This is a genomic window from Pseudonocardia nigra (genome assembly GCF_019396355.1).
Lineage (GTDB): Bacteria > Actinomycetota > Actinomycetes > Mycobacteriales > Pseudonocardiaceae > Pseudonocardia > Pseudonocardia nigra.
The window spans coordinates 1-49,084 of record NZ_JAHKRK010000035.1 but is presented as its reverse complement, the minus strand read 5'-3'; the positions used below and the strand labels follow the sequence as shown (position 1 = coordinate 49,084).

Here is a 49,084-nt window from a genome sequence, read left to right as displayed (position 1 = left end):
GCGACGGTCCGTTCACGTGGGCTTGTGTTGGCAAACCCATTCTCGCGTGAATCGGACCGTCACTCGTTTGTCGACACGCGCAAGTTGATCTCAGAACCGTAACGAAACGCTTCGCTGAATAACCCTCCTTGTACTCCTGGGTGAAGTGTCGGCGTGTCGCCACGCGATTCCCTCCGCTGCGATCAGCGGCAGTCTACGACCGGGTGTCTACAAGATCGGGAACGGTCCAAGGGCTACCGAGCGTGGTTGACGCAGCGGGGCTATACGCCAGGGACGATCAAGAACATGCTGAACGACCTGGGCCAGGTTGGTCAGTGGTCGGTGGCGGAGGGGTTGGAAGCCGCGCAGCTGGACGAGGATCGGATGGTCGCGTTCCTCGCCGCCCGGCGGGCCGCCGGTCAGCGGAGGGTTCCGGGGGCGCGGGCGTTGGCGCCGCTGCTGGGCTACCTGAGGGAGGCCGGGGTCGTCCCGGCGGCGGAGCCGCTTGTGTCGCCGCTGGGCGTGCTGCTCGGGCGGTATCGGTCCTGGCTGCTCGGGGAGCGGGGCTTGGCCGCGACCACCGTGCGGCGCTACGAGAACACCGCGCGCCGTTTCCTGCAGGAACAGGCGTCGGTCGATGAGAGGTTCGAGCTCGGAGCGCTGTCCGGGGCGGACGTCAACGTGTTCCTGCTGCGGGAGTGTGGTCGCGTCTCGGCGGGGTCGGCCAAGGGACGGGTGGCGGAGCTGCGCTCGATCCTGCGGTTCCTGTACTTGCGGGGCCTCACCCCGTTGCCGCTCGGGACGGCGGTGCCCCCGGTCGGTGGGTGGCGGTTGGCCACGCTGCCGCCGCCCACGATGGCGGCCGCGGACGTCCAGCGGCTGCTCGACTGCTGCGATCGCGGCAGCGCGGTCGGTATCCGGAACTTCGCGATCATGATGCTGGTCGCGCGGCTGGGCTTGCGGTCGATCGAAGTCGCACGGCTTCAGCTGCGCGATGTGGACTGGCGGAGCGGGGAACTCGTTGTCCGTGGTAAGGGGCGCCGCCATGACCGACTGCCGTTGCTCGCGGACGTGGGTGAGGCTCTCGTGGCCTACCTGTCACGCGGCCGCGACCCCGACCGAGCCCGCCATCTGTTCCTCACCTGCCGAGCCCCCCGCGGCCCGATCCGGGCGGACTTGGTCGGTGACGTCGTCGAGCGAGCCTGCGCGCGAGCCGGGCTGCCACGGGTAGGGCCACACCGTCTGCGTCACAGCCTGGCCGGCGAGTTGTTGCGTCGCGGCGCTGGGTTGGCCGCGATCAGCCAGGTCCTTCGCCATCAGGACCTGGCCACCACCGCCCTCTACGCCAAGGTCGACCTCGACGCGCTGCGCCAAGTCGCCCAGCCCTGGCCGGGAGCGGCCCGGTGAGCGCCTTGGAGCAGGCCCTGGCCGACTACCTGCAGCTGCGGCGCTCGCTCGGACACGAACTGGCTGAGGCCGGCTGGCTGCTGCCGGGCTTCGTGGCCCACCTGGATGCCCGCGGATCGCGCACCGTGACGATCGAGACGGCGCTGGCGTGGGCCCAGCAGGGCGGCACGGGCCGGGGCGCGAGCGTCGGCCCTCGGCGAATGACTGCTGTCCGCGGCTTCGCCCGCTATCTGGCCGGCATCGACCCCGACACCGAGGTGCCACCGCTCGGGCTGATGCCGCACCAGCAGCGGTGGCGCAGGCCGTTCATCTACTCCCCGGCTGATGTCGACATGCTGCTCGACCAGGCCCGTCGTTCGATCGTCTCGCCGCTGCGAGCCGCTACCTACGCGACCCTGATCGGCCTGCTGGCGGCCAGCGGGATACGAATCGGGGAGGCGATCAAGCTCGACCGTGGCGACGTCGACTGGGTCGAGGGGGTGCTGTTGATCCGCGAGTCGAAGTTCGGCAAGTCCCGGCTGGTGCCCTTGGCGGCCAGCAGCATGGCAGCGCTGCAGGACTACACCCGGCTGCGTGACGAGCTCGCGACGCGCCCCGAGGCTCCCAGCTTCTTCGTGTCCCTCAGCGGCACACGGCTGGTCTACGCCGTGGTCTCCCAGACCTTCCGACAGCTGATCAACAACGCCGGCGTCGGAGCCGATGCACCTTGCCCGCCGCGGCTGCACGATTTTCGCCATACCTTCGCGGTCCGCACCCTGCTCGGCTGGTATCACGCGGACGACGACGTCGCGGCCAAGATCCCGTCGTTGTCGACCTATCTGGGACACCGCGAACCGAGCTCCACCTACTGGTACATGTCGGCCGCCCCGGAACTGCTCGCTCTGGCCGCCGCCCGCCAGGACACCGCGTGGTCGGCGGCCCGCTCATGACCCTGATCGCGCCGACGCTGCAAGCTTTCTTCACCGACCGGCTCGCCACGCAGCGCCAGGCCAGCCCGCGCACCATCGCGGCATACCGCGACGCCCTGCGGCTACTGCTCGAGTTCGTGCACGGCAGCACCGGCACGACGCCGGCCCAGCTCGACTGGGACGACCTGGACGCGACGGTGATCTCCTCGTTCCTCACTCACCTGGAGCGCGAGCGTCGCAACTCCATCAGGACCCGCAACGTCAGGCTGACAGCGATCCGCTCGTTGTTCTCCTACGCCGCCCTGCGTCACCCCGAGCACGCGCTGCTTATCCAACGCGTCCTGGCCATCCCCCCAAAGCGGTTCGACAAGCGGATCGTGACGTTCCTGACCGCACCCGAGGTCGACGCGCTGCTCGCGGCTCCGGACCAGTCCCGCTGGAAAGGCCGACGCGATCGCATCCTCATGTTCCTGGCCGTCCAGACCGGCCTGCGAGTCTCCGAACTCACCGGCCTGAACTGCGCCGACGTCACCCTGGGAGCCGGCGCGAACGTCCGCTGCGAGGGCAAGGGACGCAAGCAACGCGCCGTTCCCCTCAGCGGCCCGGTCGAGGCGCTGCTGCGCGTCTGGCTGCGCGAGCGAGCCGGGCGCTCGACCGACCCGCTGTTCCCGACCCACACCGGACGACGACTCAGCCGCGACGCCGTCGCCCTGCGGGTCAATACTCACGCTGCGACCGCCGCGCAGCGATGCCCGTCGCTGCTGGGTAAACGAGTACACCCGCACGTCCTTCGGCACAGCTGCGCCATGTCCCTGCTGCAAGCCGGCGTCGACACCTCCGTGATCGCGCTCTGGCTCGGCCACGCCGGCGTCCGTTCCACCGACGCCTACGTGCACGCCGACATCACCATCAAGGAGAAGGCCCTCGCCCTCACCACACCCGCGGCAGCCCGGCCCGGCCGCTACCGCCCACCGGACAAGATCCTCGCGTTCCTCGAAAGCCTGTGACTATGCCGAGCCACGAGCCTGCCGACCTCCTGCATCACCACGCCCCAGCGGCCTGCGTCTCGGCATAGTCGCGGTGTCGGCATAGGTCGACGATGAACACCCCAGCCGGGTCACCCAGCTCATCGAGCACGTAGCCACGCAGGTCATCGCGCACCCCATCGACATCCCAGCCCGCAGTGCGCAGCAGCCGCTGCATCCCGTCCGGCGACACCGCACCGGCGCGCTCGGCCAGCGTCCACCCGTTCTTGCGCTCCAACCCGGCCAGCAGACCCCGCAGGTACGCCCCGACACGCCGGCGCGGCTCGACCCGACCGAACCGGCCCGCGATCAGCTCCACCACCGCATCCAACGACGCGACTCACCCAGCAAGATCCACCACACGGTGATCATCACCGCCGAACAGACCTCACCCTCTCACGACACGCCGAAGTGCCGTTGCAGTACTACCCGCGGCGACCGGCCTCCATGCCCGCCCCATGGTCGCCGTACCCGCCCGAGGGCGTGCCCCGATCAGGCATGCAACCTCGTGCAACCCTTGCCGCCGCCGGAGCTCACGGGATGTGCTGGGGGTCCGATCGCGTGGGAAGGCAATGCAATGACGCAGACCATCGAGCCCGCAGCGGCGACGGGCACCCCCCAGCAGCGTGTCGACGCGTGGCTGAGGGACTTCGAGCGCGCTCTGAGCGATCGGGATCCCGAGCGGGTGGCAGGCCTGTTCGCCGCCACCTCGTTCTGGCGGGACCTGATCGCGTTCACCTGGAACCTCAAGACCGTCGAGAACCGTGACGGCGTCGCGGACCTGGTGCGGGCCACCGCGGAGTCCGCCGACGCCCGCGGTTTCCACACCACCGAGGAGCCCACCGAGGCCGACGGCGTCGTCGAGGCGTGGATCGCGTTCGAGACCGCGGTGGGGCGGGGACGAGGGCATCTGCGGCTCACCGACGACGGTGCGCGGACCCTGCTCACCACGCTGTACGAGCTGAAGGGCCACGAGGAGCCGTCCGGTGACCGGCGGCCGATGGGTGCCGAGCACGGCGTGAACCCCGACCGGATGACGTGGAAGGAGATGCGGGACGCCGAGTCGGAGGAGATGGGCCGCACCCGCCAGCCCTACGTCCTCGTGGTCGGCGGCGGCCAGGGCGGGATCGCGCTCGGGGCGCGGCTCAAGCAGCTCGGCGTCCCGCACGTCGTGGTGGACCGGCACGCCCGCCCGGGTGACCAGTGGCGCGGCCGCTACAAGTCGCTGTGCCTGCACGACCCGGTCTGGTACGACCACCTGCCGTACCTCGACTTCCCGCGCAACTGGCCGGTGTTCGCGCCGAAGGACAAGATCGGCGACTGGCTCGAGATGTACACGAAGGTCATGGAGGTCAACTACTGGAGCTCCACGACCTGCCGCAGTGCCACCTACGACGAGGTGGCGGGGGAGTGGACGGTCGTCCTCGACCGTGACGGCGAGGAGATCACGCTGCGGCCCGCGCAGCTCGTGCTGGCCACCGGGATGTCCGGGAAGCCGAACGTGCCGACGCTGCCCGGACAGGACGTTTTCCGCGGCGACCAGCACCACAGCTCGCAGCACCCCGGCCCCGACGCCTACAAGGGCAAGAAGGCCGTGGTCATCGGCTCGAACAACTCGGCGTTCGACATCTGCGGGGCGCTCTGGGAGGTCGGCGCCGACGTGACGATGGTGCAGTGCAGCTCCACCCACATCGTCAAGTCCGACTCGCTGATGGACCTCGGTCTCGGCGACCTCTACTCGGAGCGCGCGCTGGCCGCGGGGATGACCACGCAGAAGGCCGACATGACCTTCGCCTCGCTGCCGTACCGGATCATGCACACGTTCCAGCAGCCGGTGTACGCGGCGATCCGGGAGCGCGACGCCGAGTTCTACGACCGGCTGGAGAAGGCGGGGTTCCGGCACGACTGGGGCGACGACGACTCCGGGCTGTTCATGAAGTACCTGCGCCGAGGATCGGGCTACTACATCGACGTCGGCGCCGCGGACCTGGTCGCGAACGGGGACGTCAAGCTGGTGCACGGCCAGGTCACCGAGTTGACCGAGCACACCGTGAAGCTGGAGGACGGCACCGAGCTCGAGGCGGACCTGGTCGTCTACGCCACTGGCTACGGCTCGATGAACGGCTGGGCCGCGGACCTGATCAGCCAGGAGGTGGCCGACAAGGTCGGCAAGGTGTGGGGCCTCGGGTCGGACACGACGAAGGACCCCGGGCCGTGGGAGGGCGAGCAGCGCAACATGTGGAAGCCCACCCAGCAGGACGGGCTGTGGTTCCACGGCGGGAACCTGCACCAGTCCCGGCACTACTCGCTGTACCTGGCCCTGCAGCTCAAGGCGCGGGCCGAAGGCATCGCCACCCCGGTTTACGGGCTGCAGGAGGTGCACCACACCTCCTGAGCCACCCCGTCCCGTGGGCCCCCGCCAATGGGCGACGGGAATGGCTCCTCCGGCCTCGGCGTTGACTGGGCGCCGGGGTCGGGGGGCCGATGTATCGGGGGGATGTCGTGCCGGATGTCGTCGTGGTGGGCGCTGGACCCGCAGGACTGGTGATCGCCCGCCTGCTGCAGCGCGCGGGCGTCTCGTTCACGGTGCTCGAGCGCAAGTCGCGTGCGGAGCTCGGTGCCCAGCCCAGGGCCGGTCTCATCGAGTACCGCACCGTGGAGCTGTTGCGGAAGGTGGGCCTCGCGGACACCGACCTGGAGTTCACCACCGAGAACGGGCGTATGGAGTTCCGGACGCCTGCGGGCTCGATGCTGCTCGACTACGGGCTGCTCACGGGCCGCCGCCCGAACTACATCTATCCGCAGCATCTGCTGGTGGGCCGGCTGTACGACGCTCTCGCCGCCGAGGGCGCCGACGTGCAGTTCGGGCAGCCGGCGGTGGCGGTGCGCCAGAGCCGGGACCGAGCGGTGGTGTCCCTGGCGGACGGCTCGGAGATCGAGTGTCATGCCGTGGTCGGCGCCGAGGGTTCCCACAGCGTGGTCGCTCCGGCCATCACCGGCGCCCGGACCAGCGACGAACTGCTGCCCGTGCGGATGCTGGCGGTGGTCGCGGCGGCGCCGCCGCTCGAGAACCACACGATCTACGCCCCGCACCCGCGAGGTTTCGCGGGACAGATGCGCCGGGGCCCCGCTCAGACCCGCTACTACCTCGAGGTGCCGCGCACGGACGCCGCCCGGGAGTGGCCGGAGCGCCGGATCCGGGAGGAGCTCTCGGTCCGGCTCGACGTCGGGGGCGAGCTGAGCGACGTCCGGTTCGACGCGCCGGCATTCGTCGATTTCCGGACCAAGGTCCTGGACCCGATGCAGCAGGGCCGGCTGTTCGTCGCCGGCGACGCCGCCCACCTGATCACATCCGCCGGGGGCAAGGGGATGAACCTGGCGATCCAGGACGCCGTCGAGCTGGCGCACGGCCTGATCGACCGGTTCGGGTCGTTCGGCGACGGCCGCCGCCTGCGCGCGTACACGAGCACGCGGCTCCCGGCGATCTGGCGGACGCAGGCGTTCTCCAACTGGTTCCTGCGCGTGCTCATGGCAGGCCTCCGCGACGGCGTCGAACCCGCCGGTGCGGTTCCGGGAGGGTTCATGCGGGGTCTGGGCGAGGGGTGGGTGGCCGCCCTGCGGGACGATCCGCTCCTCGCGCGGTGGTTCGCGCATGCCTACGCCGGCGTGGACCCGGACGCCGAAACCGTGCTCGGCCGATCCTCCGGATGACCGGGTCGGTGCGACGCCGGTCATGGTGGCCGGGTGCGCGGCGGGCCGATGCGGTAGAACCGTGTTCGGCCCGCAAACTACCGAGGAGTAGGTGGATGAGCACCGACGTGTCGCCCCGTTGGTTCCGCGACGCGCTGGGCCAGGTCCCGGAGCACCGGGACATCGAGGTCGACGGCTGCCGGATCCACCTGCGGTGCTGGGGAGCCGACGACCGGCCGGGCCTGGTCCTGGTGCACGGCGGCGCCGCCCACTCCGGCTGGTGGGACCACATCGCGCCGCTGCTGGCCCGCAGCCACCGGGTCGTGGCGCTCGACCTCAGCGGCCACGGCGACAGCGGGCGCCGCGACGACTACGACATGACGGTGTGGGCCCGCGAGGTGCTCGCGGCCGCCGAGGCGGGCGGTGCGGGCGACACGCCACTCGTGATCGGCCACAGCATGGGCGGGTGGGTCGCGGCGACGGTCGGGGCGCACCACGGCGAGCGGCTCGACGGCGTCGTGATCATCGACTCGCCGCTCAACGACCAGCCGCCGGAAGAGGCCCGGCTGCGCCGCAGGCGCCAGGCCACGAAGGTCTACGCCGACCGCGAGGAGGCGATCGGCCGGTTCGTGACGATCCCGCAGCAGGAGGTCCTGCTGCCCTACGTCCGGCGACACATCGCCGAGGAGTCCCTCCGCGCCGTCGATGGCGGCTGGACGTGGAAGTTCGACCCGTCGATGTTCGGGCCGCGGCTGTTGCTGCGCGATCTGCTGCCGCAGCTGCGGTGCCGGGCGGCCTTCATCCGCACGGAGTTCGGGCTCGTCCCGCCGCCGATGGCGCGTCAGATCGACGCCCTGCTGGGCCACCGCGTCCCGATCGTCGAGCTGCCCGATGCCGGTCACCACCCGATGCTCGACCAGCCGCTGCCGCTGGTGAGCGCGCTGCGGATGCTGCTGATGCAGTGGGCGCTCGCCGGGCGCTCCACGGCCTGACGGGCGCCGGGGTCAGGCGGTCCCGCCGGGCCGCACCGGGCGCGCCGCGACCAGGACGGGGCAGGGCGCGTGGTGCAGCGCGCTGTTCGTGACGAGGCCGACCGCGCCGCGCTGGCGCGGGCCGCCGATCACGAGCAGCGCGTCGTCGCCCAGGTCGCCGACCAGCTCGTGCGGCCGCGCACGCAGCAGCTGCGACGCGAGCTCGAGCGCGGGCTCGCCCGCGCCGGCCTGCCGCACCGCCGTGCGCAGTACGCGCCTGCCCCGGTCCAGCGCTTCCTCGAGGCCGACGCTCCGCTCCCCAAACGACAGCGGCACGGCGTGCAGGATGGTGAGCGGCACGGCCAGCTGCGCGGCGGCTTCGGCCGCGTCGCCCAGCACGTGCGCATCCTCGGGCAGCCGCCGCAGCGCGGCGACGACCCGCACCGGCGGTGCGTCCCGGTGGCCCATCTCGGGCTGGACGAGCACGGTCCGCCCGGGAAACGCGGCGACGACGCGCGCGTGCCGCGTCCTGCCGGGCTCGTCCCCGGCGGTGCTCGGAACGTCGTCGACGGGCAGGAGCTCGCGTCCGCGGGCGCGGCACCACTGCGACACCCAGCCCGGAACCGCGCCCACGACCAGCATCGGCTGCGCCCGCCTGCCCCGGCTCGTCTCCCGGGGGGCCAGGGCACTGCCGTGGGTGCTCACGCCGGCCGCCGATCGGGTGAGCTCCGGCGTACGCCGCCGGCCCGTCCCGGCCGCACGGCCGGGATGCCGCGTCCGCAGGGGTTCATCAGGCGGCCGCGAGGCCGGCCTTGAGGGCCTGGCCGATCTCCACGGCCCGCGTGGCCTGGAAGCTCACCGACCCGAGCTCGGTGTCACCCGGAGGGATGGCCCCGTTGTTCGAGATGTGGCTGGCGCCGTAAGGGTTGCCCGCCTCGAACTGGATGGGGTCGGCGTAGCCGGGAGCGACGATGATCGCGCCCCAGTGGTAGAAGGTGTTGTTCAGCGCGGTGATGGTCGTCTCCTGACCGCCGTGTGCGGTGCCGGTCGAGGTGAACGACGTCGCGACCTTGTTCACGAGCTTGCCCGCGCCCCACAACGGCCCGGTGGCATCGATAAACTGCTTGATCTGCGCCGTCGGCAGCCCGTAGCGGGTGGGGGTCCCGAAGATCAACACATCGGCCCACTCCAGGTCGTCGAGGGTGGCCTCGGGCACGTCCTGGGTCCGCTTGGCGTGTTCGGCCCAGCCTTCGTTGCTGGCGATCGCCTCGTCCGGGGCCAGCTCGCGCACCTTGCGCAGCCGCACGTCCGCGCCGGCGGCCTCCGCCGCCTTGGCGGCCGCCTGGGCCATCGCGTAGGTGCTGCCGGTGGCCGAGTAGTAGATCACTGCGGCGTTGACTTCGGTCATGTGGTCGCTCCTCCTTCGGGTTCTGGCGACCACCCGGGTACCCGCGCTGCAACCGTCCAGGCGTTGCGACGGCAACTACCTTCGGGGGACTTCGCCGCTACTCGGCGTCCTTGCGCGCCACCCCGGCGAGGGCCCCGAAGCGCTCCCGGCGGTCGTCGACGTCCAGCGGCGAGTCGGGGCGCCAGAGCGGGATGTGCACCAGACCCGGCTCGACCAGGGACATCCCGGCGAACTGCGCGAGCAGCTCGGCCCGCGACCGCAGGTGGATCGGAGTGCCGGTACGGCCGGACAGCTTCTGCGCCTCGATGACCTCCGGTGGCTGGTCCTCGTGCGTGACGTTCACCTGCGCGACGAAGCTGCCGGGACTGATCGCGTCGCGGAGCCGGGCGACGAGCCCGGCCGGGTCGTCGGAGTCGGGCACGAAGTGCAGAACGCCGAGCAGGAGCACGGCGACCGGACGGTCGAGGTCCAGCAGCCGCCGCGTCTCGGGGTCGGCGAGGATGCGGTCGACCTCGCGGACGTCGGCCTGGATTGCCGTGGTGTTCGGGTCGTCGGCGAGGATCGCGCGGCTGTGCGACACCGCGATCGGGTCGACGTCGACGTAGACGACGCGCGCGTCGGGATCCGCCTGCTGCGCCACCTCGTGGACGTTGCCGACCGTCGGGATGCCCGAGCCGAGGTCCAGGAACTGCGTGACGCCCTCGCCGATGAGGTAGCGCACCATGCGGCGCAGGAACGAGCGGTTGGCCCGCATCGTGTCGCCGATGTTCGGCGTCATGCTCGCGATCGCCTCGGCGAGCTGGCGGTCGACGGCGAAGTTGTGCGCCCCGCCGAGGAAGTAGTCGTACACCCTGGCCGCGCTCGGCCGGTCGAGATCGATGTCCTCCGGTGCCCAGCTCGGCCGTTCCACGTGTCTCCGTCCCTCGGGCGAATGATCTCCGCGCGAAGCCTACGGCTCTCTCCTCCGCGCGGGAACCGTATGCTCACACCGATGACCGGCCGAGGGGGACGGGCGGGCCGGAGGCGGCGGCCGGGCGACGCTGACGTGAGCGCGCTCGTCTCGTCGTGGACCGGCGCGCTGGCCCGTGCTCCGTACCTGCCGATGGCGCGCGCCGAGCTCGGCGAGTTCCTCACCGTCCTCGCCCGGCGGCTGGTCGACGCCGCGGTGGCCGATCCCGTCGACCTGCACCTCGCCCGCCGGACGGGCGCCGCGCTCGTCGACGCCGACCTGGTCTCCGCGGAGGTGCTCCCGGGCACCGTGGCCGCGCTCGGCAGGCACCTTGCCGAGATCGCGGCGGGAGGGGCCCGCGACCCTCGGGAGGTGGCGCCCGAGGCGCAGGCCGCCGTCGCCGACGGCTACGTCACCCGCCTGCGGGCCCGGCTGCTCGACGAGCAGGAGATGGTGCGGCGCGCGGAGGTGGAGGCGCGCCGCCAGATCGAGCAGGCGCTGCGGTCGAGCGAGGCGCGGTTCCGCGCGATCTTCTCGGACGCCGGGATCGGTATCGGCATCGGCGACATGGAGGGCCGCATCGTCGACGCGAACCAGGCCTTCGCGTCGATGCTCGGCTACACCATCCCGGAGTTCTGCCGCCTCCGGGTGAGCGACCTGTTCTACGAGGACGACGCCGCCGGGATGTGGGAGATGTACCAGGACGTCATCGACGGCAGGCGGGACCACGCCCGCGTCGAGAAGCGCTACCGCCACCGCGACGGGCACTTCATGTGGACCGACATGACCGCGTCGCTGATCCGGGACGCCTCGGGTGCGCCGAAGTACACCGTCGCGATGGTCGAGGACGTGACCGCGCGCCGCGAGCTGCAGGAGCGGCTGCGCAGGCAGGCCCTCCACGACCCGCTGACCCTGCTGCCGAACCGGACGCTGTTCCTGGACCGGCTCACCGAGGTGTTCGCACGCCCGGGTGCCCGGGTGGGGGTCTGTTACCTGGACCTCGACCGCTTCAAGGCCGTGAACGACCGGCTCGGCCACGACGTGGGCGACCGGCTGCTCGTCGCCGTGGCGGGCAGGCTGGACGAGTGCGTGTCCACCCGGGGGCACCTCGTGGCGCGGATGGGCGGCGACGAGTTCGTCATCCTCGTCGAGGACCCGCCGGACGGCGAGCTGGCCGTGCTCGCCGACACCGTGCTCGAGGTGCTCGCCGAGCCGGTCGAGATCGACGGCCACCGGCTCGCGGTCTCGGCCAGCATCGGGGTGATCGAGCGGGCGGTCGCCGGCACCACGCCCGCCGACGTGCTCAAGGCCGCGGACGTCACCCTCTACTGGGCGAAGTCCGACGGGCGCAACCGCTGGGCCCGCTTCGACCCGGAGCGCAACGCCCGCGACATGACCCGCTACACCCTCTCCACCACGCTGCTGCCCGGGCTGGAGCGCGACGAGTTCCGGGTGGAGTACCAGCCGATCGTTGGGCTGGACGACGGCCGCGTGCGTGGCGTCGAGGCGCTCGTGCGGTGGGCGCATCCCACGTTCGGCCTGCTCGGGCCGGGGGCGTTCATCGAGCTGGCCGAGGAGAACGGCTTCATCGTCCCGCTCGGCCGCCGGGTGCTCACCGAGGCGTGCGAGCGGGCCGCGGTGTGGAACGCCGCGCACCCCGACGCCGACCTGTTCGTCAGCGTCAACCTGGCCGTGCGCCAGACCCACGAGCCCGACCTCGTCCAGGACGTCGCCCGCATCCTCGACGAGACCGGGCTGCCGCCGCGGCTGCTGCAGCTCGAGCTGACCGAGAGCGCCCTGCTCGGCCCGGCCGGGCGCCCCGTGGAAGCGATCACCGCGCTCGCCGACATGGGCGTGCGCATCGCCGTGGACGACTTCGGCACCGGCTACTCGAACCTGAGCTACCTCCCGCGCCTGCCGCTGCACACGCTCAAGCTCGCCGGCGTGCTCGTCGACGGGCTGCGCAAGCCCGCGACGGGCGGCGGCTCGATCGTCGCCAGCCTGGTCGTCCTCGCCCACGCCCTGGGGCTCACGGTCATCGCGGAGGCCGTCGAGACCGTGGCGCAGGCCGAGCAGCTGCGGGCCAGCGGCTGCGACACGGGGCAGGGGTGGCTCTTCGCCCGGCCCGCCGCGTGGGAGGACCTGGTCGACCGGCTCGCCGACCCGGTCCGGCCGGGCACGTGAGCCACCGCGGGCGCCGTGCGGTCCGTGCTGCCGCTCAGTCCTCGGCGGACGATGTGCGGCGCGCGCGCATCGCGAGGGGCGCGCCCGCCAGGTCCTCCTCGTTGCAGAGCAACTTCACCTCGTAGTAGGGCTGGCCTGCGCGATCGTCGTAGTCCAGGTGCACGGCGATGACGTCGATCGGCTCGCCCAGCCATTCCTGCACGCTGCGCAGCCAGGCGGCGGACCGCTCGAGCGCAGTCGGTAGGTCGTCGTCGCGGAACTGCACAGGTCGGTAGGGCACCTGTTGGACTTCGTCGCTCTCGTGAACCGGCCGGGGCAAGTTGCTCGCCACACCGGCGTCGTCGAGATCGAGGTGGATGGCCTGCTCGGTCACGGCATGAGGGTTGCGCCCCGGTGCGCTTGATGCAAGTTCACGCTCCGGAGTGCGGGAAAACCTCGAGCACCCGGACGAGCACCGCCGTGCGATGATCCCCGCCGGCAGCCGACGCGGGACGGGGTATGACCACACCAGGCAGCAGCAGCACCGCCAGGTTGCGCCTGGAGCCCGTCGGACCGGACCGGGCCGACGACCTGTACCGCCTGCACCAGGACCCGGGCATCGCGCAGTGGTACGGCACCTGGACCCGCGACGACGCCCGCGACCACGCGGCCGCCATGGCCCGCGGCTGGGAGTCCGACGGGGTGCACAAGTGGCTCGCCTACGACCGCCGGTCGGGGGCCGCGGCGGGCTCTCCTAGGCCGACGTCGAGGGGCGGCGCCGGCTCGAGATCGGGTGGGCGGTCCGGCAGGAGCTCTGGGGGCGGGGCTACGCGGGCGAGATCGGCCGCGCCGGGCTGGAGATCGCGTTCGACGAGCTGGGCGAGCCCGAGGTCGTCGCGTTCACCGAGGCCCGCAACCGGCGGTCGCGGGCGGTGATGGAACGCCTCGGGTTCGCCTACGACCACGAGCTGTGGCTGCACGGGGAGCCGTTCGCGCTCTACGTGCGCCGCGCCGAATACGCGAACGGCACTTTCGCTCAATAGGCTTGAGCGAAAGTGCCGTTGGCGCGGCGCGGCGCGGCGCGGCGCGGGGCGCGGGCTCAGACGGGGATGACCGCGCCCTGGAAGGTCTGCTGGATGTAGCTCTCGACCTCCGGCGAGGTCAGCAGCTCGGCCAGCGCCTGGATCCGCGGGTCGCTCTGCAGCTCGGGCCGGGTGACCAGGCCGTTGGCGTTCGGGTTGTTCTCCGCCGACTCCAGCACCAGCGCGTCCTGCGCCGGGTCGAGGCCCGCGTCGATCGCGTAGTTGCCGTTGACCACCGAGGCGTCGGTGTCGGCGAGGCTGCGCGGCAGCTGCGCCGCCTCCAGCTCCGTGAACTGCAGGTTCTTCGGGTTGGAGGCGATGTCGCGCGGCGTGGCGGTGGCCTCGGAGCCCGGGTTCAGGGTGATCAGCCCGTTCGCGGCGAGCAGGCGCAGCCCGCGAGCCTCGTTGGCCGGGTCGTTGGCGATGCCGATGGTGGCGCCGTCGGGCAGGTCGGCGAGCGCCGTCACCGACTCCGAGTACACCCCGAGCGGCTCGAGGTGCACCGGGGCCACCCAGGTCAGCTCGGCGCCGCTGCTGGCGGTGAACTCGTCCAGGAACGGCACCGTCTGGAAGTAGTTGGCGTCCAGCGAGCCGTCGACCAGCGCGGTGTTCGGCTGGACGTAGTCGGTGAACTCGACGACCTCGATCTGCAGGTCGCGCGCCGGGGCCAGCTCGTCGGCGACGTACTGCAGGATCTGCCCGTGCGGGGTGGGGCTGACGCCGACGCGCAGCGGGGCGGCCGGGTCGGCGGCGGCACCGGGCTCGGCGGCGCCGCCGCTCGAGCACCCGGCGAGCGCGACGACGGCCGCCGCGGCGGCGACGGCGAGGGAGCGCAGACGCATGAGGGGTTCCTCTCGTGAAGGGGTGAGTTCTAGGCGCTCGCGTGCCGGCGGCGGTCCAGCCGCCTCGCCGCGAACGAGAAGGCGAGCTGCACGACGGTGGTCAGCACGGCGAGGACGAGCACGGTGCTCCACAGCACGCGACTGTCGAAGCGCTGGTAGCCGATGCGGATCGCGAGGTCACCGAGCCCGCCGCCGCCGATCACACCGGCCATCGCCGAGTAGCCGATGAGCGCGATCGTGGTGACGCCGAGCGCGCCGATCAGGGCGGGCACCGACTCGCGCAGCAGCACGCTTCGGACGATCTTCGACGTGCTCGCACCGGTGGTCACGGCGGCCTCGACGACGGCGACGTGCACCTCGGCCAGCACGTTCTGCACCAGGCGCCCGACGAACGGGACGGCGCCGACCGCGAGCGGCACGATCGCGGCGGTGGGCCCGATCGACGTCCCGATCAGGAACCGGGTGAACGACAGCAGCACCACCAGCAGCACGATGAACGGCATGGCGCGGCCGAGATCGACGACCGCGCCGAGCAGCCGGTGCAGCAGCGGCCGAGGGTGCAGCCCGCCGGGCGCGGTGAGGTGCAGCAGCACGCCGAGCGGGATGCCGAACAGGGCGGCGAGCAGGGTCGAGACGCCGACCATGTAGAGGGTCTCGCCGGTCCCGGTCGCGAGCAGCGCGAGGACCTCGGTCCACGGGGTGGCTTCTCTCATGCCGCGACCTCCGTCCGGGCGTGCCGCTCGACGACCGCGCCCGCGTCCGACAGCGCGTCCAGGACGGCGCCCGCGTCCGCGCCGCTCACCCCGATCCGGAACCGGGCCACCGGCGCCCCGGCGAGGCGGGTGAAGCCGCCGCCCCACAGCGTGAGGTCGGCGCCGAACCGTGCGGCGGTCGCGGTCAGCAGCGGGCTCGCGGCGACGTCGCCCACGAGCACGACGTCGGCGACGAGCCCGGCGTCGGGCGGGGGCTGCGGGCCGTCGAGCTCCGGGAGCAGGGCCGCGGCCGTGTGGCTGCCGGGTTCGGCGACCAGGCGCAGCACCGGACCGTGCTCGACGATCCGGCCCTGGTCGAGCACGGCCACGTCCGAGCAGATCGTGCGGACGACGGCCATGTCGTGGGTGACGACGAGGACCGTGACCCCCAGCTCGGCGCGGGCGCGCTCGAGCACGGCGAGCACGGACGCGGTGGTCGTGGGGTCCAGCGCCGAGGTCGGCTCGTCGGCCAGCAGCACCCGCGGCCGGGCGGCGAGCGCCCTGGCCACCGCGACGCGCTGGCGCTGCCCGCCGGAGAGCTGGTCGGGGTAGCTGTCGGCCTTGTCGGCGAGCCCGACGAGATCCAGCAGCTCACCGACCCGCTGCCGGCGCTCCGCTCCGTCGACGCCCGCGGCCTCCAGCGGCAGCGCAACGTTCCCGGCCGCGTTGCGCTGGCGCAGCAGCGAGTCGCCCTGCGGGACGACGCCGATCCGGCGCCGCGCGTCACGCAGCGCACGGCCGCGCAGGGGCACGAGGTCGGTGCCGTCGATGCGGACGGCGCCCGAGTCGGGCCGTTCCAGCAGCGGGACGCACCGCGCCAGCGTCGACTTGCCCGCACCGCTCGGGCCGACCACGCCGCAGACCGTCCCGGCGGGGACGGTCAGGCTCACGTCGTCGAGCGCGCGGACCGGCCCGGCGGGCGTGGCGAAGGACTTGGTCAGGTTCTCGACCGAGATCACGGACTCTCCGGAGGGCGCGTGGGCGCGCATTGCGTCCCGGTGCGGGACAGGGGGAAGGAAGCGGGCGGCGCGGGGTCAGTGCCGGATGCGACAGCCCGATGCCGTGCGCCGGCACATGTCGACCACCCGGCGGCGGACCAGCCGGCGGGCGGGGTGCGGGGGGCGCAGTTCTCTCAGCATGGCGTCCCAAGTCAACACGGCCGAAACATGAACGTGCAACTGATAACGCTGTGTGCTTGGCGACAGGTGCACGGAGGGGGGCTTGGCGCACCGGCCGGAAGAGCATAGGATGGAAAGCGTTTTCCACGAAGGGAGTGCGGGATGGACGAGCCGGTGCTGGGAATCGCGATGAACGGGGTGACGGGTCGCATGGGCACCCGCCAGCACCTCATCCGGTCGATCCTGGCGATCCGCGAGGCGGGCGGGGTGGTGCTGCCGGACGGCAGCCGCGTGCAGGTGGAGCCGATCCTCGTCGGGCGCACCGAGCAGAAGCTGCGCGACCTCGCCGCCGCCCACAAGGTCGAGCGCTGGAGCACCGACCTCGACGAGGTGCTGGCCGACCCGTCGGTCGCGATCTACTTCGACGCGCAGGTCACCAGCGCCCGCGAGGCCGCGGTGCGCAAGGCGATCGCGGCGGGCAAGCACATCTACGCCGAGAAGCCCACCGCCACGTCCCTGGCGGGCGCGGTCGAGCTGGCGAAGCTCGCCGAGGCCGCGGGCGTGCGGACCGGGGTGGTGCAGGACAAGCTGTTCCTGCCCGGGCTGCTCAAGCTCAAGCGCCTGATCGACGGCGGCTTCTTCGGCCGCATCCTGTCGGTGCGCGGCGAGTTCGGCTACTGGGTGTTCGAGGGCGACTGGCAGACCGCGCAGCGCCCCAGCTGGAACTACCGCGCCGAGGACGGCGGCGGCATCGTCGTCGACATGTTCCCGCACTGGCACTACCTGCTCGAAGGGCTGTTCGGGCGGGTGGACGCCGTGACGGCGCGGGCGGTCACGCACATCCAGCAGCGGTGGGACGAGCGCGGCGAGGCCTACGCGGCCACCGCCGACGACTCCGCGTACGGGATCTTCGAGCTGGCCGGTGGCGTGGTCGCATCGATCAACTCCTCGTGGAGCGTGCGGGTGTTCCGCGACGAGCTCGTCGAGTTCCAGGTGGACGGCACCGAGGGCAGCGCGGTCGCCGGGCTGCGGCGCTGCCGGATCCAGCACCGGGCCACCACGCCGATGCCCGTCTGGGACCCGGACGTCGCCGAGCCCCAGCCGTTCCGGTCGCAGTGGCAGGAGGTGCCGGACAACGGCTTCCCGGACAACGGGTTCCGCGTGCAGTGGGAGCGGTTCATCCGCCACGTCGTGGCCGGCACGCCGTTCCCGCACGACTTCATGGCGGGGGCCCGCGGCGTCCAGCTCGCCGAGGCCGGGCTCGAGTCCTCCCGCACCGGCTGCCGGGTGGAGCTCCCGGAACTGGGGGCGCAGTGACCGCCGGACTCCTCCTGCCCACCGCGGACGGGATCGTCCGCCACGAGCTGCGCGCCGGGCCGCTCCCGTCGCCCAGCGCGGTGCCGCCCCGCTCACGGGTGGCCTACGCGGCCGCGCACGTCGTCGCCGATCCGGCAGGGGACAACGCTCCCGATGCGCCCGCGGTGCTCGACTGGGACGCCACGCTGGCCTTCCGGCACCACCTCTGGTCGCACGGCCTCGGCGTGGCCGACGCGATGGACACCGCACAGCGCGGGATGGGGCTCGACTGGGCGGCCACCGCCGAGCTGGTCCGCCGCTCGGCCGCGGAGGCCGCGGCGTGCGGGGGAGCGCTCGTGAGCGGTGCGGGCACCGACCATGTCGCGCCCCGGCTCGGCTCGCTCGACGAGGTCGTGGCGGCCTACGAGGAGCAGCTCGAGGTTGTCGAGGGCAGCGGGTCCGGGGTGGTGCTGATGGCGAGCCGGCAGCTCGCCGCGCTGGCCGCGGGCCCCGACGACTACCGCGCCGTCTACGGCCGACTGCTCGCCCAGGTGCGCCGCCCGGTGGTGCTGCACTGGCTCGGGGCGGTCTTCGACCCGCAGCTCGCCGGCTACTGGGGGCACGCCGATCCGGCCGACGCCGTGGACACGGTGGCGGGGCTGATCGCCGAGCACGCCGGAGCCATCGACGGGATCAAGGTGTCGGTACTCGACGCCGCGATCGAGGTGCGGCTGCGGAACGCACTGCCGTCCGGCGTGCGGCTCTACACGGGCGACGACTTCCACTACCCGGAGCTGATCCGCGGCGACGATCGGGGGCACTCGGACGCGCTGCTGGGCATCCTCGCGGCGATCGGGCCGGTGGCCGCCGCTGCGCTGCGCCGGCTCGACGACGGCGACGTCGACGGCTACGACGCGCTGATGGAGCCCACCGTGGCGCTGTCGCGGCACCTGTTCTCCGCGCCGACCCCGCACTACAAGACCGGGATCGCGTTCCTCGCCTGGCTGAACGGGCACCAGCCGGGGTTCACGATGGTCGGCGGGATGCAGAGCGCCCGCAGCCTGCCGCACCTCGCGCAGACCCTGCGGCTGGCCGACGCCGCAGGCGCACTTGCCGACCCCGACCTCGCGGCGCGGCGGTGGCACCAACTGCTGCAGGTGGCGGGGGTGACGGCATGATCGGCAAGCTCTCGCTCAACCAGGCCACCACGAAGTACTGGACCGTCGAGCAGGCGGTGGACGGCTGCGTGCGGGCCGGGATCGGTGCGATCGGGCTCTGGCGCGAGCCGGTGGCCGAGACCGGTCTCGACGCCGCCGTGAGGCTGGTCCGGGACGCCGGATTGCGCGTCTCGTCGTACTGCCGCGGCGGGTTCCTCACCGGACCGGACGAAGCCGCGACGCTCGACGACAACCGCCGCGCCATCGACGAGGCCGCCGCATTGGGCGCCCCGTGCCTGGTGATGGTGGTCGGGGGGCTGCCGCCGGGGGAGCGCGACATCGTCGCCGTCCGGAAGCGGATGGCGCAGCGGGTGGGCCTGCTCGCCCCGTACGCGCAGGAGTGGGGGGTGCGGCTCGCGCTGGAACCACTGCACCCCATGTACTGCGCCGACCGGGCCGTGCTCTCCACGCTCCGGCAGGCGCTCGACATCGCCGAACGGTTCCCGGTCGACGCGGTCGGGGTGGTCGTCGACGCCTACCACGTGTGGTGGGACCCCGAGGTGCACGACCAGATCGCGCGGGCGGGGGAACGGATCGCCTCGTTCCAGGTGTGCGACTGGATCCTCCCGCTCGCCGAGGACGCGCTGCTCAGCCGCGGGATGATGGGCGACGGGCACGTCGACTTCCGCGCGCTCGGCCGCTCGGTCGCAGCGGCCGGCTACGACGGCGACGTCGAGGTGGAGATCTTCAACGCCGACATCTGGGCCGCCGACGGCGACGACGTGCTCGCCACGATGGTGCAGCGCTACCGCGAGCACGTGGCGCCGGTGGAGGTGGGGTGAGGCGCTCGGGTTCCGGATGCGTGGGTGCCGGCCGCCCGCCGTTCGACGATCACGGGGCGAGGGGCGACCGACGATCTCCGACGGCGGCCTTCCGCCCGTGATCGCGGGGAGTTCGGTCGGTCCACGCGGGGGTGATCACGGCCGGAAGGTGGTGCATGCGTCGTCGGTCGCGGCCTTCTGCCCGTGATCGCGGGGAGTCGCGTTCGGTCGGCGGTGATCACGGCCGGTAGGTCGTGTACGGGTTGTTGATAGCGGCCTTCTGCCCGTGATCGCGAGGGGTGCCCTGTCGGCCGGAGGGTGATCACGGCTGTTGGGCGGGCGCGCGTCGACGATCGCGGCCTTCTGGCCATGACCGCGGGGGTGGTGTTCGGCCGGGGGTGATCACGGCCGGAAGGTTGGGTACGGGTCATCGCTCGCGGCCATCTGCCCGTGATCGCGGGCGGGTGTTTGCCGGCGGACCCCCGATCCGGCGGTCACGGGCCGGTTGCCGCGTCGGTAATTGATCGCCACGTCGGCGTTCCGACCAGATTTCCGGTTGCGCCGGGTACGTGATCTTCGGCCGGAGCGCCGTGGGCGGGGTGCAGGGTCCCGGCATAGTTGATGTTGCAGTTATATGAGCAGGTCAGCGGCGCGTAGGGGGTGGCGGGCGGTATCGCGGCAAGCGGCAGCGATGTTGGTGGCGCCGGCGAGACGGTGGCGGCTGATCGCGAGGTTGCGCAGCACTGCCATCACCGCGGGACCGGTGCCGGTGCGGATCTGGGACAGGTCTTCGGCGAACGTCACGTCGCGCACCCAGTGCAGCTGGTTCTCGATGTGCCAGTGCCCGCGGATGATCTTCGCCAGCCGGTGGGCGCGGACGTCGCTGTAACCGAGGCTGGTCACCGCGTAGACCGTCTCGGTGGACCACCGCTTCGTGCTGTTGATGGGGCGTCGACGGCGCACGATCCGCGCGGCCAGGCGGGCGTGCGGGAACCCGATGCCTGCGGCCACCGCGCAGAGTTGCAGGGTGCGGGTCTCGACTCGGCCGTGTCCGCGCCCACGGACCTCGTCGACCACCGGCACGGTGCGCCAGGGCAGGTCGGCGAGCTGGGCGCGCAGCGTGGGCCGGTTGCCCTTGACCACGAACACGTAGTGCGCGCTGTGCTCGTGGAGCCAGCGGGCGTGGCGGTCTTGGGTGTGCAGCGCATCGGCGGTGATCACCGCGCCGGTCAGCGGGCAGGCTCGGTCGATGCGCTCGAGCAGCGGGAGGAACGCGGTGATCTCGTTGGTCTTCTGATCGACCTCGGTCTGGCCGAGCACGACCCCGCTGCCGTGGTCGAGCGCGCCGAGCAGGTGCACCGCTCGCCCGTCGCCGTGGCGGGCACCGCGGGCGGTCTTGCCGTCGATGGCGATCGCCCGCACCGGCCCGGCCCCGGCCTGGCCGGACCCGGTCTGGCCGGCCCCGGTCTGGCTCGTGCTGGTCGAGGCGGCGGCGCGCCGGGCGAGCCATCCGCTGACGGCGGTGTCCAGCTCGTCGGGATCTACTCGTTGCAGGACCCGCCGGAATGTCGACTCGCTCGGTGCCCGCCGGCTCATGCCCAGCCGCAGCCACACCGAGATCGGCAGGTCGTGGGCCCACTCGGCGATCACCGTGTAGGAGCGGGACCCGGCCAGCACCGCGCACACCGCAGCGGCGAGCACGGTGACCAGCTGGTGGCGCACCCCACGGCACTTACGCGGATCGGTCACCGCGCCCAGCGCGACCAGCAGATCCTCGGCCCCGGGATCAACGGTTGCGGCGTTCGCCAGGTCGGGTGCGGCGTCGCTGCACGCAGCCAGCACAGTGATCGGGGAAGATGAACAAGCGGACACGGCAGCGCCTCGGGTGATCGAGCAGGTGTAGGAACCGCGATGATCACCGGTACTGCCGTGTCCGCCTACACCATCACCAGCGTGTCACCGCCCCGACACGCCGTTCGGCGCGACCTTGCCGGACCCCTGGGGCGGGGTGGTCGTCACTTCGGGGTGTTTCGGCCGGATCTGGCCGGGTGTGCGCCGGATCGGTGATCACGGCACGGGTGCGCTGCTCGCGGTGGTCCGCCGCGGCATGATCGTCGTGAGATGCGCATCCGCGTGCTCCTCGGTGCAACAACCGCGATCTCGCGGCGGTCACGGCCGTCGCGATCGTCGCGAGATGTGGGTTCACGCACTCAGCGGTGCAACAACGGCCACCTCGCGGCGATCACCCTCTCGTCTCCCGTCCGTCCCCCGCAGCACCGGGCCGTGATCGTCGGTTGGGCGCGTTTCCGGCCGGATGCGGCCGTGTGCGCCGGATCGCTGATCACGGCACCGGTGCGCTGCTCGCGGCGGTCCGCCGCGACATGATCGCCGCGAGATGCGCATCGGTGCGCTCGGCGGTGCGACAACGGCCATCTCGCGGCGGTCCCGGCCGCCATGATCGTCGCGAGATGCGGGTTCACGCACACAGCGGTGCAACAACGGCCACCTCGCGGCGATCACGGCCACCATGATCGCCTCGAGATGCGCATCGGTGCACTCGGCGGTGCAACAACGGCCATCTCGCGGCGGCCACGGCCGCCGTGATCGCCGTGAGATGCGGGTTCACGCGCTCATCGCTGCAACAACGGCCGCCTCACGGCGATCACGGGCGCACGGCCGTCATCGCGCCGGCGCCGCCGTGCTCTCCCGCAGGACCACCTCGGCGGCGATGCGGACCGTCCGGTGCCGTCCCGGCTCCTCCTCGCCGTTCGTCTCGTCGGCCTCGCCGTCGGTCCCGGCCTCCGAGGAGGCGTCGGCGTCCTCGTCGAAGGCCAGCTCGGCGGCCACCTCGCCCATGCGCTCCAGGGGGAGGGCCACGGTGCTCAGGCCCGGGGTGAGGTCGCGCAGGGTCGGGATGTTGTCGAAGCCGGCCACCGACATGTCGACGGGCACGGTCAGCCCGGCGTCGCGCAGCGCGGCCATCGCGCCGGTGGCCATGACGTCGTTGACGGCGAACAGGCACGTGACGTCCGACCGGCGGCGCAGCAGTTCCTGGGCGGCCTCGTAGCCGCCGTCGCGGGTGAACTCGCCGTGCAGGACGTCGGCGGCCTGGAGGCTGATGCCCGCCTCGGAGAGGCCTGCCCGGAACCCGCTGACGCGGTCGCGCGCGGTCAGCAGCTCCCGGGGTCCGCCGAGCACGGCGAACCGGGTGTGGCCGAGCCCGGCGAGCGCGCGGGCGAGCTGGCGCGCGCCGGAGCGGTTCGCGGGGACGACGGTGTCGGCGGGCAGCCGGGCCTGCGAGATGCACACCGCACGGCCGCCGCGTTCGGTGAATCGGGCGAGCTCCTCGGCGAGCAGGCGGGTGCGGGCGGTGTCGGTGCTGCGGCTGCCCGCGAGCACGATCGCGCGGGCCCGGTGTGACCGCAGCGTGGAGACCAGCTCCAGCTCCCGGTCGGCGTCGCGCCCGGTCGTGCCGAGCACGACGACGAGCTGCCGCTCCTCGGCGACCCGGATGACGCCCGCCGCGATGCTCGAGAAGTACGGGTCGGCGATGTCGTGCACGATCAGTCCGACCACGGGGCTGCTGCTGCGGGCCAGTGCCTGAGCCGACGCGTCGGCGATGTAGCCCAGCGCGCGGGCCGACTCGACCACCCGCTCCCGCAGCGCGTCGCTGACCCGCCTGCTGCTGCCGTTCAGCACGCGCGACGCGGTGGCGAGGGACGTGCCTGCGTTCTGCGCCACCTCGATGAGCGTCACCTGCCGCCGCGCCATCTCGCCCCGCCCTCCGGTCGTCCGGACCAGATTCGTCCGCTCCGGGACTGATGGTGGCAGATGGCGGTCCGCGGTCGGTCCGCGCGGGCGGAATGCGTTTGCCGGAGCGCGTCGTCAGTGCTCGGCGAAGGACCGCTCGCCGTGCACCGCGAGCTCGGCCAGCACCGCCTGCGGGTCGCCTGCCTCGATCAGCTCGAGCAGGTACCGGTGGCGGCCCACGTGGTCGACGAGGTTCTCGTGGTAGCGCTCCCGGGTGTCGAGGTTGCGCGCCATGCACAGCAGCACCTGCTGCTGGACCGACCGGTAGATCTCGCTCAGCCGCCGGTGCCCGGCCAGCCCGACGATCGATGCGTGGAAGGCGTAGCCGTTCTCCACGAGCGAGCCGCGGTCCTCGTCGCGGGCGTTGCGCTCCATCCGTTCCAGCGCCTCGCGGCAGACCGCCAGTCGCTCCGGGTCCCGCACCGGCACGCCCAGCTCCACGGCCATCTTCTCCAGGCCGGAGCGCAGGCTCATGACCTCGAACACGTCCTGGTCGGTCATCGTGGCCACGGTCGAGCCGTAGCGCGGCCTGGTCTCGATCAAGCCCTCGTTGTTGAGCAGCCGCAGGGCCTCGCGCAGGGGCGGACGGCTGATCCCCAGCTGCTCGGTCAGCCGCTCCTCGATGAGCCGCTCGCCGGGTGCGAACTCGCCGGACAGGATCATCTTCCGGATCGACTCCGCGGCCAGCTCCACCAGGCTCGGTGGGTTGATCCGCACCGCGCTGCGGTCGCGATCCGTGCGTGCGCCCGTCGTCATGTAGGCCCCCCTTCCGGTCGGACGGCTAGCGGTCGGACCGTCGCCATCAGACCACTTTCCTGCCGTTCGTGTCTTGCGCCACGTCGATTGACTGTTGTAGACAATAGCTCACCTCGCACGGCAGGACTACTCGAAAGGCGTTCCATGACCGTCGCCCAGGACCAGGCCGCTCCCGCGAAGGCCGACCCCGACAACGTCCACACGCTCTACAAGCACCTGCGGGTGGCCGACGTGGCGGATGCGCTCGACGGCATCGGCTACTTCGACCTGACGCTGATGTCGCCCGAGATCCGCCCGCTCTGGAGCGGGATGCGGTTCTGGGGGCACGCCGCCACCATGCGCTGCGTTCCCTCCAACAAGCCGATGTGGAAGCTGGACACCACCGAGGACATCGTCGACGCCCACGGTCACTGGTTCCGCAAGCACGGGCACGTCAAGCTGCCGAACGACCTGGCGCCGGGCCACGTGATCGTCACCGACTCCGGCGGCGGCCGCGAGGTCGGGCTGTGGGGCTCGGAGAACACGATGGGCGCGATCGCGAACGGCGCGAACGGCATCATCACCGACGGGTACTGCCGCGACACCGACGAGGTGATTATCCAGCGCACGCCCGTCTGCGTCCGGCACCGCGGCCGCACGATCATCCCGGGCCGCATCGAGGTCGTCGAGGTGCAGACCACCATCGCCTGCGGCGGCGTGCAGGTGCGCCCCGGCGACATCGTCGGCGCCGACGGCGACGGCTGCATCGTGGTGCCGGCCGAGGTCGCCCACGAGGTCGCCACGCACGCACGGGCGATCCTCCTCGCCGACATGAACGCCCGCCGCAAGCACTACGCCACCCTCGGCCTGCCCGCCGACAGCTCGATCGACATCGACGCCATCGAGGCGTACTACGCCGGCGTCTAGCGACCCCTCCCTCCCTGGAGCAGCCATGGCAGTGTCGCCGGGGTCCACGAGTATCGGGCTCGTCGGGCTCGGAAACCTGGGTCTCCCGCTCGCCTGCACGTTGATGCGGGCGGGCTGGGACCTGACCGTCCTGGACACGCGGCCCGAGCCCGTGCAGGCCTGCGTCGAACACGGCGCGACGGCCGCGAAGGACCGCGCGGACCTCGTCGACTGCGACGTCCTCGTCCTGGTCGTGCCGGACGACGCCGCGGTGCGCGGTGTGCTCGAGGGGCCGGGTGGCCACCTCGACGGGAGCTGCGAGGGGCGGGCCGTGATCGTGCACAGCACGGTTCTGCCCGAGACGGCCCGGCAGCTGGCCGAGGTCGCGGCGGAGCGCGGGGTCGACCTGCTCGACGCGCCCGTCAGCGGCGGCTCGGACCGGGCCGCCTCGGGCGAGCTCACCGTGATGGTCGGGGGCGACGACGGGGCGCTGGAGCGCCTGCGTCCGTTGCTCGAGACCGTCGGCGACGACGTGATCCACGTCGGACCGGCGGGGGCGGGCGCCGCCGCGAAGCTCGCCAACCAGCTCGCGATGTTCGCGAACTTGGCGGGGCTGCACGAGGCGCTCGACCTGGCCGCCGCCCACGGCGTCGCCCCGGAGCCGCTGCTCGCGGTGCTCGCCACCAGCACCGGCGACTCCTGGGTCGCCCGCAACTGGGGCTTCTTCGACCGGACGGCCGCGGCCTACGACGCGGGCGGCACTCCGGTCGCCGCCCGGCCGTGGAGCAAGGACCTCGACGAGATCGTACAGGCCGCCCGGACGGTCGAGGTGCCGGTGCCGCTGGCCGGCTGGCTGGCGCAGACGGTCGCGGCGCGGGTCGAGGCGCACGCGGCGAAGGCGAACGGAGGTGACCGATGAGTCCGACAGAAGTGCGTCCGAAGCCGCAGGCCGAACCGCAGCCCCGGTCCTCGGCGCGGCCGGCCAAGGAGTGGACGGGCCGCAGCAGGCGGCGCCGCGAGGCACTCGCGGCCTACGGCTTCCTCTCGCCGTGGATCGCGGGGATGCTCCTGCTGACCATCGGCCCGATGATCTACTCGCTGTACCTGTCGTTCACCTCCTACAACCTCATGACGCCGCCGGAGTGGGTCGGGTTCGAGAACTACACCCGGATGCTCACCGCCGACCCGCGGTACCTGAACTCGGTCGGGGTCACCGTGCGGTACGTCCTGATCTCGGTGCCCGCGGTGCTGGTGGTGTCGCTGCTGGTGGCGATGGTGCTCAACCGGGGCATGCGGTTCCTGTCCGGCTACCGGGCCGCGTTCTACCTCCCCTCGCTGATCGCGGCCAGCGTCGCGATCGCGGTGCTGTGGCGCCAGGTGTTCGGGCGGGACGGCATCCTCAACGAGGTGCTCGCCCTGGTCGGGATCGAGGGCGGCAGCTGGATCGGCAATCCCGACACCGCGCTGTACACGCTGGTGGTGCTCAACGTCTGGGCGTTCGGCTCCACGATGATCATCTTTCTGGCGGGGCTGCGGCAGGTGCCGAAGGAGCTCTACGAGGCAGCCGCCGTGGACGGCGCGGGGGCGGTGCGCCGCTTCTTCCACGTGACGCTGCCGATGCTGACGCCACTGATCTTCTTCAACCTGCTGCTGACGACGGTGAACGCGTTCCAGGCGTTCACCCCGGCCTACGTCATCAGCCGCGGCGAGGGCGGACCGCTGGACTCCACCCTCTTCTACACGCTCTACCTGTACCAGCGCGGCTTCGCGAACCTCGAGATGGGCTACGCATCGGCGATGGCGTGGACGCTGGTCGTCGTGCTGGCGCTGTTCACCGCGGGCCTGTTCGCCAGCGCCCGGTTCTGGGTGCACTACGGAGACGAGAGATGACCACCCTCACGCGGCAGCGTCCCGCGCCGCCCCGTCCGCTCTTCGGACGCAGGCGGTCCCGCAACCCGCTGGTGCTGGCGCTCGCCCGGCACGCCCTGATGATCTGCATCCTGATCGTCATCCTGTATCCGCTGCTGTGGATGGTGGCGGCGTCGTTCCGGCCGAGCAACGAGGCGTTCGGGACGCTCAGCATCTGGCCGGACGACTTCACCCTGGACAACTACATCAGCGGCTGGTCGCTCGGGAACCTGAACTTCTCCCGGTTCTTCTGGAACTCGCTGGTCATCACCGTGCTGGCCGTGATCGGCAACGTGGTGGCGTGCTCGATGGCGGCGTACGCCTTCGCGCGGATGTCGTTCCCGTTCAAGCGCACGATGTTCGCGCTGATGCTCGGCACGATGCTGCTGCCCTACCACGTCACGCTGGTGCCGCAGTACGTGCTGTTCAACGAGCTGGCGTGGATCAACACGATCCTGCCGCTGGTGGTGCCGAAGTTCCTGGCCACGGACGCGTTCTTCATCTTCCTGATGGTCCAGTTCATCCGGACCCTGCCGCAGGAGCTCGACGACGCGGCCCGGCTGGACGGCTGCGGGCACGTCGGCATCTTCCGCCGGGTGGTGCTGCCGCTGTCGATCCCGGCGCTGGGCACCACGGCGCTGTTCACGTTCATCAACACCTGGAACGACTTCCTGGGACCGCTGCTGTACCTGATCCGGCCGGAGATGTGGACGGTCGCGCAGGGGCTGAACGGGTTCCTCGACGCCACCGGTGAATCGGCCTACGGGCCGCTGTTCGCCATGGCCACGCTCTCGCTCGCCCCCATCGTCGGATTCTTCCTGGTCGCTCAGAAGCTGCTCATCGAGGGCATCGCCACCAGCGGACTGAAGTAGGAGAAAGGGAACAAGGATGTTCACACGCATGCGGAGTGCCGGCATCGCGGCCGGTGCCCTCGCGCTCGCCCTCGTCGCGTCGGGGTGCGGCGGGAGCACCTCGATCGGGGCCAACCCGAACGAGGGGGCCGACGGCACCGGGGAGGTCACCGGCAACGTCCGGGTGGCCTGGTGGGGCTCCGGCCCGCGCAACGAGCTGACCAACGCCGTCATCGACCAGTTCACGGCCGCCCACCCCGGCACGACCGTCGAGGGCGAGTCGGCCGACTTCGGCGCCTACTTCGAGCGGCTCAACGTCCAGGCCTCCAGCGGCAACCTGCCGTGCGTCACGCAGCTGCAGGGGCGCCAGCTCAACGACTACACCACGAAGAACGTCCTGCTCGACCTGCAGCCGATGATCGACTCGGGTGCGATCGACGTGTCCGAGATCCCGGACGAGGTGCTCGACACCGGGCGCGGCCTCGACGGGACCCTCTACATGATCCCCTACGGCGCCGCCTACGACGCGATGGTCGTCAACCGGACGCTGGCCGAGGCCGCCGGGGTGGGGCTGCCCGCCGAGGGCTACGACTGGGCCGCGTTCGGCGACTGGCTCGCCGCGGCGGAGCCGGGCCTGCCCGAGGGAATCCCGCCCGTGAACCTGGGCGGCGCGCTGCCGAACAACTTCATCTCCTACGTCGCGGGGCGCGGCGAGACGCTCTTCGAGGACCGGCAGCTCGGGTTCTCGCAAGACCTGCTCGTCGAGTACTGGGACATGTGGGAGCAGTGGCGGCAGGCGGGCCTCACCACCACCGCCGAGGCGAACGCCGAGGAGCCCGAGCAGACCGAGCAGCGGTACGTGGCGCAGGGCAAGGTGCTGGCCGACAACCTTCCCGGCAACGCCCTGACCCCCGCCCAGAAGACGCTCGACGGCTTGGCGCCGGGCCAGCAGCTGGCCAGCCTTCCGCTGCCGTCGGGACCTGCCGGGTCCGGGAACGTGCTGTTCACCTCCGGCTTCTCGATCCCGACCAGCTGCGCGAACGTCCCGACGGCGGCGGCGTTCATCGACTTCTGGATCAACGACGACGAGGCGGCGGCGACCTTCCTGTCGAACAACGGCGCGGTGACCAACAGCAGGCAGCTGCAGCAGCAGCTCGACAACCCGGAGCTTCCGCCGCTGAAGCGCGCCGAGCTCGACCTCTACCAGAAGATCGTGGCGGGCACGCCGGTCGCCGTGGTCTACCCGCCCGGCTACCAGGCGAGCTTCGAGGGAGCCTTCACCCGGGCCTACGAGAGCGTGATCTTCGGCGGGACGTCCACTCAGGACGCAGCCGCGGCGTTCTTCACCGAGGTCAACACCGCTTTGGAGAGCCGATGACGGCACTCGCCGGAATGACGGTGCTCGACCTCACCCAGGTGATGGCCGGACCGTACTGCACGATGATCCTCGCCGACCTCGGCGCGGACGTCATCAAGGTGGAGAACCCGGAGACGGGGGACCAGACGCGGCGCTCGTGGGGCTACTCGGGCGCGGGCGACGACAGCCGCGCGTTCCTGGCGCTCAACCGCAACAAGCGCAGCATCACCCTGGACCTCAAGTCCGCCGAGGGCCTCGCGGCCTTCCACGACCTGGTCCGCACCACCGACGTCGTCGTCGAGAACTGGCGGCCGGGGGTGGCCGCCCGGCTCGGGGTCGACTACGAGCGGCTCGCGCCGCTGAACCCGGGCCTGATCTACGCGAGCATCTCGGGGTTCGGGCAGACCGGTCCGTACGCCGACCGGCCCGGCTACGACCTGATCGCGCAGGCCATGTCCGGCGTCATGAGCATCACCGGCGAGCCGGGGGACCGGCCGATCAAGTCGGGCATCCCGGTGGCCGACCTCGGCTCCGGCCTGTTCTGCACCGTCGGCATCCTGGCCGCGTGGGCGTCCAAGCAGCGCACCGGGCAGGGGCAGTACGTCGAGACGTCGCTGTTCGAGGCGGCGCTCGCGCTGTCGGTGTGGGAGTCCACGGAGTTCTGGGCCACCGGGAAGCCGCCGCAGCCGCTCGGCTCGGCCAACCGGATGTCGGCGCCGTACCAGGCGCTCGCCACCCGGGACGGGTACGTGACCGTCGGGGCGAACAACGAGCGGCTGTGGCGGCGGCTGTGCCGGGCGCTGGAGGCGGAGCACCTGGCCGACGACCCCCGGTTCGCGCGCAACGTCGACCGCATGGAGCACCGCGCCGAGCTCGTCGCCGTGCTGGAGGAGCGGCTCGCCGCGGCCGACACGGCGACGTGGGTGGACCGGCTGCTCGCCGCGGGCGTCCCGGCGGGGCCGATCCAGGACTACCGCCAGGTGCTGGAGGACGACCCGCACGTCAAGGCCCGCGGCATGGTGGAGCACGTCGAGCACCCGGTGGACGGCCGGGTGCCGGTGCTGGCCTCGCCGCTGCACCTGTCCGGCACACCGACGACGGTGCGCAGGCCGCCGCCGCTACTGGGCCAGCACACCGCGGAGGTCCTGCGGCCGCGGACCGAGGTGCGCGACGAGCCCGCCGTCCTCAGCACGCGGGACGGGTCGGCGCTGCACCTCACGCTGTCGCATCCCGCCCGGCGCAACGCGCTGACCTGGGAGATGTACGACCAGCTGCAGAAGGCGTGCACGGAGGCGCAGGCCGACCCGGACCTGCGGGTGGTCGTGGTCCGCGGGGCCGGCCGGGCGTTCGCGGCCGGCACCGACATCGGGCAGTTCACCGCGTTCGCCGGCGCGGAGGACGGGCTGGACTACGAGCGCCGCGTCGCCGCGGTGCTGGAGCGCCTGCTCGCCGTGCCGGTGCCCGTGCTGGGCGTCGTCGACGGGCCCGCGGTCGGCGGCGGCCTGGCCATCGCGGCCTGCTGCGACGTGCTGGTCGCGAGCGAGTCGGCGGTGTTCGGCGCGCCGATCGCGCGGACGTTGGGCAACTGCCTGCCGCCCGCGGTCGTCGCCCGGCTGCAGCGGCGGCTCGGGCCGGGCCGGGCCATGGCGATGCTGCTGACCGCGCAGAACATCGACGCGCGGGAGGCCGCCGCCGGGTTCGTGCACTCCGTCGTCGCCCCCGGCGAGCTGGACGCCGCGGCCGACGACCTGGTGCGCAGGCTCGCATCCGGGGCACCGCGGACGCTCGCGGCGCTCAAGGTGATCGACCGCCGGATCGCCGCGGCCGATCGCGGGATCGACGGCGACGACCTGCTCGCGGACTGCTACGGCAGCGCCGACTTCGCCGAGGGAGTGGCGGCGTTCCTCGCCAAGCGCACGCCGGAATGGAGCGGACGATGAGCGAGCCTGCGAGCGAATCATCGGCACGGCGCAAGCTTGCGAGCGGATCCTCGGCACAGCCCGCGCCGCGGATCGACGCCCACCACCACTTCTGGCAGGTCGCCCGCCAGGAGCAACCGTGGCGCGGCGACGCCCACGCCGGGCTGGCCGCGGACTTCGAGCCCGCCGACCTGGCCCCGCAGCTCGACGCGGCGGGCGTCGACGCGACCGTGCTCGTCGAGTCGGTCGACACCCCCGCCGAGAACGATCTGCTGGCCGGCTACGCGGCGGCGTTCCCGAGGGTCGCGGGCGTCGTCGGGTGGCTGCCGCTGGCCGACGCCGCCGCGGCCCGGGCCGAGCTCGCCCGCGCCGACCGGGGCAGGTGGTGCGGCGTGCGCTGCCTGGTCGGCCGGGCGCCGCTTTCCTGGCTCGCCGACGCCGAGGCGGTCGCGCTGTTCACCGAGCTCGCCGACGAGGGCCTGGCGTGGGATGTCGTGCCCGTCACCGACGGCCAGGCCGACGCCGTCGTGGCGCTGGCGCGGGCCGTACCGGGGCTGCGGATCGTCGTCGACCATCTGGCGCGTCCGCCGCTCGACACCGGTGTTGCCGACGGCTGGCGGGCCCGCGTCGATGCCCTCTCCGCGTGCCCGAACGTGGCGATGAAGGTCTCGGTCGGGATCGACGTGCTCACGGCGTGGCCGGCGTGGCGGCCCGCGGACCTGACGCCGTACGTCGCACACGCGGTCGACCGGTTCGGCGCCGAGCGGCTCATGCTGGCGAGCAACTGGCCGGTCGTCACGCTGCGGGCCGACTACGGGGCGGCCGTGCGTGACCTCGACGCCGCGGTGGTCGCCTGTGGCCTGGACGCGGCCGGACTGGCCGAGGTGCGCGGCGGCACCGCCGCACGCTGGTACGCGCTCCGCACCTGACCGACGCGGTCCGGCGACGCACGCTCGCCCTGCGCGTTTCCGTCGTGTGGCAATAGCGTGCGGCGAATGTCGGTGACCCGGACGATCTCCGTCGAGCACGTCCTGCAGCGCGGGGAGGGCAACACCCTCAGACGGACCCTCCGCGCGCGCGACCTGGTCGGGTTCGGCGTCGGGATCATCATCGGCACCGGGATCTTCACCCTCGCGGGCGTGCAGGCCAAGGAGAACGCCGGTCCCGCGTCACCCTGTCGTTCCTGATCGGGGCGGTGGTCGCCGGGCTCGCCGCGCTCTGCTACGCCGAGCTCGCCTCGTCCGTCCCGACGGCGGGCTCGGCCTACACCTACGCGTTCGCGACCCTCGGCGAGGTGTTCGCCTGGATCATCGGATGGGACCTGCTGCTGGAGTTCGGGCTCGGGCTCGCGGTGGTCTCCCGCAGCTGGTCGGCGTACCTGGCCAGCCTGTTCGGCCTGCCGGAGAGCCTGTTCGGCGAGGAGTCGGTGGTGAACGTCGGCGCCGTCCTGATCATCGCGGTGCTGACCGTGATCGCGGTGGTCGGCGTGCGGCAGTCGTCCCGGTTCACCAACGTGCTGGTGCTCGTCAAGATCGCGGTGTGCGTGCTGATCCTCGGGGTCGGGGCGTTCTTCTTCGATCCCGCGAACCTGCGCCCGTTCATCCCGCCGGCGCAGGCCCCCGAGGGCGGCGGCTCCGTGCTGGAGCAGGCCGTGGTGCGGGCCGTGTTCGGGCTGGAACCGACGGTCTACGGCATCGGCGGCGTGCTGACCGCCGCCGCGATCGTCTTCTTCGCCTACACCGGCTTCGAGGCGCTGGCGAACCTGGGCGAGGAGACCCGCCGCCCGCGCCGCGACCTCACGATCGGCCTGCTCGGCGCGCTCGCCGTGTGCGCCCTGCTCTACATCGGGATCTCGCTCGTGCTGACCGCGATGGTGCCCTACGAGCAGATCGACGTCGGGGCACCGCTCTCCGCGGCGTTCACCACGGTCGGGCTGCCCTGGATCGGGGCGCTCGTCGCGCTCGGCGCGGTCACCGGGCTCACCTCGGTGATGATGGTGGAGCTGGTGACGATCGGGCGGATCGGCTTCGCCATGGGCCGTGACGGGCTGCTGCCCGCGCCGATCGGGACGACCCATCCGCGGTTCGGCACCCCGCACCGGATGACGATCATCGGTGCGGCCGTCATCGCGCTCATCGCCGCGTTCACCCCGATCACCGAGCTCGCCGACATGGTGTCCATCGGCGCACTCTCGGCGATGATCATCGTGGCGATCGCGGTGCCGGTGCTGCGCAAGCGCAGGCCCGACCTCGACCGGCCGTTCCGGGTGCCGTTCTCCCCGGTGGTGCCGATCGTCACGGCGGCGGCGTGCCTGTACCTCATGCTCAACCTCGACGTGCTCAGCTGGCTCCGGTTCGCCGTCTGGCTGCTGATCGGGCTCGCGATCTACTTCGTCTACGGGCGGCGGCACTCCCTGCTGGCGAGCGGCGGGCCGGAACGCCGGAAGTGACGCACGGCCCGCCCGCCCGGTTCAGTCCGCGAAGTCCGGCACCGCGCCCCGGACGGACGCGGCCCGCCCCTTCGGCTCCTCCCAGTCCTCCTGCCGGCCGAGCGCGGTGAGGTCGAGGAAGTAGTAGGAGCCGCCGAGCGACTCGGCCCCGCGCGCGTACATCGAGTACGTGTGGAAGATCTCGTCGCCGACCCGCAGGAAGCAGCTCGTGCCCGGCGCCTCGATCGGCGGTGTGCCCTCGACGTAGTACGCCGTGCCGGCCCGCTCGTGCTCGGCCGGGTCACGGTAGTTGTACGAGACCGGGGTAACGGACTCGTCGAGGGTGACGTGGAAGTCGAAGTTGAAGTCGCTGCCGTACGAGGAGTACCAGGGGAAGGTCCAGCCCTTGCTCGCCTTGTACGCCTCGATCTTCGCGATCGGCGCCCGCGACACCTGCACCAGCGTGGTGTCGCGGCTGTGCAGGTGCCGCAGCAGCCCGTCGGACATCTCGTCCGCACCCGCCGAGCAGCTGGGACAGCCTGCGTCCCAGTCCGGGTGGAACATGAAGTGCCCGACGATGAGCTGCGACCGGCCGTCGAAGAGGTCGAGCAGGGTCGCCGGGCCGTCCGGGCCCGTGAAGACGTACTCCTTGTCGACCCGCACCATCGGCAGGTTGCGCCGCCGAGCGTTGAGCGCGTCGCGCCGTCGGGTCAGCTCCTTCTCCTCGGCCAGCAGCGTGCGCCGCGCGGCAAGCCACTCGTCGCGGGCCACGATGTCGGGCAGGGTCATCTCTCGCTCCTCAGGTCGACATCTCCTCCGAGGTATGACTGGAGCGGGGCCGACAACTCATCGGTGGTCCTCGACGCGCGGTGCCGGCGGGCATCGGTCACAGTGAGGAGGTGGCCGACGTATCCGCCGGAACCCCCGCCCCGCCCGAGCAGGTCGTGCTCCTCGACGACGACGGGCGCCCGATCGGCGTGGCGGACAAGGCCGCCGTGCACGGCGCGTCGACGCCGCGTCATCTCGCGTTCTCCTGCTACGGCTTCGACCGCGCGGGCCGGCTCCTGGTGACGCGGCGGGCCCGGGACAAGCGCACGTTCCCGGGTGTCCGCACCAACACCTGCTGCGGGCACCCCGCGCCGGGCGAGCCGATGGAGGACGCGATCCGGCGGCGGCTCGTCGACGAGCTCGGCCTGGGGGCGGTCGACCTGCGGCTCGTGCTGCCCGACTTCGCCTACCGCGCCTCGGCGGGCGGGGTCGAGGAGAACGAGCTGTGCCCGGTGTACGTCTGCACGCTGGTGGGAGAGCCGCGCCCGCGGCCCGACGAGGTCGACTCGGTCGAGTGGTGGAGCTGGGAGGCGTTTCTCGCCGCGGCGCGCCTCGACGACGACCTGTCCCCGTGGGCCCGGCTCCAGGCCCCGCTGCTCGACGCCCGGCGCGACGCCTGGGGGCGGCGACCGGCCTGATCGGCGCGCCTGGAAGGGTGGTGCCGAAGGGGGCGCGATGCGCGACATCACGATCTTCAGTGGTTCGGCCCACCCGGAGTTGGCCGCTGCCATCTGCCACCACCTCGACGTGCCGCTGGCGCCCTCGCGCACCACGCGGTTCGCCAACGACTGCCTCGAGGTGCAGTTGCAGGCCAACTGCCGCGAGCGCGACGTCTTCGTCGTGCAGCCGCTCGTGCCGCCGGTGCAGGAGAACCTCGTCGAGCTGCTGCTGATGCTCGACGCCGCCCGGGGCGCGTCGGCCGCGCGGATCACGGTGGTGATGCCGCACTTCGCCTACGCGCGCTCGGACAAGAAGGACGCCCCGCGCATCTCGATCGGCGCCCGGCTGATGGCCGACCTGATGCAGACCGCCGGGGCCGACCGCGTGCTGACGATGACGCTGCACTCGCCGCAGGTGCACGGCTTCTTCGGCGTTCCGGTCGACCACCTGCACGCGCTGCACGAGCTGGCCGCGCACTTCCAAGCGAGCGACCTGTCCAACTCCGTCGTCGTGTCGCCCGACCTGGGCAACGCGAAGGAGGCGTCCCGGTTCGCGCGGCTGCTCGGGCGGCCCGTCGCGGCCGCCGCGAAGGAGCGGCTGGCCGACGACAAGGTCGTCATCAGCTCGATCATCGGCGACGTCCGCGGCCGCGACGTCGTGGTGCTCGACGACGAGATCGCCCGCGGCAGCACCATCCTGGAGCTGCTCGACCGGCTCGCCGAGCACGACGTGGCGTCGGTGCGGGTCGCCTGCACGCACGGCCTGTTCACGGCCGGAGCACTGGCGCGGATCGGGGAGCGCGACGCGGTCACCGAGATCGTCTGCACCAACACCGTCCCGGTGCCCGAAGCCGCGAGCGCCGCGAAGCTCACCGTGCTGTCGGTCGCGCCGGCGCTGGCCGAGGCCGTGCGCCCCATCCACAACGGCGAGTCGGTGAGCGTGCTCTTCGACGCGCACTAGGAGATGCTCGTCGAGGACGGCCGCGCCGCGGCGCGGGACTGGGTGGCGCGGCACGCGGCCGATGAGTCCTGGTTCCGTGGCGCGTTCTTCAGCGGTTCCGCGGTCTGGCGCGGCGGCTCGGAGCCGCTGCCGCCGTGGTCGGACGTGGACGTGCGGCTGGTCGTCGCGGATGCGATACCGGCACCGGGCAAGTTCCGTCACCGCGGCGCGCTGCTCGACGTCTCCACCGTGGCCGAGGACGCGCTCGGGGACGCGGACGCGGTGGCGGCGTCCTGGGTGACGGCGCCGAGCTTCGCCACCGACCAGGTCGTCGCCGACCCCACCGGGCGGCTGCGGGCCCTGCACGCCGCCGTCGCGCCGATCCATGCCGACCCGGCCGTGGTGCGGCGGCGGTGCGCCGCCGTCGTCGACACGCTGTCCGGGCGGCTCGCCGCGCTCGACCCGCAGGCGCCGTGGCACGAGCAGGTCCTGGCGTGGATGTTCCCGAGCAGCCTGCTCACGCACGTGGTGCTGGTGGCCGACCTGCGCCACCCGACGGTGCGGCTGCGCTACCACGCCGCTCGCGACGTGCTGGACGCGTACGGGCTGCCCGGCGTGTACCGGCTCCTGCTGGAGCTGCTCGGGTGCGCCGACGTGGACGCGTCGGCCGTGGCGCGCCGGCTGGACGCGCTCGCGGCGCTGTTCGACCGGACGGTCCCCGTGGCGCGCACCCGGTTCTCCTTCTCCGGCGACATCACGGCGGAGGCCCGGCCGATCGCCGTGGACGGAAGCCGCATGCTCGTGGCCGACGGGGACCACCGCGAGGCCGTCTTCTGGATCGTGGCCACCGCAGCGCGCTGCCGGCAGATCCTGGCTGCCGACGCGCCGGAGCCGCTGCGAAGCACCGCTGCCGCCGAGTTCCGGGACGCGGTCGCCGAGCTCCTCGGGCTGCACGACACCGCGGGCCTGCTGCACCGGCGCGAGCAGGTGCTGGCGGCGCTGCCCGACGTGCAGGCCGCCGCGGACGCGATCCTGGCGCGGCGCGGGCCGTCGCCGCGCGGTATGAGCCCGCCGAAGTGTCAGGAAAGCCACGTTCCTGACGTTCAATGACAGGAACGTGGCTTTCCTGGCAGGCGCGGGGTGGTCGAAGCTACGCCTCGGGTACCAGCGCGACGATGGGTACCCCGCGCTCCGGGTCGGCCCCGATGCGGGGGTAGGCGGCGGCGGAGCCGTCGGCGTCCTGGCCGATCGTGCGCATCAGCATCGCGGCCGCCCGCGGGTGCGCCCGCGCGTACTCCGCGAGCCGGCGCCCCGACTCCTCCGGCGGCAACGGGCGGACGAGGCCGCGGCGGCGGCGCGCGCCGACCTGGAACCGCACCCCGCGGGTCGGCGCTGATGTTGCGGAACCACTGGGACCGCGCGCCGTACCCCGAGGCGATGAACACGGTGTCGCCGTCGCGGCCCACGACCTCCAGCACGACCTGGCGGGGCAGGCCGCTGCGACGTCCGACGCAGGTGAGCAGCACCAGCCGGCCGCCGAGCAGGGCGCCGAGGCCGAGCCGGTAGAGCAGGGACGAGCCCGGATGCGTCGAGCCCGGGCCCCTCATGCCCCCGTCGTGGCGGGTGCCCCCCGTCGACGGGGGGCATCGGCCGAATCGGGGGGCATCGGCCAAACCGGGGGGCGCGCGCCGGACCCGGTCAGCCCGCCGGGTCGGTGATCTCGCCGCGCAGGTACGGCTCCGTCGCGTCCGGCAGCTCCTCCGCGGGGAGGCCGTCGTGCAGCGGCTGCATCGTGGCGAACCACGTCTGCGCGGGCACCGTGCCGCCGTAGAGGGTGCCCTCGGAGCAGAGCCGCGGCGGGTCGCCCGCGCAGACCGGACGGGGCGGGCTGGCGTCCGACCAGGTCAGCACGGCGCCCGCGAGCTGCGGGGTGGCGCCGACGAAGCCGGCGGACAGGTGCCGCTGGGTCGTTCCGGTCTTGCCGATCATCGGCCGCTCCCAGTCGGCCGCGTCGGCGGCGTCGGACGCGGTGCCGATCGTGTGGTCCTGCGACAGCGCGATCGCGAGGCTGTCGGCGAGGTCCTCCGGCACGGCCTGCTCGCACGGCGCCTCGTCGAGCGGGACGGGGTTCCCGGCGGCGTTGGTGATCGACTCGATCGGCGTGGGCGGGCACCAGACGCCCCCGCTGACGATGGTGGCGGCGACGTTCGCCAGCTCCAGCGGGATCGTGGGCACCGGACCGAGCGTGAACGACGCGCGCTCCTCGGCCCGCACGGCCTCGCCGACGGGGCGCCCGCTGCTGTTCGGCACCTGCAGGCTCTCCCGCAGGCCCAGTCGGTGGGCCATGTCGACGGCAGGGTCGACGGAGCCGATCTCGTCGAGGATCGCGACGAGGTGGTGTTGGGGGAGTACGCGAGCGCCTCGGTGAGCGTGACGTCCTCCGGGGCGCCGCTGTCGCCGGTGACGGTGTAGGGGTCCGTCCCGTCCCGGAAGACGTCCGAGGTGTAGCGCTCCGGCGCGGGCACCTCGCTGCGGATGCCCAGTCCGCGCTCCATCGCCGCGGCCGCGGTGAAGATCTTGTAGATCGACCCCGCCCCGTGCGGCACGGGCGCGGTCGGAAGCGGGTAGGCGGTCTGGCCGGCCGCCGCGTCCGGGCCGAGCTCCCGGTTCGCCGCGAGGGCGAGCACCCGGTGGCGCTCCCGCCCGGGCTGCACGACGGCCACGGCGTTGGCGATCCCCTCGGTCGCCTCCACCGGCGCCTGCTCGGCGGCGGCGCGCGCGGCCGCCTCCGTTGCGTGCGGGTCCAGCGTCGTGCGGACGGTGTAGCCGCCGGTCCGCAGCTCCTCGGCGGTGAGCCCGTGCTCGGCGAGGTGGTCGAGGACGTAGCGGCAGAAGAACGCGGTGTCCGGGGCCGCCGCCACGCACCCGCCCGAGGCCTCGCGCAACGGCTCGACGATCCCGAGCCCGGTGGCGCGGGCGGCCGCGGCCTCTCCGGGGTGATCGAGCCGACGTCGGCCATCGCCTGGAGCACGAGGTCGCGCCGGGCGAGTGCCGCCTCGGGCGCCGTGACCGGGTCGTAGGTCGACGGCGCCTTGACGATCCCCGCGAGCAGCGCGGCCTGGGGCAGCGTCAGCTCGGCGGGGGTGGTGGCGAAGTAGGTGCGCGCCGCCGCGGCCACCCCGTAGACGCCGTGTCCGAAGTAGACGCTGTCGAGGTAGCGGGCGAGGATCTGCGGCTTGATCAGCCGCTCCTCCACCGCGAGCGCGACGCGGACGTCGCGGATCTTGCGGGTCAGGGTGTCGGCGACGGCGGCCTCGCGCTCCCGCTCGGTGTCGGCGAGCGCGTACAGCCGGTGGTTCTTGACGTACTCATGGTGATGGTGGAGGCGCCCTGGCCGTCGAACGGCGCGCCGCTCGTGACGAGGTTCGTGACGAGCGCGCGCGCCACGCCCGCCCAGTCCACCCCGCCGTGCTCGAAGAACCGCCGGTCCTCGATCGCGACGACCGCGGCCTTCATCGCGTCCGAGATCTCCCCGGCGTCGGTCGGGATCCGGTACTGGTCGTACAGCCGTGCGATCGGGGCGCCGGTCGCGTCGGTGATCACGCTCGCGAGCGGCGTGCCCGCCGGATCGGGCACCCCGGCCGCGGCGTCCCCCTCGGGGAGCGGCGCGGCCACGACGCGGGACACGCCGGCGGCCGGTACCACCAGCACCGCGGCGACCAACGTCCCTGCGGCCACGGCGATGACCAGTGCCCTGCCGAGCAGACGTGGAAGCGGCTGAGGGGGGTCGGGTCGGTGACGGTCGTCGGTCGCGGGTCGACCCGGCAAGGGGTGCTCCTCCTCGTTGTCGTGGGGACGGGGTCAGTGCGGCGCGGGCGCGGCCTTCAGCTCGGCGATGGCGCGCTCGGCCTCGTCGGCGATCTCGGCGGCGGCCAGCACGTCGTAGCGCTCGGCCCGCACCGTGGCGACGGACGAGAAGTCCCGGCGGCCGCCGCTCAGCGCGTGGGCGATCAGGCCGAGGACGAGGCCCAGCACACCGCCGATGAGGATGCCCCACAACGCGAGCAGGAACGCGGACACGAGCGGGTCGATGAAGCTGAACAGCCCGAACAGCCATCCGATGATCGCACCGATGACCGCGCCGGACAGGAAGCCCTCGAGCGCGGCCCGACCATAGCCGCGGCGTCCGGTGATCTGCTCGTAGGACTGCAGGTTGGCGCCGACGATCGCGAGCCCGTCCACCGGGAACTTCCGGTCGGCGAGGGCGTCGACGGCGTACTGCGCGCCTGCGTAGTCGGGGAACGAGGCGACGACTCGGCTGTTGCTCTGCATGGGTTCCTCCTGGTCTGGGTCGGATCAGCAGGCCGCGGGGTACCCCGGCGCCTCCTGGGTACCCAGTCGCCGACCCGTTCGGGTCACGACCGCGCAACGTTTGCACGAGCGCAAACCAGGGAACGGCGCGGGCATGGCGACGAGGGGACGGACCTGATGGCGGGCCGCATCGAGGACTACGGGGTGATCGGCGACCTGCAGGCGGCGGCGCTTGTCGGCAACGACGGATCGATCGACTGGCTGTGCCTGCCGCGGTTCGACTCGCCGGCCTGCTTCGGCGCGCTGCTGCACGACGAGCGTGCGGGCCGGTGGCTGCTCGCCCCTGCCGCCGGCGGCCGCTGCGCCCGGCGGCGCTACCGCGGGTCGTCACTGGTGCTGGAGACCGAGTGGGAGACCCCGGAGGGCACGGTCCGGGTCATCGACGCGATGCCGCCCCGCGGGGAGGCCGCCGACGTCGTGCGGCTCGTCGAGGGCGTGTCGGGCCGGGTGCCGATGCGGATGGACCTGCGGCTTCGGTTCGACTACGGCGACGTCGTCCCGTGGATCCGGCACATCGACGGCGACGTCTCGGCCGTCGCCGGCCCGGACGCCGCGTGGCTCGCGGGCCCGACGCCCGTCACGGTGGCGGACGGCACGGTCTCGGCGGAGTTCACCGTCGGGCCGGGGGAGGAGGTGCCGTTCGTGCTCACCCACACCGAGTCCCACCTGCCCCGCCCGCACCCGGTGGACGGTCCGCAGGCGGTGCGCGACAGCGAGGCGTTCTGGGCCGACTGGATCGGCCGCTGCACCTACGACGGCGAGTGGGCGGACGCCGTGCGCAGCTCGCTGGTGGTGCTCAAGGGCCTCACCTACGCGCCGACGGGCGGGATCGTCGCGGCGGCGACGACATCGCTCCCCGAGGAGATCGGCGGCGCGCGCAACTGGGACTACCGCTACTGCTGGCTGCGCGACGCCACCCTCACCCTGCAGGCGCTGCTGGCCACCGGCTACCAGGACGAGGCGCGCGCCTGGCGGGAGTGGCTGCTGCGCGCCGTCGCGGCCGAGCCGATGAACCTGCGGATCATGTACGGGCTGCACGGCGAGCGGCGCCTGCTGGAGTACACGCTGGACGGGCTGTCGGGCTACGAGGGCTCCGCTCCCGTACGGGTCGGCAACGCCGCAGCCGACCAGTACCAGCTCGACGTCTGGGGCGAGGTGCTCGACGGCCTGCACCTGGCGCGCGAGGCCGGGATCGCCCCGAACGAGAGCGCATGGGACCTGCAGCGGGCGCTGCTCGACTACCTCGAGGGCCACTGGGAGGATCCCGACAACGGGCTGTGGGAGGTGCGCGGGCCCCGCAGGCACTTCGTGCATTCCAAGGTGCTGGCCTGGACCGGGCTGGACCGCGCGGTGAAGGCCGTTGAGCGGTTCGGCCGGGACGGGCCGGTGCAGCGCTGGCGGGCGCTGCGCGCGCGGATCCACGACGACGTGTGCGAGCGCGGCTACGACGCCGACCGCAACACGTTCACCCAGTTCTACGGCTCTCAGGGCCTGGACGCGGCGCTGCTGCTCATGCCGGCCGTCGGGTTCCTGCCGTGGTCGGACGAGCGCGTGCGCGGCACGGTCGACGCGATCCGGCGCGAGCTGGGCGAGGACGGCCTCGTGCTGCGCTACCGGCCCGACGCCGACGGCGGGGTGGACGGGCTGCCCGGCGGCGAGGGCACGTTCCTGGTCTGCTCGTTCTGGATGGTCGACGCGCTGCACGGCATCGGTCGCACGGGGGAGGCGCGTGAGCTGTTCCAGCGGCTGCTCGGGCTGCGCAACGACCTCGGGCTGCTCGCCGAGGAGTACGACCCGCACGCCCGCCGCCAGCTCGGCAACACCCCGCAGGCGTTCAGCCATCTGGGACTGGTCAACTCCGCGCTGCACATCGACACGGCGCGGTCGAGGACGTCGCGAACCGAGGAGGTCGCCACATGCGCGCGCTGACCGTCCGGCCGGGAACGGCCGGGTCGCTGGAGGTCACCGACGTGCCCGAGCCGTCGCCCGCCGACGGCGAGCTGCTCGTCGACGGCATCGCGCTCGGCATCTGCGGCACCGACAAGGAGATCTCCCGCGGCGAGTACGGCGACCCGCCACCCGGGCGCGAGCGCCTGGTGCTGGGCCACGAGTCCCTCGGCAGGGTGCGGTCCGCGCCGGAGGGGTCGGGCTTCTCGACGGGTGACCTCGTGGTGGGTGTGGTGCGCAGGCCCGACCCCGTCCCGTGTGGGGCGTGCGCGCACGGCGAGCCGGACATGTGCCGCAACGGGCGCTACACCGAGCGCGGCATCACCGGCCTGGACGGCTACGGCAGCCCGGTCTGGACCGTCGAGCCGGACTACGCGGTGAAGCTCGACCCCTCGCTCGAGCGCACCGGCATGCTGATGGAGCCCACCAGCGTGGTGGCGAAGGCCTGGGAGCAGGTCGAACGCGTGGGGGAGCGGGCGTGGTTCTCACCGCACCGGGCGCTGATAACCGGTGCCGGCCCGATCGGCCTGCTCGCCGCCCTGCTGGCGGTGCAGCGCGGGCTCGAGACCCACGTGCTCGACGTCGTCAGCGACGGCCCGAAGCCGGAGCTGGTGCGGGCCCTCGGCGCCACCTACCACCACGACGGGCTCGAGAACGCCGTCAAGGGCGCCGAGCCGGACGTCGTGATCGAGGCGACCGGCGTCTCGTCGGTCGTGTTCGGCGCGATCGCGCACAACGCCCGCTACGGCATCGTCTGCCTCACCGGGGTGTCGAGCGGCGGCCGGACGATCGAGGTCGACGGCGGCGCGCTCAACCGGGAGATCGTGCTCGAGAACGACGTGGTGATCGGCTCGGTGAACGCCAACCGGCGCCATTTCGCCCACGCGGCCGACGCGCTCGCCCGGGCCGACGCGGACTGGCTGGAGCGGCTCGTCAGCCGTCGGGTGCCGCTGGAGCGCGCGGCCGAGGCGTTCGAGGCGCGCGAGGACGACGTGAAGGTCGTCGTCGAGCTCGGGGCGGGCTGATCGACGGCTGCGCGGGGCGATACGTTCTCGACCTCTCCGGCCGGCGTGGGGAACGGGAGGTCCGGACGTGCCGATCCTGCTCCAGCGCTTCTGGACGCTGCTCAACCGGCTGCACGGGTGGCGGCTTCCGCTCCTCGTCGCGGCGGTGGTCTTCGGCACGAGCTGGCTGGCGATGTGGCTGGTCGAGCCGGCCGGGAGCGAGATCGCGAGCCCGGGGACCTACTGGTGGTACTTCCTGGTCACGGCGGCGACGGTGGGCTACGGCGACGTCTACCCGAGCACGCCGGCCGGGCGCGTCGTCGGCGGCTACGTCATCGTCGGCGGCATCGTCACGCTGACGATCCTGTTCACGCGGCTGGCGTCCTATCTGGAGACGGTGAGGGGAAAGCGTGTGAAGGGCCTGGCCCAGCTCGACGTCGGTGGGCACGTCGTGATCCTCGGGTACGTGCCGAGGCGGACCGAGCGCATGGTCGACGAGCTGAGCGTCGAGGCCGAGCACCCGCTCGTGCTCTGCGCGTGGGACGACGACGTCGCCGACGACCCGATGGTGCAGCGGCCGGAGGTGTCGTTCGTCCGCGGTGACCTGACCTCCCGGGACGTGATGACCCGGGCCTGCGTGGCGGCGGCGGAGGCGGTGATCGTCGACGGCCGTGACGACAACGAGTCGCTGGCGATCGCGCTGGCGGTCGACCACGCCAACCCGGACCTGCACATCGTGGTGGCGCTGCGGGACATGGAGCGGCGCGAGCAGCTGCACTTCGTCAACCCGGCCATCCAGTGTGTGCAGTGGGCCATGCCGAACCTCATCACCGACGAGACGTTGGATCCGGGCATCGCCCAGGTCTACACCGACCTCATGAGCGGCAGGACCGGGGGCAACACCTATTCGGTGCCGGTCCCGGCACCGCTGGCGGGCCGATCCTTCGGGGAGTGCCAGACCTGGTTCGGGGAGCGGTTCGGGGCCACGCTGATCGCCGTGCGTGGCAGCGGCGGGCTGGCGGTGAGCCCGGGTTGGGGCAGCCCGGTCGAGGATGGCGCCACCCTGTACTACCTGGCCCGGCAGCGCCTCGACCGGGCGGAGCTGACGCGCGGCGCACGCCGCTGACGAGACGGGAGTGCGGCGGCATGGCGAGCCGGATGGTCGCGGTGGCGGTGGACTGCGCGGACGCCGAGCGGTGCGCGCGGTTCTGGTGCGCCGCGCTCGGCACGGAGGTGGACCGCCGGTGGCGGGACGCGCACGGCGTCGAGTACGTCCAGATCGGCACGGGGGACGGCGGGCCGCTGCTGCTGTTCCAGCCCGTCGCGGAGGGCAAGTCCGGGAAGAACCGGCTGCACCTGGACATCGCGCCGCCGGCCGGCACCCAGGCGGCGGAGGTGGAGCGGCTGGTCGGCCTCGGCGCCACCGTCATCTCCGACGAGCCGGAGCACCCGTGGGTGGTGCTGGCCGACCCGGAGGGCAACGAGTTCTGCGTGCTGCCGCCGCGGTAGGCGCGCCCGTCACCCGGGCCGGGTGTCGGCGCCGACGGCCCAGGCGACGAGCTCCGTGCGGCGCGTCGTCGCCGTCTTCCCCAGCAGCCGCTCCACGTGTTCTCCACCGTGCGGTGCGAGAGGTAGAGGCGCCCGGCGATCTCGCGGTTGGTCAGGCCGCGGGCCGGCAGCCCGAGGACGTCCGCCTCGCGGCGGGTGATCCCGTGGGCGGCGAGCCGGGCCGGCACCTCGTCCGGGACCGGCCGGGCGAGGCGGGCGCCGGAGCGTCGCAGCAGGGACCGGCACGCGGCGGCGAGCTCCTCCGGTCCGTGGGCCGCGAAGAACGCGAGCGCGTCCCGCAGCCGGCCCGCCGGGTCGCCCCACCCGTCGCGGACCGCGGCCTCGGCCGCCAGCCGCCTGCCGAGGTGGCGTAGCCAGGGCGCGCCGGCCAGCGCGGCGTCGGCCTCGGCGAACCCGGCCGCGGCGGCGCCCGCGACCCCGGCGCGCCCGGCCAGGACGGCGGCGGCGAGCCCGCCGTAGCGCCGCGCCACGGCGTCGAGGGTCGGGGTCGCGGCGAGCCGGGCGCACCTGCGGCGGGGCGCGCCGCTGCGGCCACGGCGCCTGCACCGCGACGTCGCCCGGATCGTCGGCACCGCGTGGACGATGGTGGCGGCGAACGACCTGGCCTTCCCCGGCGTGGGTACGGGACCCACGGCCGCGATGCGGCTGATGAACGCCTACCTGGCGCGGCTGCTGGCCACCGCGGCCAACGATGCGGAGCTGGCTGCGGTGTTCGTCCGGGTGGCGGGGCTCGTCGACGGTCCCGGTGCGCTGCTGTCGCCCCGCACGGCGCTGCGGGTGCTCCGGACCGGACCGACGCGCGCCGCGGCGCGCAAAGTTTGTGCACGCGCAACGGGCGGGGCAGACTTGCCCCTGTGACGAGCACCGACCAGCCCCGCCGCTGTTCCGCCGACGTGGAAGCCGTGATGGCGGCGGCGCGGGTGCTGGTGGCGGTGAGCGCGCAGTCCGTGGCCGCCGTCGACGACGTCGTGACCCTGCCTCAGCTGCGGGTGCTCGTGATGGTGGCCAGCCGTGGCCCGCTCAACCTCGGCGCCGTGGCGCGCGGGCTCGGGGTGCACCCGTCCAACGCGACCCGGGCCTGCGACCGGCTCGTCGTGGCCGGGCTGCTCGACCGGCGCGACGACCCCGCCGACCGGCGCAACCTCGTGCTGGACCTGACCGCGGCGGGCCGGGACCTCGTCGACCGCGTCATGAACCACCGGCGGGCGGCGATCGCAGACGTCCTCGACCGCATGCCACCCGAACGCCGCAGCGAGCTCGTGCCGGTGCTGGAGTCCTTCGCCGCCGCGGGCGGCGAGATCCCCGGGGACACCGCGTGGTCCATTGGCTGGACCACCTCGGACTGACTCGGCCGGGAGTGGCTCGGACCGGCTCAGCTCGCCGTCAGCCCCAGGTGCGGGTCGACCGCATCGGACAGCGTGCGCCTGCGCAGGCGCACCGGCCCTGCACCCGTGAGCGCGGCGGCCTCCGCCGGGCGGCGCCCGATCGGCGTGATCGCCTGCGCGTAGTAGCGGTACAGCTCGTCCTCGTCGGAGCTGCCGAGCTCCCCGCTCGGCGGCACGGGCGCGGCCTCGACCGCCGCCCGCGTGACCGACAGGACCAGCCGGCTCCCCGGGTGCAGCCAGGCGCGGGCGAGCGGTACGAAGCGCTCCGCCGTGCCGGGCGGGCCCGGTCGCACCGTCACCCAGACGGGGTTGCCGGAGTCGTCGTCGACGTAGACGGCGGTGACGGGTCCGATCGGCCGGCCGTCCCCCGAACACGCGGTGGCGGAGAGCAGCCTGGTGATGTGGTCGCCGGGATGCATGTGCCTCCCTCTCGGATCCGCTGACGGTGCTGACGGTAGGCGGGCACCGCGCGGCCCGCCGACCTCACAGCCGCCTGAACGAGGGATCGTCAGGTAAGCGTCAGGAAGGTCCTGCCCGTCCGCGGCGCCGGGGAGGCGGCGCCGGGGACGGGCCCCGGAACGGACCTCGCTCAGCGGCTCTCGGCCCCGATCGTCACGGGCAGGTCGAGCTCCTCGCCGCCGCGCAGGACCGTCACCGTCGTCTCCTGGCCCGGCTCGGTCTCGCGCAGCGCCCCCAGCAGGTCCTCGATGCTGCCGACCTCCCGGTCGCCCAGCGCGATGACGACGTCCCCCGGCTGCACGCCCGCCGCCGCGGCGGGCCCGCCCTCCGGCACGCCGAGCACCAGTGCGCCGTCCTGCGTGCCGACCCCGAGCCCGCTGCTGATCTGCTCGGTGAGCCTGCCCAGCGACAGCCCCAGCACGGGGTGGGTCGCGCTGCCGTCGGCGAGCAGCTGGTCGGCGATGGCGACCGCCGTCGCGGCCGGGATCGCGAAGCCCAGCGACACGGCCCCCGCCGCGGGCGGGATGTAGGCCTCGTTGATCCCGATGACCCGGCCCTGCGCGTCGAGCAGGGCGCCGCCGGAGTTTCCGGGGGAGATCGCCGCGTCGACCTGGATGAGGTCGACCAGCGCCCGGGACTGCTCGATCGACCCGGGGATCTGGCGGTTGAGCGCCGACACGATCCCCGCCGTCACGGTGCCCTCGAAGCCCAGCGGGCTGCCGATCGCGAGCACCGGTTCGCCCGGCCGCGGCAGCTCCGTGCGGTACTCCGGGACGGGCAGGTCGCCGCGTGCCGTGCGGACCACGGCGATGTCGGTGGTCGGGTCGGTCGCGAGCACGGTGCCCGTGGACGACGTGCCGTCGGCGTAGTCGATCGTCACCTCGTCGGATCCCGCCACCACGTGGTGGTTGGTGATCACGACGTCCGGTTGGTAGACCACGCCGCTCCCGCCGCCCTGCCCCGTCCGGACGGTCACGACGCTCGGCGCGAGCCGCGCGACGACGTCGGCGGTTGCGGTGCCGCCCAGCGGGGTCGGGGCCGCGACCGACGACGCCGTTCCGGCGGGCTCCTCGGTGACGGGTGCCGCCGTCTCCGCCGTACAGGCGGTGGTGGCCAGCAGTGCAGCGGTGGCGGTGCCGAGCAGTCCCCTGCGCAGCGCCGTCATCGCGGCCCGTCGCCGATCTCGGGTCCGGCCTCGACCTCGGGCCCGGTCTCCAGCGTGTGGTCCTCGACGGGTTCGGGGTCCCGCGCCCGCGGGGGTAGCAGCTGCGGGTTCTCGACCGGCACCTCGACGCGGGCCACGCCGGCGCGCTCGAACGTGAAGTCGACGGGGTAGGTGAGGCCGGCGCTGATGGGGCTCGTGAGGCCGACGAGGGCGAGGTCGATCTCCTGCGCGTTTCCGACGGTGATCGACGAGATCGGGCGGTCGTAGCCCGCCGTGACGACCTGCCCGCCCGGCACCTGCGCGTCCCCGACGATGAGCCCGGACGTGGCGATCGGGCTGCTCACCGCGAGCAGCCGGTCCCCGTCGGGGCCCTCGTTGACGATCGTCACCTGCAGCGGCGCGGTCGCGCCCGGTTCGTAGACCGTGCCGCCCGGGACCGGTCGGTCGTAGGTGAACTGTGCGTCGCGCACGAGCATCTGCCCGGTGCGGCCCTCGGCCCCGCCGGTCGCGGTCACCTGCTCCGCGGTCTGCGCCACCTGACCGGCGCCGCAGCCCGCCACCGCCATCGCCGCCACCAGCGCCGCCCCGGCCGCCGCACTCCGTCCCACTCGTATCCGCACCACAGTCCCCGTTCCTCGACGATGCCGACAGGTGCGTACCCGCAACGGTTCCGGGTATGCCTCGGGGATGACGACGGCAGCGAAGATGCGTCCGATGGCGCGGCGCGCAGGTCTCGCCGCCGCGGCCGCGCTGACCACCGCGCTCACCGCGGTCCTCGCCGGCTGCCGCGCGGAGGAGCAGTCGGCGGGCCCGGAGCGCGGGGTCGACGTCGAGGAGATTCAGGAGCCCCAGTACTTCTACGAGGGCGAGTACCTCGGCCAGGAGGTGACGGTGAGCGCCACCGTCACCGACGTGATCGACCCGGGCAGCTTCGAGCTGGCCGGCGAGAGCTACGGCGAGGACAGCCTGCTGGTGCAGACCGCCGCGCCGACCCTCGTGGAGGTGGGCCAGGTGGTGCAGGTCACCGGCACGGTGGGCCAGTTCCACCGGCTGGCCGAGGACGACTACGCGCCGGGCACCTACGACCGGTACGAGAAGTACGAGACCGAGGCCTACCTCTACGACGCCACGGTGCAGCCCGCGCCCGCCTAGAGCGTGTCCCGTGGATCATGCGGGTCGGCTGCGGTAGATCTCTTCTGTGCTTGATCGCCACGACTTGACCGACGCGGAGTGGGCACGGCTGGAGCCGTTGCTGCCCGACCGGACACCGCGACG

General features: G+C 72.9%; 46 protein-coding genes and 6 pseudogenes. 30 read left to right on the top strand and 22 right to left on the bottom strand.

Annotated elements, in window-relative coordinates:
* The first annotated feature begins 285 nt into the window (after window positions 1–285).
* The 3 genes from KME75_RS11955 to KME75_RS11945 are packed head-to-tail and all read left to right on the top strand — an operon-like array spanning window position 286 to window position 3,301.
* Window positions 286–1,386 carry a site-specific integrase gene (locus KME75_RS11955; protein ID WP_219414675.1) on the top strand — a complete coding sequence of 367 codons (1,101 nt, stop codon included), beginning with the start codon at window positions 286–288 and terminating at the stop codon, window positions 1,384–1,386.
* A 5-nt stretch (window positions 1,387–1,391) separates the two neighbouring features.
* A complete protein-coding gene (locus KME75_RS11950) occupies window positions 1,392–2,315 on the top strand; it encodes a tyrosine-type recombinase/integrase (RefSeq protein ID WP_219414674.1) in 924 nt (307 codons plus the stop codon).
* Entirely contained in the window at window positions 2,294–3,301 is a 1,008-nt protein-coding gene (locus KME75_RS11945) for a tyrosine-type recombinase/integrase (protein ID WP_308282713.1), read from the top strand. Before KME75_RS11950 ends, KME75_RS11945 begins: the two co-directional genes overlap by 22 nt.
* 85 nt (window positions 3,302–3,386) lie before the next feature.
* On the opposite strand, the pseudogene KME75_RS11940 reads toward KME75_RS11945, so the two are convergent.
* A pseudogene (locus KME75_RS11940) lies at window positions 3,387–3,650 on the bottom strand (transposase); the annotation flags it as partial.
* A gap of 246 nt (window positions 3,651–3,896) precedes the next feature.
* Here KME75_RS11940 and KME75_RS11935 point away from each other — a divergent pair.
* The 3 genes from KME75_RS11935 (at window position 3,897) to KME75_RS11925 (ending at window position 8,001) form a co-directional block, all read left to right on the top strand.
* On the top strand, window positions 3,897–5,714 hold the full coding sequence (locus KME75_RS11935; RefSeq protein WP_219414673.1) for a flavin-containing monooxygenase: 1,818 nt from the start codon (window positions 3,897–3,899) through the stop codon (window positions 5,712–5,714).
* A gap of 107 nt (window positions 5,715–5,821) precedes the next feature.
* Entirely contained in the window at window positions 5,822–7,030 is a 1,209-nt protein-coding gene (locus KME75_RS11930; protein WP_219414672.1) for an FAD-dependent monooxygenase, read from the top strand.
* Between the two features lie 95 nt (window positions 7,031–7,125).
* Window positions 7,126–8,001 (top strand): alpha/beta fold hydrolase, encoded by an 876-nt coding sequence (locus tag KME75_RS11925; RefSeq protein ID WP_219414671.1) that lies wholly within the window; start codon window positions 7,126–7,128, stop codon window positions 7,999–8,001.
* Window positions 8,002–8,013: 12 nt separating this feature from the next.
* Here KME75_RS11925 and KME75_RS11920 read toward each other — a convergent pair whose 3' ends face one another.
* The 3 genes from KME75_RS11920 to KME75_RS11910 all read right to left on the bottom strand — a co-directional run bounded on the left by KME75_RS11920 (window position 8,014) and on the right by KME75_RS11910 (window position 10,298).
* Complete coding sequence (locus KME75_RS11920; RefSeq protein WP_219414670.1) at window positions 8,014–8,685, bottom strand: putative universal stress family protein; 672 nt, start codon at window positions 8,683–8,685, stop codon at window positions 8,014–8,016.
* A gap of 85 nt (window positions 8,686–8,770) precedes the next feature.
* Window positions 8,771–9,388: an NAD(P)H:quinone oxidoreductase gene (gene wrbA / locus KME75_RS11915; protein ID WP_219414669.1), complete on the bottom strand. Its 618-nt coding sequence runs from the start codon at window positions 9,386–9,388 to the stop codon at window positions 8,771–8,773.
* A 97-nt stretch (window positions 9,389–9,485) separates the two neighbouring features.
* Window positions 9,486–10,298 carry an SAM-dependent methyltransferase gene (locus KME75_RS11910; protein WP_219414668.1) on the bottom strand — a complete coding sequence of 271 codons (813 nt, stop codon included), beginning with the start codon at window positions 10,296–10,298 and terminating at the stop codon, window positions 9,486–9,488.
* An 81-nt stretch (window positions 10,299–10,379) separates the two neighbouring features.
* Here KME75_RS11910 and KME75_RS11905 point away from each other — a divergent pair, with 81 nt between their 5' ends.
* The gene (locus KME75_RS11905) at window positions 10,380–12,521 is read left to right on the top strand and encodes a putative bifunctional diguanylate cyclase/phosphodiesterase (RefSeq protein ID WP_246631931.1); all 2,142 of its coding nucleotides are present in this window, start codon (window positions 10,380–10,382) and stop codon (window positions 12,519–12,521) included.
* A 34-nt stretch (window positions 12,522–12,555) separates the two neighbouring features.
* On the opposite strand, the gene KME75_RS11900 is transcribed toward KME75_RS11905, so the two are convergent.
* On the bottom strand, window positions 12,556–12,894 hold the full coding sequence (locus tag KME75_RS11900; RefSeq protein WP_219414666.1) for a hypothetical protein: 339 nt from the start codon (window positions 12,892–12,894) through the stop codon (window positions 12,556–12,558).
* A gap of 388 nt (window positions 12,895–13,282) precedes the next feature.
* Between KME75_RS11900 and KME75_RS44885 the strand changes: the two are divergent.
* A pseudogene (locus tag KME75_RS44885) lies at window positions 13,283–13,543 on the top strand (GNAT family N-acetyltransferase); the annotation flags it as partial.
* A 56-nt stretch (window positions 13,544–13,599) separates the two neighbouring features.
* Here the strand turns inward: KME75_RS44885 and KME75_RS11890 are convergent.
* From KME75_RS11890 to KME75_RS11880, 3 genes are read right to left on the bottom strand one after another with little or no spacing between them, the layout of a single operon-like run.
* Complete coding sequence (locus KME75_RS11890) at window positions 13,600–14,424, bottom strand: MetQ/NlpA family ABC transporter substrate-binding protein (RefSeq protein ID WP_219414665.1); 825 nt, start codon at window positions 14,422–14,424, stop codon at window positions 13,600–13,602.
* Between the two features lie 29 nt (window positions 14,425–14,453).
* Window positions 14,454–15,137: a methionine ABC transporter permease gene (locus KME75_RS11885; protein ID WP_219414664.1), complete on the bottom strand. Its 684-nt coding sequence runs from the start codon at window positions 15,135–15,137 to the stop codon at window positions 14,454–14,456.
* The gene (locus KME75_RS11880; RefSeq protein ID WP_219414663.1) at window positions 15,134–16,135 is read right to left on the bottom strand and encodes a methionine ABC transporter ATP-binding protein; all 1,002 of its coding nucleotides are present in this window, start codon (window positions 16,133–16,135) and stop codon (window positions 15,134–15,136) included. The genes KME75_RS11885 and KME75_RS11880 overlap by 4 nt, the downstream gene beginning before the upstream one ends.
* Before the next feature lie 321 nt (window positions 16,136–16,456).
* Here KME75_RS11880 and KME75_RS11875 point away from each other — a divergent pair, with 321 nt between their 5' ends.
* The 3 genes from KME75_RS11875 to KME75_RS11865 are packed head-to-tail and all read left to right on the top strand — an operon-like array spanning window position 16,457 to window position 19,589.
* Entirely contained in the window at window positions 16,457–17,611 is a 1,155-nt protein-coding gene (locus KME75_RS11875; protein WP_219414662.1) for a Gfo/Idh/MocA family protein, read from the top strand.
* Entirely contained in the window at window positions 17,608–18,768 is a 1,161-nt protein-coding gene (locus KME75_RS11870; protein WP_219414661.1) for a dihydrodipicolinate synthase family protein, read from the top strand. The genes KME75_RS11875 and KME75_RS11870 overlap by 4 nt, the downstream gene beginning before the upstream one ends.
* A complete protein-coding gene (locus KME75_RS11865) occupies window positions 18,765–19,589 on the top strand; it encodes a sugar phosphate isomerase/epimerase family protein (protein ID WP_219414660.1) in 825 nt (274 codons plus the stop codon). The genes KME75_RS11870 and KME75_RS11865 overlap by 4 nt, the downstream gene beginning before the upstream one ends.
* Window positions 19,590–20,198: 609 nt before the next feature.
* On the opposite strand, the gene KME75_RS11860 is transcribed toward KME75_RS11865, so the two are convergent.
* From KME75_RS11860 to KME75_RS11850, 3 genes are all read right to left on the bottom strand, one after another.
* Window positions 20,199–21,410, bottom strand: a complete 1,212-nt coding sequence (locus KME75_RS11860) for an ISAs1 family transposase (RefSeq protein WP_308282712.1) — start codon at window positions 21,408–21,410, stop codon at window positions 20,199–20,201.
* Between the two features lie 837 nt (window positions 21,411–22,247).
* Window positions 22,248–23,339, bottom strand: coding sequence for a LacI family DNA-binding transcriptional regulator (locus KME75_RS11855; protein WP_219414659.1), 1,092 nt, complete (start codon window positions 23,337–23,339; stop codon window positions 22,248–22,250).
* Between the two features lie 114 nt (window positions 23,340–23,453).
* Window positions 23,454–24,134: a GntR family transcriptional regulator gene (locus KME75_RS11850; protein ID WP_219414658.1), complete on the bottom strand. Its 681-nt coding sequence runs from the start codon at window positions 24,132–24,134 to the stop codon at window positions 23,454–23,456.
* A 144-nt stretch (window positions 24,135–24,278) separates the two neighbouring features.
* Between KME75_RS11850 and KME75_RS11845 the strand changes: the two genes are divergently transcribed.
* The 8 genes and pseudogenes from KME75_RS11845 (at window position 24,279) to KME75_RS11810 (ending at window position 33,503) form a co-directional block, all read left to right on the top strand.
* The gene (locus KME75_RS11845; RefSeq protein WP_219414657.1) at window positions 24,279–25,040 is read left to right on the top strand and encodes an RraA family protein; all 762 of its coding nucleotides are present in this window, start codon (window positions 24,279–24,281) and stop codon (window positions 25,038–25,040) included.
* Between the two features lie 25 nt (window positions 25,041–25,065).
* Window positions 25,066–25,938 carry an NAD(P)-dependent oxidoreductase gene (locus tag KME75_RS11840; RefSeq protein WP_219414656.1) on the top strand — a complete coding sequence of 291 codons (873 nt, stop codon included), beginning with the start codon at window positions 25,066–25,068 and terminating at the stop codon, window positions 25,936–25,938.
* Window positions 25,935–26,909 carry a carbohydrate ABC transporter permease gene (locus KME75_RS11835; protein ID WP_219414655.1) on the top strand — a complete coding sequence of 325 codons (975 nt, stop codon included), beginning with the start codon at window positions 25,935–25,937 and terminating at the stop codon, window positions 26,907–26,909. The genes KME75_RS11840 and KME75_RS11835 overlap by 4 nt, the downstream gene beginning before the upstream one ends.
* Window positions 26,906–27,799, top strand: coding sequence for a carbohydrate ABC transporter permease (locus tag KME75_RS11830; protein ID WP_219414654.1), 894 nt, complete (start codon window positions 26,906–26,908; stop codon window positions 27,797–27,799). Before KME75_RS11835 ends, KME75_RS11830 begins: the two co-directional genes overlap by 4 nt.
* 28 nt (window positions 27,800–27,827) lie before the next feature.
* Window positions 27,828–29,156: an ABC transporter substrate-binding protein gene (locus KME75_RS11825; RefSeq protein ID WP_219414653.1), complete on the top strand. Its 1,329-nt coding sequence runs from the start codon at window positions 27,828–27,830 to the stop codon at window positions 29,154–29,156.
* Entirely contained in the window at window positions 29,153–31,075 is a 1,923-nt protein-coding gene (locus tag KME75_RS11820) for an enoyl-CoA hydratase (RefSeq protein WP_219414652.1), read from the top strand. Before KME75_RS11825 ends, KME75_RS11820 begins: the two co-directional genes overlap by 4 nt.
* Window positions 31,072–31,983, top strand: coding sequence for an amidohydrolase family protein (locus KME75_RS11815; RefSeq protein WP_219414651.1), 912 nt, complete (start codon window positions 31,072–31,074; stop codon window positions 31,981–31,983). Before KME75_RS11820 ends, KME75_RS11815 begins: the two co-directional genes overlap by 4 nt.
* Window positions 31,984–32,049: 66 nt before the next feature.
* Window positions 32,050–33,503: pseudogene (locus KME75_RS11810) on the top strand (amino acid permease).
* A 21-nt stretch (window positions 33,504–33,524) separates the two neighbouring features.
* Here the strand turns inward: KME75_RS11810 and KME75_RS11805 are convergent.
* Window positions 33,525–34,271 (bottom strand): DUF899 domain-containing protein, encoded by a 747-nt coding sequence (locus KME75_RS11805; RefSeq protein ID WP_219414650.1) that lies wholly within the window; start codon window positions 34,269–34,271, stop codon window positions 33,525–33,527.
* Between the two features lie 110 nt (window positions 34,272–34,381).
* On the opposite strand from KME75_RS11805, the gene idi reads away from it, so the two are divergent.
* Genes idi through KME75_RS11790 form a run of 3 tightly spaced genes read left to right on the top strand, consistent with a single transcriptional unit; the run spans window position 34,382 to window position 37,019 of the window.
* Window positions 34,382–34,948: an isopentenyl-diphosphate Delta-isomerase gene (gene idi, locus KME75_RS11800; protein WP_219414649.1), complete on the top strand. Its 567-nt coding sequence runs from the start codon at window positions 34,382–34,384 to the stop codon at window positions 34,946–34,948.
* Between the two features lie 37 nt (window positions 34,949–34,985).
* Complete coding sequence (locus tag KME75_RS11795; RefSeq protein WP_219414648.1) at window positions 34,986–35,930, top strand: ribose-phosphate diphosphokinase; 945 nt, start codon at window positions 34,986–34,988, stop codon at window positions 35,928–35,930.
* Window positions 35,931–35,933: 3 nt separating this feature from the next.
* Window positions 35,934–37,019: a hypothetical protein gene (locus KME75_RS11790; protein WP_219414647.1), complete on the top strand. Its 1,086-nt coding sequence runs from the start codon at window positions 35,934–35,936 to the stop codon at window positions 37,017–37,019.
* Between the two features lie 40 nt (window positions 37,020–37,059).
* Here the strand turns inward: KME75_RS11790 and KME75_RS43055 are convergent, their stop codons facing one another.
* The 3 genes and pseudogenes from KME75_RS43055 to KME75_RS43050 form a co-directional block, all read right to left on the bottom strand.
* Complete coding sequence (locus KME75_RS43055) at window positions 37,060–37,287, bottom strand: hypothetical protein (RefSeq protein WP_246631930.1); 228 nt, start codon at window positions 37,285–37,287, stop codon at window positions 37,060–37,062.
* A 37-nt stretch (window positions 37,288–37,324) separates the two neighbouring features.
* Window positions 37,325–37,516 (bottom strand): annotated as a pseudogene (locus tag KME75_RS46705) (hypothetical protein); the annotation flags it as partial.
* Between the two features lie 91 nt (window positions 37,517–37,607).
* Window positions 37,608–38,255, bottom strand: coding sequence for a penicillin-binding transpeptidase domain-containing protein (locus KME75_RS43050; RefSeq protein WP_246631929.1), 648 nt, complete (start codon window positions 38,253–38,255; stop codon window positions 37,608–37,610).
* Between KME75_RS43050 and KME75_RS44880 the strand changes: the two genes are divergently transcribed.
* The gene (locus tag KME75_RS44880) at window positions 38,247–38,381 is read left to right on the top strand and encodes a hypothetical protein (RefSeq protein ID WP_281424503.1); all 135 of its coding nucleotides are present in this window, start codon (window positions 38,247–38,249) and stop codon (window positions 38,379–38,381) included. The two genes, KME75_RS43050 and KME75_RS44880, sit on opposite strands and share 9 nt — an antisense overlap.
* Window positions 38,382–38,985: 604 nt before the next feature.
* On the opposite strand, the pseudogene KME75_RS44875 reads toward KME75_RS44880, so the two are convergent.
* From KME75_RS44875 to KME75_RS11770, 3 genes and pseudogenes are all read right to left on the bottom strand, one after another.
* A pseudogene (locus KME75_RS44875) lies at window positions 38,986–39,165 on the bottom strand (transglycosylase domain-containing protein); the annotation flags it as partial.
* Between the two features lie 35 nt (window positions 39,166–39,200).
* Window positions 39,201–39,647 carry a transglycosylase domain-containing protein gene (locus tag KME75_RS11775; protein WP_219414645.1) on the bottom strand — a complete coding sequence of 149 codons (447 nt, stop codon included), beginning with the start codon at window positions 39,645–39,647 and terminating at the stop codon, window positions 39,201–39,203.
* Between the two features lie 123 nt (window positions 39,648–39,770).
* Complete coding sequence (locus KME75_RS11770) at window positions 39,771–40,241, bottom strand: YflT domain-containing protein (RefSeq protein WP_219414644.1); 471 nt, start codon at window positions 40,239–40,241, stop codon at window positions 39,771–39,773.
* A 156-nt stretch (window positions 40,242–40,397) separates the two neighbouring features.
* On the opposite strand from KME75_RS11770, the gene KME75_RS11765 reads away from it, so the two are divergent.
* The 4 genes from KME75_RS11765 (at window position 40,398) to KME75_RS11750 (ending at window position 44,740) form a co-directional block, all read left to right on the top strand.
* Window positions 40,398–42,209: a glycoside hydrolase family 15 protein gene (locus tag KME75_RS11765; RefSeq protein ID WP_219414643.1), complete on the top strand. Its 1,812-nt coding sequence runs from the start codon at window positions 40,398–40,400 to the stop codon at window positions 42,207–42,209.
* A complete protein-coding gene (locus KME75_RS11760; protein WP_219414642.1) occupies window positions 42,197–43,252 on the top strand; it encodes a glucose 1-dehydrogenase in 1,056 nt (351 codons plus the stop codon). Before KME75_RS11765 ends, KME75_RS11760 begins: the two co-directional genes overlap by 13 nt.
* Before the next feature lie 67 nt (window positions 43,253–43,319).
* Window positions 43,320–44,357: an ion channel gene (locus KME75_RS11755; RefSeq protein WP_219414641.1), complete on the top strand. Its 1,038-nt coding sequence runs from the start codon at window positions 43,320–43,322 to the stop codon at window positions 44,355–44,357.
* A 20-nt stretch (window positions 44,358–44,377) separates the two neighbouring features.
* Window positions 44,378–44,740, top strand: coding sequence for a VOC family protein (locus tag KME75_RS11750; protein WP_219414640.1), 363 nt, complete (start codon window positions 44,378–44,380; stop codon window positions 44,738–44,740).
* Window positions 44,741–44,886: 146 nt separating this feature from the next.
* Here KME75_RS11750 and KME75_RS45805 read toward each other — a convergent pair.
* A pseudogene (locus tag KME75_RS45805) lies at window positions 44,887–44,967 on the bottom strand (hypothetical protein); the annotation flags it as partial.
* Window positions 44,968–45,382: 415 nt separating this feature from the next.
* Here KME75_RS45805 and KME75_RS11740 point away from each other — a divergent pair.
* Window positions 45,383–45,658, top strand: coding sequence for a hypothetical protein (locus KME75_RS11740; protein ID WP_219414639.1), 276 nt, complete (start codon window positions 45,383–45,385; stop codon window positions 45,656–45,658).
* Window positions 45,655–46,146, top strand: coding sequence for a MarR family winged helix-turn-helix transcriptional regulator (locus KME75_RS11735; protein ID WP_308282711.1), 492 nt, complete (start codon window positions 45,655–45,657; stop codon window positions 46,144–46,146). The genes KME75_RS11740 and KME75_RS11735 overlap by 4 nt, the downstream gene beginning before the upstream one ends.
* Before the next feature lie 26 nt (window positions 46,147–46,172).
* Here KME75_RS11735 and KME75_RS11730 read toward each other — a convergent pair whose 3' ends face one another.
* The 3 genes from KME75_RS11730 to KME75_RS11720 all read right to left on the bottom strand — a co-directional run bounded on the left by KME75_RS11730 (window position 46,173) and on the right by KME75_RS11720 (window position 48,417).
* Complete coding sequence (locus KME75_RS11730; RefSeq protein WP_219414638.1) at window positions 46,173–46,604, bottom strand: hypothetical protein; 432 nt, start codon at window positions 46,602–46,604, stop codon at window positions 46,173–46,175.
* A 170-nt stretch (window positions 46,605–46,774) separates the two neighbouring features.
* On the bottom strand, window positions 46,775–47,809 hold the full coding sequence (locus KME75_RS11725) for a S1C family serine protease (RefSeq protein ID WP_219414637.1): 1,035 nt from the start codon (window positions 47,807–47,809) through the stop codon (window positions 46,775–46,777).
* Entirely contained in the window at window positions 47,806–48,417 is a 612-nt protein-coding gene (locus tag KME75_RS11720) for a copper chaperone PCu(A)C domain-containing protein (RefSeq protein ID WP_219414636.1), read from the bottom strand. Before KME75_RS11720 ends, KME75_RS11725 begins: the two co-directional genes overlap by 4 nt.
* Window positions 48,418–48,496: 79 nt before the next feature.
* Between KME75_RS11720 and KME75_RS11715 the strand changes: the two genes are divergently transcribed.
* Complete coding sequence (locus tag KME75_RS11715; protein WP_219414635.1) at window positions 48,497–48,961, top strand: hypothetical protein; 465 nt, start codon at window positions 48,497–48,499, stop codon at window positions 48,959–48,961.
* The last annotated feature ends 123 nt before the right edge of the window (window positions 48,962–49,084 follow it).

Coding starts and splice junctions, on each gene's coding strand:
- KME75_RS11795 (WP_219414648.1), top strand. CDS start 34,986: ATGCGCGACATCACGATCTTCAGTGGTTCGGCCCACCCGGAGTTGGCC.
- KME75_RS11865 (WP_219414660.1), top strand. CDS start 18,765: ATGATCGGCAAGCTCTCGCTCAACCAGGCCACCACGAAGTACTGGACC.
- KME75_RS11840 (WP_219414656.1), top strand. CDS start 25,066: ATGGCAGTGTCGCCGGGGTCCACGAGTATCGGGCTCGTCGGGCTCGGA.
- KME75_RS11770 (WP_219414644.1), bottom strand. CDS start 40,241: ATGCAGAGCAACAGCCGAGTCGTCGCCTCGTTCCCCGACTACGCAGGC.
- KME75_RS11820 (WP_219414652.1), top strand. CDS start 29,153: ATGACGGCACTCGCCGGAATGACGGTGCTCGACCTCACCCAGGTGATG.
- KME75_RS11825 (WP_219414653.1), top strand. CDS start 27,828: ATGCGGAGTGCCGGCATCGCGGCCGGTGCCCTCGCGCTCGCCCTCGTC.
- KME75_RS11935 (WP_219414673.1), top strand. CDS start 3,897: ATGACGCAGACCATCGAGCCCGCAGCGGCGACGGGCACCCCCCAGCAG.
- KME75_RS11760 (WP_219414642.1), top strand. CDS start 42,197: ATGCGCGCGCTGACCGTCCGGCCGGGAACGGCCGGGTCGCTGGAGGTC.
- KME75_RS11835 (WP_219414655.1), top strand. CDS start 25,935: ATGAGTCCGACAGAAGTGCGTCCGAAGCCGCAGGCCGAACCGCAGCCC.
- KME75_RS11815 (WP_219414651.1), top strand. CDS start 31,072: ATGAGCGAGCCTGCGAGCGAATCATCGGCACGGCGCAAGCTTGCGAGC.
- KME75_RS11725 (WP_219414637.1), bottom strand. CDS start 47,809: ATGACGGCGCTGCGCAGGGGACTGCTCGGCACCGCCACCGCTGCACTG.
- KME75_RS11790 (WP_219414647.1), top strand. CDS start 35,934: ATGCTCGTCGAGGACGGCCGCGCCGCGGCGCGGGACTGGGTGGCGCGG.
- KME75_RS11805 (WP_219414650.1), bottom strand. CDS start 34,271: ATGACCCTGCCCGACATCGTGGCCCGCGACGAGTGGCTTGCCGCGCGG.
- wrbA (WP_219414669.1), bottom strand. CDS start 9,388: ATGACCGAAGTCAACGCCGCAGTGATCTACTACTCGGCCACCGGCAGC.
- KME75_RS11890 (WP_219414665.1), bottom strand. CDS start 14,424: ATGCGTCTGCGCTCCCTCGCCGTCGCCGCCGCGGCGGCCGTCGTCGCG.
- KME75_RS43050 (WP_246631929.1), bottom strand. CDS start 38,255: ATGGCCCACCGACTGGGCCTGCGGGAGAGCCTGCAGGTGCCGAACAGC.
- KME75_RS11855 (WP_219414659.1), bottom strand. CDS start 23,339: ATGGCGCGGCGGCAGGTGACGCTCATCGAGGTGGCGCAGAACGCAGGC.
- KME75_RS11905 (WP_246631931.1), top strand. CDS start 10,380: ATGACCGGCCGAGGGGGACGGGCGGGCCGGAGGCGGCGGCCGGGCGAC.
- KME75_RS11875 (WP_219414662.1), top strand. CDS start 16,457: ATGGACGAGCCGGTGCTGGGAATCGCGATGAACGGGGTGACGGGTCGC.
- KME75_RS11730 (WP_219414638.1), bottom strand. CDS start 46,604: ATGCATCCCGGCGACCACATCACCAGGCTGCTCTCCGCCACCGCGTGT.
- KME75_RS11750 (WP_219414640.1), top strand. CDS start 44,378: ATGGCGAGCCGGATGGTCGCGGTGGCGGTGGACTGCGCGGACGCCGAG.
- KME75_RS11740 (WP_219414639.1), top strand. CDS start 45,383: ATGGTGGCGGCGAACGACCTGGCCTTCCCCGGCGTGGGTACGGGACCC.
- KME75_RS11830 (WP_219414654.1), top strand. CDS start 26,906: ATGACCACCCTCACGCGGCAGCGTCCCGCGCCGCCCCGTCCGCTCTTC.
- KME75_RS11885 (WP_219414664.1), bottom strand. CDS start 15,137: ATGAGAGAAGCCACCCCGTGGACCGAGGTCCTCGCGCTGCTCGCGACC.
- KME75_RS11845 (WP_219414657.1), top strand. CDS start 24,279: ATGACCGTCGCCCAGGACCAGGCCGCTCCCGCGAAGGCCGACCCCGAC.
- KME75_RS11715 (WP_219414635.1), top strand. CDS start 48,497: ATGACGACGGCAGCGAAGATGCGTCCGATGGCGCGGCGCGCAGGTCTC.
- KME75_RS11850 (WP_219414658.1), bottom strand. CDS start 24,134: ATGACGACGGGCGCACGCACGGATCGCGACCGCAGCGCGGTGCGGATC.
- KME75_RS11925 (WP_219414671.1), top strand. CDS start 7,126: ATGAGCACCGACGTGTCGCCCCGTTGGTTCCGCGACGCGCTGGGCCAG.
- KME75_RS11955 (WP_219414675.1), top strand. CDS start 286: ATGCTGAACGACCTGGGCCAGGTTGGTCAGTGGTCGGTGGCGGAGGGG.
- KME75_RS11765 (WP_219414643.1), top strand. CDS start 40,398: ATGGCGGGCCGCATCGAGGACTACGGGGTGATCGGCGACCTGCAGGCG.